General features: G+C 70.2%; 54 protein-coding genes and 1 pseudogene. 20 read left to right on the top strand and 35 right to left on the bottom strand.

Translation table 11 applies throughout. The annotated features are described in order from the left end of the window. Positions 1 to 239: 239 nt before the first annotated feature. The 3 genes from G7071_RS12785 to G7071_RS12775 are packed head-to-tail and all read left to right on the top strand — an operon-like array spanning position 240 to position 2538. Positions 240 to 554 carry an OB-fold domain-containing protein gene (locus G7071_RS12785; RefSeq protein ID WP_206062796.1) on the top strand — a complete coding sequence of 105 codons (315 nt, stop codon included), beginning with the start codon at positions 240 to 242 and terminating at the stop codon, positions 552 to 554. Next, a complete protein-coding gene (locus G7071_RS12780) occupies positions 551 to 1783 on the top strand; it encodes a lipid-transfer protein (protein WP_166319370.1) in 1233 nt (410 codons plus the stop codon). The genes G7071_RS12785 and G7071_RS12780 overlap by 4 nt, the downstream gene beginning before the upstream one ends. Before the next feature lie 5 nt (positions 1784 to 1788). Continuing rightward, positions 1789 to 2538 (top strand): SDR family oxidoreductase, encoded by a 750-nt coding sequence (locus G7071_RS12775; protein ID WP_206062795.1) that lies wholly within the window; start codon positions 1789 to 1791, stop codon positions 2536 to 2538. Between the two features lie 18 nt (positions 2539 to 2556). Here the strand turns inward: G7071_RS12775 and G7071_RS12770 are convergent, their stop codons facing one another. Genes G7071_RS12770 through G7071_RS19690 form a run of 7 tightly spaced genes read right to left on the bottom strand, consistent with a single transcriptional unit; the run spans position 2557 to position 8523 of the window. Continuing rightward, positions 2557 to 3735 carry a lipid-transfer protein gene (locus G7071_RS12770; protein ID WP_166319366.1) on the bottom strand — a complete coding sequence of 393 codons (1179 nt, stop codon included), beginning with the start codon at positions 3733 to 3735 and terminating at the stop codon, positions 2557 to 2559. Next, a complete protein-coding gene (locus G7071_RS12765; protein ID WP_166319364.1) occupies positions 3732 to 4166 on the bottom strand; it encodes a MaoC/PaaZ C-terminal domain-containing protein in 435 nt (144 codons plus the stop codon). The genes G7071_RS12770 and G7071_RS12765 overlap by 4 nt, the downstream gene beginning before the upstream one ends. Further along, complete coding sequence (locus G7071_RS12760) at positions 4163 to 5221, bottom strand: acyl-CoA dehydrogenase family protein (protein WP_166319362.1); 1059 nt, start codon at positions 5219 to 5221, stop codon at positions 4163 to 4165. The genes G7071_RS12765 and G7071_RS12760 overlap by 4 nt, the downstream gene beginning before the upstream one ends. After that, on the bottom strand, positions 5221 to 6120 hold the full coding sequence (locus G7071_RS12755; RefSeq protein ID WP_166319360.1) for a bifunctional MaoC family dehydratase N-terminal/OB-fold nucleic acid binding domain-containing protein: 900 nt from the start codon (positions 6118 to 6120) through the stop codon (positions 5221 to 5223). Before G7071_RS12755 ends, G7071_RS12760 begins: the two co-directional genes overlap by 1 nt. Before the next feature lie 2 nt (positions 6121 to 6122). Then, positions 6123 to 7283, bottom strand: coding sequence for an acyl-CoA dehydrogenase family protein (locus G7071_RS12750; protein WP_166319358.1), 1161 nt, complete (start codon positions 7281 to 7283; stop codon positions 6123 to 6125). After that, on the bottom strand, positions 7283 to 8116 hold the full coding sequence (locus G7071_RS19695; protein WP_281351668.1) for an oxidoreductase: 834 nt from the start codon (positions 8114 to 8116) through the stop codon (positions 7283 to 7285). Before G7071_RS19695 ends, G7071_RS12750 begins: the two co-directional genes overlap by 1 nt. Continuing rightward, positions 8113 to 8523 (bottom strand): oxidoreductase, encoded by a 411-nt coding sequence (locus G7071_RS19690; RefSeq protein ID WP_281351667.1) that lies wholly within the window; start codon positions 8521 to 8523, stop codon positions 8113 to 8115. The genes G7071_RS19695 and G7071_RS19690 overlap by 4 nt, the downstream gene beginning before the upstream one ends. Before the next feature lie 217 nt (positions 8524 to 8740). On the opposite strand from G7071_RS19690, the gene G7071_RS12740 reads away from it, so the two are divergent. Beyond that, a complete protein-coding gene (locus G7071_RS12740; protein WP_166319356.1) occupies positions 8741 to 10378 on the top strand; it encodes an ABC transporter substrate-binding protein in 1638 nt (545 codons plus the stop codon). Positions 10379 to 11187: 809 nt separating this feature from the next. After that, positions 11188 to 12054, top strand: a complete 867-nt coding sequence (locus G7071_RS12735) for an SDR family NAD(P)-dependent oxidoreductase (RefSeq protein ID WP_166319354.1) — start codon at positions 11188 to 11190, stop codon at positions 12052 to 12054. 143 nt (positions 12055 to 12197) lie between these two features. Here G7071_RS12735 and G7071_RS12730 read toward each other — a convergent pair whose 3' ends face one another. From G7071_RS12730 to G7071_RS12720, 3 genes are all read right to left on the bottom strand, one after another. Further along, a complete protein-coding gene (locus G7071_RS12730) occupies positions 12198 to 12929 on the bottom strand; it encodes an NYN domain-containing protein (RefSeq protein ID WP_166319352.1) in 732 nt (243 codons plus the stop codon). A 261-nt stretch (positions 12930 to 13190) separates the two neighbouring features. Beyond that, positions 13191 to 14135 (bottom strand): calcium-binding protein, encoded by a 945-nt coding sequence (locus tag G7071_RS12725; RefSeq protein ID WP_166319350.1) that lies wholly within the window; start codon positions 14133 to 14135, stop codon positions 13191 to 13193. 453 nt (positions 14136 to 14588) lie between these two features. Beyond that, complete coding sequence (locus G7071_RS12720; protein WP_166319348.1) at positions 14589 to 14894, bottom strand: nucleoside triphosphate pyrophosphohydrolase; 306 nt, start codon at positions 14892 to 14894, stop codon at positions 14589 to 14591. 31 nt (positions 14895 to 14925) lie between these two features. On the opposite strand from G7071_RS12720, the gene G7071_RS12715 reads away from it, so the two are divergent. Continuing rightward, on the top strand, positions 14926 to 15924 hold the full coding sequence (locus G7071_RS12715) for an HNH endonuclease (protein WP_206062794.1): 999 nt from the start codon (positions 14926 to 14928) through the stop codon (positions 15922 to 15924). 792 nt (positions 15925 to 16716) lie between these two features. Here the strand turns inward: G7071_RS12715 and G7071_RS12710 are convergent. The 9 genes from G7071_RS12710 to G7071_RS12670 all read right to left on the bottom strand — a co-directional run bounded on the left by G7071_RS12710 (position 16717) and on the right by G7071_RS12670 (position 25793). After that, a complete protein-coding gene (locus tag G7071_RS12710; protein WP_166319344.1) occupies positions 16717 to 16965 on the bottom strand; it encodes a hypothetical protein in 249 nt (82 codons plus the stop codon). A 105-nt stretch (positions 16966 to 17070) separates the two neighbouring features. Beyond that, complete coding sequence (locus G7071_RS12705; RefSeq protein ID WP_166319342.1) at positions 17071 to 18483, bottom strand: amidase; 1413 nt, start codon at positions 18481 to 18483, stop codon at positions 17071 to 17073. Then, positions 18480 to 19496, bottom strand: a complete 1017-nt coding sequence (locus tag G7071_RS12700) for an ABC transporter ATP-binding protein (protein WP_166319340.1) — start codon at positions 19494 to 19496, stop codon at positions 18480 to 18482. The genes G7071_RS12705 and G7071_RS12700 overlap by 4 nt, the downstream gene beginning before the upstream one ends. Beyond that, positions 19493 to 20548, bottom strand: coding sequence for an ABC transporter ATP-binding protein (locus G7071_RS12695; protein ID WP_166319338.1), 1056 nt, complete (start codon positions 20546 to 20548; stop codon positions 19493 to 19495). The genes G7071_RS12700 and G7071_RS12695 overlap by 4 nt, the downstream gene beginning before the upstream one ends. Beyond that, a complete protein-coding gene (locus G7071_RS12690) occupies positions 20545 to 21582 on the bottom strand; it encodes an ABC transporter permease (protein WP_206062793.1) in 1038 nt (345 codons plus the stop codon). The genes G7071_RS12695 and G7071_RS12690 overlap by 4 nt, the downstream gene beginning before the upstream one ends. Further along, positions 21575 to 22525 carry an ABC transporter permease gene (locus tag G7071_RS12685; protein ID WP_206062792.1) on the bottom strand — a complete coding sequence of 317 codons (951 nt, stop codon included), beginning with the start codon at positions 22523 to 22525 and terminating at the stop codon, positions 21575 to 21577. The genes G7071_RS12690 and G7071_RS12685 overlap by 8 nt, the downstream gene beginning before the upstream one ends. Positions 22526 to 22612: 87 nt before the next feature. Beyond that, a complete protein-coding gene (locus G7071_RS12680; RefSeq protein WP_166319336.1) occupies positions 22613 to 24217 on the bottom strand; it encodes an ABC transporter substrate-binding protein in 1605 nt (534 codons plus the stop codon). Positions 24218 to 24292: 75 nt separating this feature from the next. Beyond that, a complete protein-coding gene (locus G7071_RS12675) occupies positions 24293 to 25012 on the bottom strand; it encodes a sulfite exporter TauE/SafE family protein (protein ID WP_166319334.1) in 720 nt (239 codons plus the stop codon). Positions 25013 to 25031: 19 nt separating this feature from the next. After that, positions 25032 to 25793, bottom strand: coding sequence for an SDR family NAD(P)-dependent oxidoreductase (locus G7071_RS12670; protein ID WP_166319332.1), 762 nt, complete (start codon positions 25791 to 25793; stop codon positions 25032 to 25034). 123 nt (positions 25794 to 25916) lie between these two features. Between G7071_RS12670 and casG the strand changes: the two genes are divergently transcribed. Further along, a complete protein-coding gene (casG, locus tag G7071_RS12665; RefSeq protein ID WP_166319330.1) occupies positions 25917 to 27566 on the top strand; it encodes a steroid-24-oyl-CoA synthetase in 1650 nt (549 codons plus the stop codon). A 30-nt stretch (positions 27567 to 27596) separates the two neighbouring features. Here casG and G7071_RS12660 read toward each other — a convergent pair whose 3' ends face one another. Then, a complete protein-coding gene (locus G7071_RS12660; RefSeq protein ID WP_166319328.1) occupies positions 27597 to 28187 on the bottom strand; it encodes a TetR/AcrR family transcriptional regulator in 591 nt (196 codons plus the stop codon). 161 nt (positions 28188 to 28348) lie between these two features. Here G7071_RS12660 and G7071_RS12655 point away from each other — a divergent pair, with 161 nt between their 5' ends. Then, positions 28349 to 29863 (top strand): FAD-binding protein, encoded by a 1515-nt coding sequence (locus tag G7071_RS12655; protein WP_166319326.1) that lies wholly within the window; start codon positions 28349 to 28351, stop codon positions 29861 to 29863. 6 nt (positions 29864 to 29869) lie between these two features. Here G7071_RS12655 and hsaA read toward each other — a convergent pair whose 3' ends face one another. Further along, a complete protein-coding gene (gene hsaA, locus G7071_RS12650; RefSeq protein WP_166319324.1) occupies positions 29870 to 31027 on the bottom strand; it encodes a 3-hydroxy-9,10-secoandrosta-1,3,5(10)-triene-9,17-dione monooxygenase oxygenase subunit in 1158 nt (385 codons plus the stop codon). Positions 31028 to 31161: 134 nt separating this feature from the next. Here hsaA and G7071_RS12645 point away from each other — a divergent pair, with 134 nt between their 5' ends. From G7071_RS12645 to G7071_RS12615, 7 genes are read left to right on the top strand one after another with little or no spacing between them, the layout of a single operon-like run. Further along, a complete protein-coding gene (locus G7071_RS12645; RefSeq protein ID WP_166319322.1) occupies positions 31162 to 32325 on the top strand; it encodes a 3-ketosteroid-9-alpha-monooxygenase, oxygenase component in 1164 nt (387 codons plus the stop codon). Next, on the top strand, positions 32322 to 32645 hold the full coding sequence (locus G7071_RS12640) for a ferredoxin (RefSeq protein WP_166319320.1): 324 nt from the start codon (positions 32322 to 32324) through the stop codon (positions 32643 to 32645). Before G7071_RS12645 ends, G7071_RS12640 begins: the two co-directional genes overlap by 4 nt. Continuing rightward, on the top strand, positions 32642 to 33448 hold the full coding sequence (locus G7071_RS12635) for an SDR family NAD(P)-dependent oxidoreductase (RefSeq protein ID WP_166319318.1): 807 nt from the start codon (positions 32642 to 32644) through the stop codon (positions 33446 to 33448). Before G7071_RS12640 ends, G7071_RS12635 begins: the two co-directional genes overlap by 4 nt. Continuing rightward, complete coding sequence (locus G7071_RS12630; protein ID WP_166319316.1) at positions 33445 to 33930, top strand: nuclear transport factor 2 family protein; 486 nt, start codon at positions 33445 to 33447, stop codon at positions 33928 to 33930. The genes G7071_RS12635 and G7071_RS12630 overlap by 4 nt, the downstream gene beginning before the upstream one ends. Beyond that, positions 33927 to 34694 (top strand): SDR family NAD(P)-dependent oxidoreductase, encoded by a 768-nt coding sequence (locus tag G7071_RS12625; RefSeq protein WP_166319314.1) that lies wholly within the window; start codon positions 33927 to 33929, stop codon positions 34692 to 34694. The genes G7071_RS12630 and G7071_RS12625 overlap by 4 nt, the downstream gene beginning before the upstream one ends. Beyond that, on the top strand, positions 34691 to 35101 hold the full coding sequence (locus G7071_RS12620) for a nuclear transport factor 2 family protein (protein WP_166319312.1): 411 nt from the start codon (positions 34691 to 34693) through the stop codon (positions 35099 to 35101). The genes G7071_RS12625 and G7071_RS12620 overlap by 4 nt, the downstream gene beginning before the upstream one ends. Positions 35102 to 35121: 20 nt before the next feature. After that, positions 35122 to 36759, top strand: a complete 1638-nt coding sequence (locus tag G7071_RS12615; RefSeq protein ID WP_206062791.1) for an AMP-binding protein — start codon at positions 35122 to 35124, stop codon at positions 36757 to 36759. On the opposite strand, the gene G7071_RS12610 is transcribed toward G7071_RS12615, so the two are convergent. The 7 genes and pseudogenes from G7071_RS12610 to G7071_RS12585 form a co-directional block, all read right to left on the bottom strand. After that, entirely contained in the window at positions 36728 to 38425 is a 1698-nt protein-coding gene (locus G7071_RS12610) for an AMP-binding protein (protein WP_166319308.1), read from the bottom strand. The genes G7071_RS12615 and G7071_RS12610 overlap by 32 nt on opposite strands. Before the next feature lie 28 nt (positions 38426 to 38453). Further along, positions 38454 to 39260: a MaoC/PaaZ C-terminal domain-containing protein gene (locus tag G7071_RS12605; RefSeq protein WP_166319306.1), complete on the bottom strand. Its 807-nt coding sequence runs from the start codon at positions 39258 to 39260 to the stop codon at positions 38454 to 38456. After that, positions 39257 to 39883 (bottom strand): PaaI family thioesterase, encoded by a 627-nt coding sequence (locus G7071_RS12600; RefSeq protein WP_166319304.1) that lies wholly within the window; start codon positions 39881 to 39883, stop codon positions 39257 to 39259. The genes G7071_RS12605 and G7071_RS12600 overlap by 4 nt, the downstream gene beginning before the upstream one ends. Next, positions 39880 to 40752, bottom strand: a complete 873-nt coding sequence (locus tag G7071_RS12595; RefSeq protein WP_166319302.1) for a MaoC/PaaZ C-terminal domain-containing protein — start codon at positions 40750 to 40752, stop codon at positions 39880 to 39882. Before G7071_RS12595 ends, G7071_RS12600 begins: the two co-directional genes overlap by 4 nt. A 1-nt stretch (position 40753) precedes the next feature. Continuing rightward, positions 40754 to 41572 (bottom strand): acyl-CoA dehydrogenase family protein, encoded by an 819-nt coding sequence (locus G7071_RS18830; protein WP_215727623.1) that lies wholly within the window; start codon positions 41570 to 41572, stop codon positions 40754 to 40756. Positions 41573 to 41637: 65 nt separating this feature from the next. Next, positions 41638 to 42993, bottom strand: a pseudogene (locus G7071_RS19325) (acyl-CoA dehydrogenase family protein); the annotation flags it as partial. A gap of 2 nt (positions 42994 to 42995) precedes the next feature. Continuing rightward, positions 42996 to 44156, bottom strand: a complete 1161-nt coding sequence (locus tag G7071_RS12585) for a steroid 3-ketoacyl-CoA thiolase (protein WP_166319301.1) — start codon at positions 44154 to 44156, stop codon at positions 42996 to 42998. Between the two features lie 201 nt (positions 44157 to 44357). Here G7071_RS12585 and G7071_RS12580 point away from each other — a divergent pair, with 201 nt between their 5' ends. After that, the gene (locus G7071_RS12580) at positions 44358 to 45281 is read left to right on the top strand and encodes a 3-oxoacyl-ACP reductase (protein WP_166319300.1); all 924 of its coding nucleotides are present in this window, start codon (positions 44358 to 44360) and stop codon (positions 45279 to 45281) included. Positions 45282 to 45305: 24 nt separating this feature from the next. Here G7071_RS12580 and G7071_RS12575 read toward each other — a convergent pair whose 3' ends face one another. Continuing rightward, positions 45306 to 46697, bottom strand: coding sequence for an HNH endonuclease signature motif containing protein (locus tag G7071_RS12575; RefSeq protein ID WP_166319299.1), 1392 nt, complete (start codon positions 46695 to 46697; stop codon positions 45306 to 45308). A 333-nt stretch (positions 46698 to 47030) separates the two neighbouring features. Then, positions 47031 to 48248, bottom strand: a complete 1218-nt coding sequence (locus G7071_RS12570; protein ID WP_206062790.1) for an IS110 family RNA-guided transposase — start codon at positions 48246 to 48248, stop codon at positions 47031 to 47033. 428 nt (positions 48249 to 48676) lie between these two features. Here G7071_RS12570 and G7071_RS12565 point away from each other — a divergent pair, with 428 nt between their 5' ends. Together G7071_RS12565 and G7071_RS12560 are read left to right on the top strand one after the other, a co-directional pair. Continuing rightward, positions 48677 to 49258 carry a DinB family protein gene (locus tag G7071_RS12565; RefSeq protein ID WP_166319297.1) on the top strand — a complete coding sequence of 194 codons (582 nt, stop codon included), beginning with the start codon at positions 48677 to 48679 and terminating at the stop codon, positions 49256 to 49258. Between the two features lie 77 nt (positions 49259 to 49335). Further along, positions 49336 to 49962 carry a hypothetical protein gene (locus tag G7071_RS12560; RefSeq protein WP_166319295.1) on the top strand — a complete coding sequence of 209 codons (627 nt, stop codon included), beginning with the start codon at positions 49336 to 49338 and terminating at the stop codon, positions 49960 to 49962. Here the strand turns inward: G7071_RS12560 and G7071_RS12555 are convergent. Next, positions 49942 to 50331: a hypothetical protein gene (locus G7071_RS12555; protein WP_166319293.1), complete on the bottom strand. Its 390-nt coding sequence runs from the start codon at positions 50329 to 50331 to the stop codon at positions 49942 to 49944. The genes G7071_RS12560 and G7071_RS12555 overlap by 21 nt on opposite strands. A gap of 350 nt (positions 50332 to 50681) precedes the next feature. On the opposite strand from G7071_RS12555, the gene G7071_RS12550 reads away from it, so the two are divergent. Then, on the top strand, positions 50682 to 52406 hold the full coding sequence (locus G7071_RS12550) for a DEAD/DEAH box helicase (protein ID WP_166319291.1): 1725 nt from the start codon (positions 50682 to 50684) through the stop codon (positions 52404 to 52406). Between the two features lie 36 nt (positions 52407 to 52442). Here the strand turns inward: G7071_RS12550 and G7071_RS12545 are convergent, their stop codons facing one another. The 3 genes from G7071_RS12545 to G7071_RS12535 all read right to left on the bottom strand — a co-directional run bounded on the left by G7071_RS12545 (position 52443) and on the right by G7071_RS12535 (position 54165). Then, positions 52443 to 52928, bottom strand: a complete 486-nt coding sequence (locus G7071_RS12545; protein ID WP_166319289.1) for a cupin domain-containing protein — start codon at positions 52926 to 52928, stop codon at positions 52443 to 52445. Positions 52929 to 53069: 141 nt separating this feature from the next. Then, positions 53070 to 53639 (bottom strand): dihydrofolate reductase family protein, encoded by a 570-nt coding sequence (locus G7071_RS12540; RefSeq protein ID WP_166319287.1) that lies wholly within the window; start codon positions 53637 to 53639, stop codon positions 53070 to 53072. 136 nt (positions 53640 to 53775) lie between these two features. After that, positions 53776 to 54165: an OsmC family protein gene (locus tag G7071_RS12535; protein ID WP_166319285.1), complete on the bottom strand. Its 390-nt coding sequence runs from the start codon at positions 54163 to 54165 to the stop codon at positions 53776 to 53778. Positions 54166 to 54386: 221 nt separating this feature from the next. Here G7071_RS12535 and G7071_RS12530 point away from each other — a divergent pair, with 221 nt between their 5' ends. Further along, positions 54387 to 54920 (top strand): GNAT family N-acetyltransferase, encoded by a 534-nt coding sequence (locus G7071_RS12530; protein WP_166319283.1) that lies wholly within the window; start codon positions 54387 to 54389, stop codon positions 54918 to 54920. Positions 54921 to 55039: 119 nt separating this feature from the next. On the opposite strand, the gene G7071_RS12525 is transcribed toward G7071_RS12530, so the two are convergent. Continuing rightward, positions 55040 to 56068 (bottom strand): Atu2307/SP_0267 family LLM class monooxygenase, encoded by a 1029-nt coding sequence (locus tag G7071_RS12525; RefSeq protein ID WP_166319281.1) that lies wholly within the window; start codon positions 56066 to 56068, stop codon positions 55040 to 55042. Positions 56069 to 56180 lie beyond the last annotated feature (112 nt).

The following is a 56180-nucleotide window of genomic DNA, read 5'->3' as shown; positions in this document are numbered from 1 at the left end:
CACGAAGCAGCACTCGTCGGCGCCGCGGGGCCGGCTGAGTCCTGCTGGTCGAGAGCGCGACAGGCACGAAGGGGTCCTGGTCCCGATACTCCCGAGGGAGACAAGGGAGGGCCCATGACTGTCACGCCTGTGATCGAGGGTTGGTTCACGACGGGTGAGCGGCCGGCGCTGTTGGGGTCGGCGTGCACGTCGTGTCGCACCGTGTATTTCCCGCCGGTGGGGGGTTTTGTCGTAGTCCGGTGTGTGAGGGGGTGGGGTTCGAGTCGGTCGAGCTGGGTCGGCGGGGTCGGGTGTGGTCCTACACCGATGCGCAGTACCAGCCGCCGCCGCCCTACATCCCGGCTCACGAGGTGCATGTGCCGTTCGCGTTGGCTGCGGTCGAGCTTCCCGAGGGGTTGGTGGTGCTGGGTCAGGTCGCGGACGGGTTCGGTGTCGCTGAGTTGAGCGTGGGGGCGGTGGTCGAGCTGGTGGTGGAGACGTTGTACGCCGACGAGTCGGGTGAGCGCACGATCTGGCGTTGGAAGCCGGTCGTGGACGAAGGAGCGTCGGCATGAGTGTCAGGACGGACAATCGGGTCACGGTCGCGGGGGTGGGGATGCACCCGTGGGGCAAGTGGGGCAAGAGCTTCGTGGAGTACGGGGTGGTCGCGGCCCGGGCGGCGTTGGCTGATGCGCAGATCGGCTGGTCCGAGGTGGACCTGGTCGTGGGTGGGGAGACGGTCCGCAACGGTTATGGCGGGTATGTCGCGGGGGCGACGTTCGCGCAGGCGTTGGGGTGGAACGGTGCGCGGGTCGCGACGTCGTATGCCGCGTGCGCGACCGGTGCCCAGGCCCTCGACACCGCCCGGGCGCGGATCCTGGCGGGTCTCTCGGAGGTGGCGTTGGTGGTGGGGGCGGACACGACCCCGAAGGGGTTCCTGGCCCCGAATGCCGGGGAGCGGTGGGACGACCCGGACTGGTTGCGGTTCCGGTTGCTGGGGATGACCAACCCGGCCTATTTCGCGTTGTATGCGCGGCGTCGGATGGACTTGTATGGCGCCACGTCGGAGGATTTTGCGGCCGTGAAGGTCAAGAACTCCCGCCATGGCCTGGCCAACCCGAACGCGCGGTATCGCAAGCAGGTCAGTGTCGCTGAGGTGATGTCCAGCGCTGTGGTGTGCGACCCGCTGCACCTGCTCGACATCTGCGCGACCAGTGATGGCGCGGCCGCGGTGGTGTTGTGCTCACCCGACTACGCGCGCCGCCACGGGCTGGTCGAGGCGGTGCAGGTCGCGGCGATCTCGACGGTGACCCCGACGTTCCCGAACACGGTGATCGACATGCCGTTGTTGTCCACTGATGCACCCCCACCCTCGTCGCCGGAGGGTGAGGAGAGTGCTCTGTGCCCGTCACGAAACCGGACCTTCAAGCAGTCGATCGCCCACGCGGCCTACGAGGAGGCCGGCATCGGGCCCGACGATGTCGACGTCGCCGAGGTCTATGACCTGTCCACCGCGCTCGAGCTGGACTGGATGGAGGACCTCGCGTTGTGCAAGGAGGGCGAGGCCGAACAGCTCCTGCGTGCCGGGGAGACCACCATCGGTGGCCGGGTCCCGGTCAACCCCAGTGGTGGGTTGGCGTGCTTCGGTGAGGCCGTCCCGGCCCAGGCGCTCGCGCAGGTCTGCGAGCTCACCTGGCAGCTGCGCGGCCAGGCCCACGGCCGCCAGGTCGACGACGCCCGGGTCGGAATCACCGCCAACCAGGGCCTCTTCGGCCACGGCTCCTCAGTGGTCCTCGTCCGATGAGCACCATGGACTTCGCCGGGAAGACGGCACTCGTCACGGGCGGCACGCAAGGCATCGGGTTCGCCGTGGCGGAGGCCCTGCTGGCGGCCGGCGCCGACGTCGTGGTCGGGGGACGTCGCGAGCCGAGCCGGCTCCCGTCCGCACGAGGACGCACCGCCACCTGGGGGGCAGCGGACATCCGCGATCCGCGCCAGGCCGAAGAGCTGGTCCAGCAGGCCCATGCACGACACGGACGCCTCGACGTGCTGGTCAACAACGCAGGCGGGTCGCCGGACGCACCTGCGGCCAGCCTCTCCCCCCGCTTCGCGGAGCGGGTCGTGGCGCTCAACCTCCTCGCGCCCTTCTACCTCGCCCAGGCGGCGAACACCCTGATGCAGGCCGGGGACGGCGGGTCCATCATCAACATCGGCAGCGTCTCCGGCAGCCAGCCGCAGCCGGGGACGGCGCCATACTCCGCCGCAAAGGCGGGACTGCGCGTGCTCACCAACGCCCTGGCGATGGAGTGGGCCCCGCGCGTGCGCGTCAACCACATCACCACGGGCCTGGTGCGGACGGAGGGCTCGGCCGAGCTGTACGGCGACGGCGCCGCCCTGGCCGCGGTGATCCCGATGGGACGCCTGGCGCTCCCCGGGGACGTCGCGGGGGCCGTCCTCTTCCTGGCCGGCGACCACGCCTCCTACATCACCGGCTGCGACCTCGCGGTGCACGGTGGTGGAGAGCTCCCCTCCCGCTACCTCGCGCTGCAAGGGTCCTGAGGGCCGGTCGGGGCTCGGTCAGGTCGCAGCACCGAGCACGAGACCGCTCGTCGGGACGCCCGTCCCGGCCGTCACGACGACATTGGTGACGTCGGCCGGCTGGTTGACCGACGTCCCCCTGACCAGTCGCACCGCCTCGGCGATGCCGTTCATGCCGTGGAGGTAGGCCTCCCCCAGCTGTCCGCCGTGGGTGTTGAGCGGGAGCCGGCCACCGGGGTCGAGGTGTCCGTCGGCCAGGAGGTGCCGCGCCTCACCGCGGCCGCAGAAGCCGAGCTCCTCCAGCTGCGGGAGGACGAGCGGAGTGAAGTGGTCGTAGAGCACGGCCGCCTGCATGTCCTGCGGCCCCAGGCCGCTCTGCGCCCACAGCTGGCGTGCGACGAGTCCCATCTCGGGGAGTCCGGAGATGGCGGGGCGGTAGTACGACGTCATCATGTGCTGGTCCTCCCCCGCCCCCTGGGCGGCACCCAGGACGTAGGCGGGCGGGTGCGGGAGGTCGCGCGCCCGCTCGGCCGAGACGACGACGACGGCCTGACCGCCGTCGGTCTCCTGGCAGCAGTCCAGCAGCCGCAAGGGCTCGGCGATCCAGCGGGACGACTGGTGGTCCTCGAGCGTGATCGGGCGGCCGTGGAACCAGGCGTGCGGGTTGGTCGCCGCGTGCGCCCGGTCGATGACGGCGACGCGTCCGAAGTCCTCGCTCGTGGCGCCGTACTCGTGCATGTAGCGCCGCGCGAACATCGCCACCCACTGGGCGGGGGTCGAGAGGCCGTACGGCGTCATCCAGGAGTAGGCCGCGCGGTCGGCGCTGGTGTCGACCGGCCGGCCGGCCTGACCCAGGCCGTAGCGCTCGCCGGAGCGCTCGTTGAAGGAACGCCAGCAGACGACCACCTCGGCGAGGCCCGCGTTGATCGCCGCGACCGCGTGGGCGACGGTGCCGCAGGCGGCGCCACCGCCGTGGCCGACCCTGGAGAAGAACGACAGGTCGCCGATGCCGACGTTGCGGGCGACGTGGTTCTCCGAGGAGGACTCGGCGGTGAAGGTGACCATGCCGTCGACGTCGGAGGGCCGAAGACCCGCGTCGGCGATGGCCGCAGTGACCGCCTCGCAGGCGAGGCGCAGCTCGCTGCGGCCGGAATCCTTGGAGAAGTCGGTCGCCCCGATACCGACGACGGCCGCTTCGCCGGCCAGCGAGCGCTTCACGCCGCGCTCCCCTCGTCGCGGCGGGTGGGCTCGACCACGACCAGGCCGCTCACGTGGGTGCCCAGGGAGTTGTCGCCGCGCACCTCGACGGTGACGGTTCCCTCGTCCACGGCGGTCACCGTCCCGGTGATCGTCATCGTGTCGCCGGGATGGTTCGGCGCGCCCAGCCGGACCTTGACCCGGCGGATGCGGACGTCGCCGCCGAGCCCACGCCGGACGAACCTCTCGACCAGGGCGTTGCTCGTCAGGATGTTCATGAAGATGTCCCGGGAGCCCCGCTGCAGGGCCAGGGCGGGGTCGTGGTGGACGTCCTGGTAGTCCCTGCTCGCGATCGCGGTCGCCACGATCAGGGTGCGGGTCAGCTCGATCTCGAGCGTCGGCAGGGTGGTGCCGACCTGCGGGACCACGACGAGGTCGTCGAGCCCCGTCATGACCCGGCCTCGCCAGCCGCCACGAGCGAGCCCAGGTGTTGCAGCGCGGCCTCCGGACCACCGAGCGTCGAGGCGATCTGCTTGCCCCACAGGAAGTGGCGGTGGACCGGGTAGTCGAGATCGACGCCGATCCCCCCATGGACGTGCTGCACGCGGTGCACGACGTCGAGACCTCCCTGCCCGCACCACCAGCCAGCCACGAGGGCGGCCCGCTCGGCGTCCCGGCCGTCGGCGTCACAGGTCAGCGCCTGCCACAGGGTCAGACGCATCGCTTCGACGTCGATCCAGCAGTCCGCGAGCTGGTGCTGGACAGCCTGGAAGGACCCGATCGGCCGTCCGAACTGGTGGCGCCCGGTGGCGTATGAGGCAGCGAGTCGCAGCGCACCCTCGGCCACTCCGACCTGCACGGCGGCCAGCGCCAGGCGCGCCCATCGCAGCACGTCGGTCAACGCCTCCGGGCCACCGAGCCGCTGCGCCGGCGTCGCGTCGAGCACCAGCTCGCCTGCGGCGGCGAGGTCAGTGGTGCCTGTCGGCTGCCAGGCGAGGCCCGCACTCGGGACCAGGAAGACACCGGGTCCGTCGGGGGCGGTCGCGCTGACGAGGACGTGGTCGGCGCCGAACGGATCAGGCACGACCGCCTTGAGCCCGGTGAGCTCCCAGCCCGAGAGCGGGTCGTCGGACCCGGTCGGGCGAGCGAGGCACCGCGGTGAGGCGGGTTCGGCGCCGTCGTACTCCTCCAGCGCCACACTCAGCCGGCTGGACCCGTCCGCGGCCCCCGCCAGGAGGTGCTCGGCGCCATACCGGACCAAGGTCAGCGTCGCCACCAGGTGGGGCCAGATCGGGGCGGGGGCGACGCGACGCCCCTGCTCCTCGAGCACCACGCAGACCGCGTCCAGGCCGAGACCGGCACCACCGTGCTCGTCGGGGACGACGAGCCCGAGCAGACCTGTCCGACCGAGCTCGGTCCACAGTCCGTCCCCCTCGCCGAGGTCGGTGAAGAGCGTGGCGGCCAGGGCCTGCAGCTCGACCAGGTCCTCGGACAGCGTGAAGTCCATCAGTCCTCCTGGGAGGTGGGTGCGGGGGTGAAGAGTGGGAGGCTGAGATCAGGGTCGGCATCGAGCCACTCCACGACCAGGGGCATCCCGATCTCCAGCTCATCGGCCGTGACGCCGGTCAGGTTGGTGATCAGGCGGGTCCCCTCCTCGAGCTCCACCAGCGCCACGAGCAACGGGTAGTCGAAGGCAGGGTCCCTCGGGTGGTGCGCCACCACCCACGAGTGGAGGGTGCCGCGACCGCTCGCCTCGACCACGTCCCAGTCGAACGACTGGCAGTCCGGGCACTGTGGACCCGGCGGATGGCGAAGCGTGCTGCAACCTGCGCAGCGCTGCACCACGAGCCGGTGTGCCAGCGCGGCGTCGAACCAGAACTGGTTGTCGCGGTTGACCGCCGGTCGCGGCCGCAGTGGCCGCGGCTCCGCGGCAGGGGCCGGCCTGAAGCGCAGCGTCCGCCACCGTTGGGTGGCGACCACCTCTCCGCCGACAACGCGATAGGTCTTGCAGGTGGTCACGAACCGTCCCGCACCCAGCCCTGTCTGCTTCTCCGGCGAGATCGACTCGACCACCTCCTCCACGCTGACGTGGTCACCCGGCACCAGGTCTCGCAGGAGCTCCAGGTCGGAGTCGGTGGCGACGACCGAGGTGTAGCCGCCCTCGGCGAGCAGGGCCACCAGGTCGTCGAAGGGGCCGGCCGCTGGCCCTGGTCGCACGGTCTTCTCATAGCCGCGCATCGTCCAGGCCTGGACCATGGTGGCCGGTGCGACGTCGGTCGGTCCGGTGTCGCCCATCGCCTCGCGCCAGTGGCGGATCATCGGTTCGTTGACCGGGTCCTGCGCCGGCGTGGGCTCCTGGAGGGTCCGGCCGACGAAGGCGGCCAACCTCGCGTCGTACGACGACATGCTCACCTCGCACCGCGGGGCAGCCCGAGGGCGCCGGTGGCCACCATGTCGCGCAGGACCTCGTTGACGCCGCCCCCGAAGGTGTTGACGATGCCCTGGCGGGACAGCTGTTCGACCTGGCCGTGCAGCGCTGCCCGTGGCGAGCCTGCCCGAACGCGGCCGCCGGCGCCGAGCACGAACGACAGCGAACGCTGGAGGTCGATGTGGGTCTCGGTGCCATAGACCTTCGCGGCGCCGGCCGTCTCACCGCGCAGGTTGCCGTCCGCGACCTGGGCCGTGAGCCGGTGGTTCATGAGTCGCATCGCCTCGAGGCGCGCATGGGTCCGGGCCAGCTCACGACGGACCCACGGCTGCTCGACGACCCCTGTCTCACGACTCCAGGCGACGGTGTCCTCCCAGAGCTGGATCATCCGCCCACCGAGAGCGGCGAGCGCGACGCGCTCGTGGTTGAGCTGGGCCGTGATCAGTCGCCAGCCGCCGTCCACCTCGCCGACGACCTGGCTGGCAGGGACCCGGATGCCCGAGTAGTAGGTCGCGGTGATGCTCATGCCGCCGACCGTCCTGATCGGGCTCCACGTGTAGCCGGGGTCGTCGCACGGCACCACCAGGATCGAGATGCCCTTGTGCTTGGGAGCCTCGGGGTCCGTGCGGCAGGCGAGCCACACGTAGTCGGCGGTGTTGCCGCCGGTGGTGAAGATCTTGCTGCCGTCGATCACGAAGTCGTCGCCGTCACGCACTGCGCGGGTGCGCAGCGACGCGAGGTCGGTGCCGGCTTCGGGCTCGGTGTAGCCGATGGCGAACACGATGTCGCCGGTCAGCATGCCGGGCAGGTATGCCGCCTTCTGCTCCTCGGTGCCGAACTCCATCAGCGCCGGACCGACCGTGTTGATGGTGACGAGGGGGAACGGCACCCCCGCCCGTTGGATCTCGTCGTAGAAGACGAACTGCTCCTCGGCGCCCAGGCCGCGACCGCCGTACTCGCTCGGCCACCCGACGCCCAGCCAGCCGTCGCGTCCGAGCATCCGCACGACCTCGCGGAACCGCGGGCCGCCGGCGCCCGCCTCCCCCACCTCCCGACGCTCGTCCGGTGGCAGCAGTGCGGCGAAGTAGTCCCGGAGCTCGGCGCGCAGTGCGCCCTGCGCGGGTGTCTCACGCAGGTCCATCAGCCGACGTACCCCTCCGGCTTCCCCCACGTCGCTTGACGCGTGCTGGTGCGGTCGACCAGGACGCACCGGGTGCCGGTGAAGTTGGTCGGCATGCACTTGTTGCAGTGGTTGCACAGCGAGGGGGTGGACGCGTCGGCGGCGATGCGGTTGACCAGGTCGGGCTCGCGGAGCAGGGCCCGCGCCATCGCGACGAACTCGAAGCCCTCGGCCATCGCGGTGTCCATCATCGGCCGGTCGGTGATGCCGCCGAGCAGGATCATCGGCAGCTTCACCGCTGCCCGGATCTGCCGCGTGTCCTCGAGCAGGTAGCCGTCGCGGTAGGGATAGCTGTGCAGGAGGCGCTTGCCCACCAGCTTGACGCCGAGCTTGATCGGCTGGGGCATCACGGCCGCGAACTCCTCGAGCGGGGCGTCGCCCTTGAAGAGATACATCGGGTTCAGCAGGGAGCTGCCGGCCGTCATCTCCAGCGCGTCGAGCGTGCCGTCCGCCTCCAGCCACTGGGTCACGGGGATCGCCTCGTCCAGCCAGAACCCGCCGGGCACGCCGTCGTCCATGTTCATCTTGGCGATGATCGCGATCCGGTCGCCGACCGCGTCACGCACCGCGCGCAGGATCTCCCGCGAGAACCGCGCGCGGTTCTCGAGGCTGCCGCCATAGGCGTCCGTGCGGTGGTTGATGCGCGGGCTCAGGAACGAGCTGGCCAGGTAGTTGTGCCCGAGGTGGACCTCGACGGCGTCGAAGCCGGCCTCGATCGCTCGCTTCGCGGCTTCGCCGTGGGCCTGCGCGATCCGCTGGATGTCGTCGGTGGTGCACGCCTGGGCGAAGCTCATCGAGGTCCGGTGGAAGTGCTTGCTGGGGCCAGCGCCGGGAAGCCGTTGGCCTTGGGGTTGGCGACCGGCCCGGCGTGGCCGAGCTGGGCGGACACGGCAGCTCCCTCGGCGTGCACTGCGTCGGTCAGGTGCCGCAGCCCGGGCATCGCCTCGTCGGTCCACTGGAGCTGGTGCCGGTCGGTCCGGCCCTCGGGGGCGACCGCGCAGTAGGCGACGGTGGTCATGCCGACGCCGCCCTTGGCATAGCCGACGTGGAAGTCGACGAGGTCGCGCGTGACCCGGCTCCGGTGGCTGAGGCCCTCGTACGTCGCCGCCTTGATCACGCGGTTTCGCAGGCGCAGCGGGCCCAGCTGGGCCGGCGCCAGGACGTCGGGGACGGCGGGCTTGTCGGTGCTGATGGCGGTCACGTCGTCAACGTAGGAGCGAGACCGGGTCGACGTTCCGGCTCGTCCCGCTGGCCGGGAGGAGCCCCGGCCTGCCGCCACCGAGGTGTCGTCCCGCTCAATGGGATCCTCGTCACACCGGCGGTCGCGGCCTTCCACTGTGGTGCGAGCGCACCCCCAATTCGAGCGTAGGGCGCGTATCCCCGACGGGCGGCCCACCGCCCCACAGCAAGGAGACACCGTGAGAAACACAGTCAGTAGGCGGGCCCGCTACACCGGGCTCCTCCTCGCCGGGGCTCTGGCGCTCGCCGGGTGCGCCGACTCCTCGGAGAGCAGCAGCAACGACGCCGGCAGCTCCGGCAGCAACGGCGACCTCAGCGACTCCGACATCTACAGCCAGGGCTGGGTCGGCGAGCAGAGCGACGCCGAGCCGACCAAGGGCGGCACCCTCACCATGGGCGACTACGCCGAGACGCGCAGCCTCAACCCGATCGAGTCGTATGCCAACGGCGCCGCGGCCGGCAACCCGCTCGCGGCCGTCTATGACGTGCTGGTGCGCTACGACTTCGAGTCGAGCGAGTGGACCCCCCACCTCGCCGAGTCGATCGAGTCCAACGACGACATGACCGTGTGGACCCTGAAGCTGCGCGACGACGTGACCTTCTCCGACGGCACCCCGCTCGACGCTGACGCCGTCATGGGCAGCCTCGGCTACTACATGGAGAACTACGGCTTCCAGGCCCTGACCATGCTGGCCAACCAGACCCAGATGAAGAAGGTCGACGACCAGACGGTGGAGTTCACGGTCGCTGCACCGTGGGCGACCTTCCCGGCGATGCTGGCGGGCGGCCCCGGCATGATCATGGCCCCTGCTGCCTACGACGACCCCAAGAAGTTCGAGCCCATCGGCGCCGGAGCCTTCGAGCTGGAGAACTACGCCCCGGCCGAGGAGCTCGTGCTCGCGGCACGCCAGGACTACTGGGGTGGGGAGCCCAACCTCGACAAGCTGCGCTTCGTCTGGCTCGGCTCGGACGATGCGAAGCTCGAGTCGATGGCCTCCGGCGAGATCGATGCCGCCTTCGTGCGCAATCCCGTCGCGGTCGAGAAGGCGCGTCGTGACGGCCTCAACGGCTACATGTATGTCGTCGGTGCCGGCGCGCAGTTCACCATCAACGCCCGGGAGGGTCGTCCCGGCGAGGACATCCGGGTCCGGCAGGCCATGGCGCACGCCTTCGACAACGAGTCCTACCTCGAGCGTGCCGCCAACGGCGCCGGCATCCCCAGCAAGTCGATCTTCGCCGAGACGTCGCCGTGGTCCACGGGAGTCGAGCCGACCGCGTTCGACCAGGAAAAGGCACGCGCACTCCTCGAGGAGGCCAAGGCCGATGGCTATGACGGCAAGGTCAGCTTCATCTCGTCCGCCGACCCGACCGCCCAGCAGGCGGCGGTGCAGCTCGAGGCACAGCTCGAGGCCGTGGGCTTCGACGTCACCGTCGACGGCATCGACAACATCGCCGACCTCACTCGCCGGGTCTATGTCGACCACGACTTCGACCTGGCCCAGGGTGCGACCTCGATCGGCGACGAGGACCCCTACGGGGCGCTGAGCAACTGGCTCTTCAGCCAGTCCCCCGTCAACGGCGCCGGCTATGCCAGCGAGGAGATGGACGGCCTGCTGCGCGAGCTGCAGGCGGTCGCCGACGACCCGGCCAAGGGTGCAGACGCGATGGCCGCCATCGAGGAGAAGTTCCACGAGGACGTCCCCGCGCTGGTCATCAACCCGGCCGGCAACTTCGTCACGATGCAGGACGGCGTCACCGGGATCCTCCCGAACACGCAGACCATTCTGCTCTTCCACGACGCGTCGAAGACGGAGTGACACCGGCTGGTCCCTGATCGGGGACCACACGTCAGCACCACACGACCAGGGTCCGGCCCCGCCTCACGGCGGGGCCGGGCCCTGGTGTCGTGGTGGACCGGCTGCTGCCGGCCAGACGACCGCATCGCCCACCTCCGAGCCAGAGTCCCTTGGTCCGGTGGGCCCTCAGTGTGCTTGTGGTGTCCCGGGCAACCGTGTGCAGCGAGGCAGTGATGTCGAGAGGAGTCGGCGTCCATCGCCAACCACGGCCCTCAGCAGGTACTAGCTGCCAGCACTAGCCGTGACCGTGCGCATGGGCCCCATCAAGGCACGAACTCCGATGGGAGGTGGGCCGGTGCCGGATGCTGCCGTGGCAGCGGACCACCCTGCAAAGAGCCGGTCATGGGTTCGTCGCTTCACCACAGCACCCCGCTGGGCTGTCTCCAAGACGGCGCGACCTTGTCCGAGGTTTCGCCCAGGGCGGGATTGTGGCTGGCCTCCATGAAGAGGACGAGCCGCGGGCTGGTCAGGGTCCGCTGATCCACGGTAGTGCGGTCCATGAGCGCTACTAGGGCGACGAGGAGTTCCTCGGCCGATCGCGGGGCGAACGTGGCTTGCATGCCGGCGAGTTCCCGCTCGAGGATGGCCGCGGCCGCGCCGCGGAGCAGCCCGTCGCGCGTCCGATGGAAAGGGACGTCGAGCCCGGCGGCAGTCCCGCTTTCTCGTCGATCCTGCGGTGGGTCAAGGCCTTCAAGCCTGGGTACCGAGCGACTCGCTACAGGAATAGTGTGACGGGCAGGCAGAGTCTCTCGTCGGAAGGGGCGAACACCATGCCCTCAGTACTCATCACCGGAGCTGGCCGCGGCATCGGCGAAGCCATCGCGCTGCGACTGGCCGGCGCCGGGTGGGCCGTCACTGCCGGCGTCCGCAACGACTCCAGCGGGGATCGCCTTGCCGCCCAGGACGGCCGCATCACACCCGTGCTGCTCGACATCACCAACGAGACGCACATCGCCGCCATGGCAGACCTATTCCCCGACCGGCTGGACGCGCTGGTCAACAACGCTGGCACCGGAGTGTTGGGCCCGGTCGAGGCTGTCTCCATTCCAGACTTCCGCCGCCAGTTCGAGGTCAACCTATTTGGCCAGGTCGCCGTCACCCAGGCCTTGCTCCCCCAGATCCGTGCCGCCAGCGGCCGGATCGTCTTCATCTCCTCGACCGGCGGCCGCGCGCCGGTGCTGATGGAGGGCGCCTATTGCGCCTCGAAGTTCGCGGTCGAAGGACTCGCGGACGTGCTCAGGGGCGAACTGCGGCCCTGGGGCATCGACGTGTCCGTTGTCGAGCCGGGCCCCACCGACACTGGTCCCTGGCGCGAGATCCAGTCGATGCTTGCAGACATGGAGGAGGGTATGTCCGCCACACACCGCGAGCTCTACGCACAGCACATTCGCGGGATGCGCAGGCTGGTCACGAAGCTCCAGCGCCGGACTGCGCCGCCGGACGTCGTAGCCCGGGTTGTCGAGCAGGCGTTGACCGCACGCCGCCCTCGTGCCCGCTACGCCGCCGGGGCACAGGCCCGGGCGATGCTCACCATGAACGCGGTGCTGCCCACGCGGCTCAACGACGCCATCGGTGCCCGCCTCCTCGGCCTGCGGCACCCCAAGCAGACCAAGGCGATCTCGAGCCATGCGCGTTGACATCGTCCACTCATCAATGAGGCAACGACAGTCCGGCACTGCGCTACGACCGGAATGCGTCCTACCGCCGCGTTGGCCTCCCGAAGCTTCCGCGCCTCGCGCACTGCTCCGCGGTGCATCCACGAGACCTTCACGGCGATGACTCACCTCTTGATCGTGCGAACTCGCACCGCACCCTCGCGGCGCTCGATCTCGAACAAGCCGATCGCGGTGACGAGATCGACGAGTTTCGCGTACTTCCAGTTTCGCGAATCGAAGTCCGGCTCCTGCTTCGCAATGAATGCGCCGACTTGGGCCAGATGTGCCCAGCCGTCTGCGTCTGAGCGGGCCTGTATCGCGGAACGAAGAAGGTTCAGCAGCTTGGTGTCCTGACGCAGAGCTCCAGCTGTGGGGCGCTGCTCGCTATCCGGAGGTGCGGGATCGTCTGTCGGCGCGCTCAAGACATCCATGTGGAAGAAGCGATCGCAGGCCTTCACGAACGCGTGAGGCGTCTTGCGCTCGCCGAACCCGTAGACCGTGACGCCCGACTCGCGTAGCCGCGACGCGAGTTTGGTGAAGTCGCTGTCCGACGAAACGAGGCAGAAGCCGTCGAAGCGCCCCGTGTAGAGCAGATCCATCGCGTCGATGATCATCGCGCTGTCGGTGGCGTTCTTCCCGGTGGTGTAAGCGAACTGTTGGATCGGCTGGATGGAGTGCTCGTTCGCAGCGTCCTTCCATCCACGGTTCTTATCCTCTGTCCAGTCCGCGTACATACGCCGGACCGTTGCCCGCCCGAGGGTCGCGACCTCTCCTAGGAGCGCGGGCACGCGTGCGTAGGAGACGTTGTCGGCGTCGATGAGAACTGCGAGGTGCGCGCTGCCCGGTTCATCAACCATTGCGTCAGCGTAGGAGGCGGTCAGCGTGAGGACCCACGAATGGGGAAACTCAATAGCGACGACGTCTTTCCGCCCGCAGGCACCAGGTGAGGCTGTTCTTGGCCGATCGTCGAGCAGGCCCGCGGGACAAGAGCAGTGGACTACGGGTTGGGTCTTTTCGCCGCGATCCGGCGTGGCTGATTTCGAGAGCGGCCGATGAGAGTGCGCACGTTGAGACTCGGAGCGCCGGCGGGCCGCTGCGTCAGAGTCGTGCGACATCCGTCAATCGTGGGGCCTCCACTTGCGCTTCTCGCAGTCGCGTTCAACCTCCGCGATGCATAGGTCCTTGTCCTCGCCGCCGAACGCCGTGTCGCCGCCGCGGCCGCCCAGGATCGTGTCGTTGCCGTCCTCGCCTTCGAGGATGTCGTCACCCCCGTGTCCCTCCAGCACATCGGCGCCCAATGAGCCTCTGAGCCGGTCGTGGCCGGGGCCGCCAAGCAGCACGTCCGGGTCACCGTCTCCGGTGAGCACGTCATTGCCGGCGTTGCCCGACAGCCGGTCGGAGTCCGTATTTCCATAGATCTTGTCGTCGCCGGGGCCGCCGAACGACCGTAGCTTGTCCTCGCACTGTGGCAACGCCACGAACCCGGCACCGCCCACCCTGAGCAGGGTGTCGTCGCCGGCGCCGCCGTGGATCCGAAGGTCACACCCAGTGACCGAGAGACGGTCGTCGTCGCCGGTGCCCCGCAAGACGACGCGCGACGCTGCCACGTATGCGTTGTGGAAGCCGTTGAGCCCTGCGGCCTGGACGCCGTCCACCAGGATCCGCCCGTCCAGAGCCACGTCCAAAGCAGCCGTCGCGCTCTGCACCGTCACGATGTCCACACCGGCCCCGCCGTCGTACCAGCCCACCGTCGTCTTGGAAACACCGGCGATCCGAAGGACTAAGTGGTCATCACCGCCACCACTGAGCACCTCGTCGTCAATTCCGTCCCCATCGACGATGTCCACACCCGCGCCGCCCGGATAGCGGTCGACCCCCGAACCAAGCAGGGCCTTGGTCCGACCGGACGTCGCGGTGGTGTCGACGATGTCGTCTCCGGTTCCCGCATCCACATAGACATCAAAATACTCGGAGGCCGCGGCTGCCCCCGTTGTCTGAGTCACGCAGACCAGGTCGTTCCCGGCTCCGGCCGTGACGACCGGAGACGTCCCGGACACGATCACGTCGTCGCCTGGCGTGCCCTCGACGGCGGGACCTGTGCCAACGATGGTGGCTGGCCGGCCCTGGCACATCTCGGCAGTGGCCGAAGCGGCCGAGGACGGTGCGCTCAGCAGCGCCCCCGAAACGCAGGCGGTGACAGCGAATGTGATCGAACGTCGAAGCACGGTTTCCCCTCGGTCAGCTAACCCACGATGGCGGTGGGCAGCGTGTCGGTGACGGTACGTCGCATGCGACGGTCCTTGCTAAGACGCGCCGACCTCATGGTTGGTTGTGGGCGTTCGTCGGATTGCGACAGTCGAGCGGCGCTGTATCGACCGTCCCGCAGACGCCTCTGCGAACATCCGGATCTGCCGCATTGAGTGCTTGGCGTGAGTGCGTCCTTTCGCCGCTTGGGACGTGGCGAAGGGCTTGCTGGAAAGCGGCAGTCCAGGCGCCGGGCAGCCGGCAGGTTCGAATCACCAGCGCTCGAGCCAGATCCTGTCTTCGAATCCGCCACGCTCAGCCCGTTTGCGCTGTGCGGCAAGTTCGATGTCTGACATCGAGTGATTGGTGGCTGCTGCCAGCGCTCGGAGTACCTCATACACGTCAGCGAGCTCATCGAGCTGATGGGCGCGGGGAGCGGCTCGCAACTCCTCGCTCTCCTCGAAGAGCTTGGCGAACAGGCTCGGCAAGTACTCATCCGCTTCGAGCACGCGACAATCTGGGTCCGTGCCGGACGCGCGGATGATCTCCGGGATCTTGTCCCTCACCAATTTGCCCATGGTCCCGACCCTTCACTCGATACTGTCCTGTGTGGAGTTCTACAGCAGCCATCCGACACCGACGACGGCTTGGCGGCTCGCGGTGTTGATGGGTGCGAACTCACGCACCTACAAGTTCGCACTAGGTCAAGCGTTGCTCGAACAAGCTAGAGCCGGTCGAGCAGAAGTCACGCTGCCGGAACTTGCCAGGCCCTACGCCTTGGCGCTCGCTACCCGTGCCGTCGCTATGCCGCAGGCTCCAGCCTCAGGAGAACTGGGACAGCGGGACTTCCTTTATATCGCTCGACAAGAGTCAGAAGCGACCTTGCGAGACGGGCATCCGACCGAGCGTCTCATCGACGCAGCCACACGGACGATGCCCGGCATGGTGATGGAGAAGTTCCACAACCTCGCAGGCGGCACGCAACTGCCGACCCGCTTCTACGAGATTCGTGGCAGAGGCCCTCGCCGGAAAGTGATACTCACCCCGGCGATGCTCGGGCTTGTCGGAGGTGACGATGGTCCTGCTCTTGACGGTGAGTTGGAGGCACGCTGGCGAATCGTTGAGAGCTCCTTCGCAGCTGGCGTTGGACGCAGCCTCATCACGGAGGGAGTAGCTGTGGACCTTGCCAGCGGCACCGTCATTGACAAGTTGCGGCGGCGATCGCTCGCTGGCGTCCGTGAGGCTCTAGGCGGCTTCCAGCACAATCGATGCCAGATATGTGACGAACTGCTAGCGCCAGACACCGCCGTCGCAGTCGACCACGTCTTCCCGTTCTCCCTGATGAGTCGCGGCGTGCCGTTGGGCTGGGCCGACCTCGATCTCGACTCCATATGGAATTTGGCCCCAGCCCACGCGACGTGCAACGGCGCGAAAAGCAACCGTCCTCCCACGCCTGAAGAAGTAGCCCGGTTGGGGCAGCGCAATGCAGCGATCATGCGATCGCCACACCCGCTCAAGCGCACTCTGGAACTCACACTCCAAGCCCGTGGCTACGCAGGACGTCCATACGACTGGCCCCTGTTCCTCAAGCACGTCTTAGCGGCCTAGTGCCTCCACCGCGCCCTAGGCGCGTCCCGCCTGAACGCCCGAACGCCCGAACGCCCGAACCGAGTCTGGACAGACACCGGTCCTAACGGAAGCGTTTAAGCCGCGACGGTGCAATCGGGTCTGTCCGGCTACCGGAGTCGCAACCATCTCCTTCTAGGGGCGGATCGCTCGGCCCGCGAGAGGGCCTCGAGCGTGGCCGCGATCTCGTCCTGTTTCGAGCGAATGTCGTCCAGACGCTGTTCGATTGCACGCGATTGCTTTCGAGCCATGAGCATGCCCTGCAGCCGCCCGCCAGCAAGTGCCAAGAAGGCGCCTACTAGGGAAAACAGCAGAACGCTGATCATCGACTTGTCTGACGGGCCTTGCTCGCTGATTGGGAACCCGAGGTGGATCGACAGCAATGCTCCACTGCAGGCGACGGATGCTCCCGCAACCAGGATCCCGAACTCTCGAACCGGGGACGGCAAGACCACAAGGGGAAGGGATGCGGCCGCCGCAAAAGCGACCGCGAGGTAGACGCCCGTAGCCTCCGCCCTCGTCGCATCGACTACGAGCAGCATTGAGACCAGCAATGCGACAAGGAGCCAATGCAACTGAGCCAGCGTCCACGCAAGCGCCCGTCGAAGCATGTTTGCCAGAAACTCCAGTCGGGGTCGAAGGTGAGCGCTCATGATGTCAAAGGGCCCCTTTCATCCCTAGGTACCCCGCATCACTTTCGCGCGCTCTGCGGCGACCACGGCGTGCGTCAAACCGCCGCAAATCACGACGCCGCACCTCCGGCCACGGGTGGGCTCAGCGGCGCAGTCCCGACCCACCCGCTGACGTCCGTGGGCTGAGCGCACAGGTCTGGGCGAGGCCGAGGGCCCAGCACGTCGGACACCCGCGCAGCAGCACCGCGGCAGGCACGAGAAGCAGGAGCGCGAGCGGTCCGAGCCACGGCACCAGCGCGACGGCCGCCACCATCATCGGCAGGCCCAGTGCTCCCCGCACGAGGTGCCGGGGGACGCTGCGGCTGGCGAACATGGTGTCGGGCTGGCTCATGCCATGGGTTCGACACCGACGCAGCGAACGGATGGGGTCGCCAAGATCACGCTGCCTCCTGTCGGCGGCCCAGGGTGCTCGCGCCCTAGCGCATCACCCCAGAGCTCAGGCGAGAGGGGCGATGCGCTGCCACGGAGCAGCTGCCTCGACCTGGCCTGCGAGGGACAGCAGCAGCTCCTCGCGGGCGTGGTCGGCGACGACCTGCACGCCGAGCGGGAGCCCGGCGGCGTCCTGCGCGAGCGGCAGGCTCATCGCCGGCATGCCGGTGACGTTGAAGGTGCTCGTCCACCCGGAGTACTGGATCGCGCGCTCATACATCGCGGCGGGGTCCTGGGTGTCGAGGTAGCCCAGCTCCGGCGTGGGCCGGCACAGTGTCGGGGTCAGCAGCACGTCGACCTCGTCGAACAGCCTGCCGATCTGCCAACCGATGGCCTGGGCGCCCTGGAGCGCGCGGACGACGTCGGCACCGCTGACGGTCCGGTAGTGATCGAGAAGGAGCCGGGTGAAGGGCTCCAGGTCGTCGTCGCGCAGGTCGCGCCCGAGCTCGCCGAGTCGTTCGTCGACGGCGGCCACGACGGCGCTGCCCATCAGGACGCCCGAGGAGGCCTGCACGGCCGCGCTGTCCCACGAGGGACGCAGGACCACCACCTCGTGCCCGAGCGACTCGAGCAGCCTTGCGCCGAGCTCGGCGGCGGCGACGCAGTCGAGATGGGTGTCGGGGCCGTTGGTCAGGCTGGTCATCAGCCCGACCCGCAGACGGCCGGGGTCGCGGTCGACGGCGTCGCTGAAGGTCGAGGCCGGGCTGGCGATGCCGTATGCGTCCCCGGCCAGCGGACCGGCAGAGACGTCGAGAAGCAGGGCACTGTCGCGCACGGTGCGGGTCACTGCGTGCTGGTGGGAGGTGATCGCGGCCAGCGTGGCGGGATAGGGCGCGGGCGAGATCCGGCCGCGGCTCGGCTTCAGGCCGAAGAGACCGCACATGGAGGCCGGGATCCGGATGGAGCCACCGCCGTCGTTGGCGTGGGCAACGGGCACCATTGCGGAAGCAACGGCGGCGGCGGAGCCGCCGCTTGAGCCCCCGGTGGAGTGCGTCTCGCGCCACGGGTTGAGCGCGGGTCCGTGCAGGGCGGACTCGGTGGAGGCGTTGAGGCCGAGCTCGGGGGTGTTGGTCGTGCCGAGCACGACCATCCCGGACGCGCGGTAGCGGCGCACGAGCTCGGAGTCGGCAGCCGCCACCCGGTCGGCGAACAGCCGAGACCCGCGGGTCGTGGGCAGGCCGGCGACGTCGGCGCCGAGCGACTTCACCAGGGTCGGCACGCCCGTCAGCGGGCCGTCGGGCAGCCCGCGGTCAACGTCGCCGAGTGCCTCCTCGAACCGCTGGCCGACCATCACGTTGAGCCGCGGGTCGAGCTGCTCGATGCGCTGGATCGCGGTCTCGACCGACTCGCGCGCCGACAGCCGGCCCGCACGCACGTCCGCGGCGAGCCCGACGGCGTCGAGGTCCTGCCAGTCGCTCATGCGAGGGCGCTCCCGGACTCGCCGGTGGCAACGTGGTGGCACGCGACGAGGTGGCCGGGGGCGATCTCGCGCAGCCTCGGCTCCTCGGTCGCGCACAGCTCGGTGGCGAGCGGGCAGCGCGTGCGGAACCGGCAGCCGGACGGCGGGTTCAGCGGGGATGGAAGCTCAGTGGTCTTGACCGAGGCGCCGACCCACGAAGACGCGTCGGCAGCCGCCTCGGTCTCGGCGCCGGGGATCGACGCGAGCAGCATCCGGGTGTAGGGGTGCACGGAGGTGCGGTGCATGCCGTCCGAGGGCACCACCTCGCAGGCCTTGCCGAGATAGAGCACCATCACGCGGTCGCTGATGTTCTTGACGACCGACACGTCGTGGGCGATGAAGACCATGCTGAAGGAGAAGCGCTCCTTGGTCTCCTCGAGGAGGTTGAGGATCTGGGCCTGCACCGACACGTCCAGGCTCGACACCGGCTCGTCACAGATGAGCACCCGCGGGCGCATCATCAGGGCCCGAGCGATGCAGACGCGCTGGCACTGCCCGCCCGAGAGCTCGTCGGGGCGACGGTCCCAGACGACGTCGGGCTCCAGTCCGACCGCCTCGAGGAGCTCGCGCACGACGGTGTCCTTGTCCTTGCCGTCGTGGAGGGAGGCGTCGAAGCCCCAGATCGAGAGGCCCTCGGCCACCAGGTCCTTGACCTTGCGCCGCGGATTGAGCGAGGAGATCGGGTCCTGCATGATCAGCTGCATCCGGGCTCGACGGCGCCGCAGCGTCCGGGCGGGCAGGCCGACGAGCTCGTGGCCGTCGAAGCCCACCGAACCCGACGTCGGGGGCGGAAGCTGCATGATCGCCCGGCCGGCGGTGGACTTCCCGCAGCCCGACTCCCCCAGGATGCCGAGCGTCTCCCCCGCTCGAAGCTCCAGGTCGAGCCCGGACACAGCGTGGACCTTCTCGCCGCGGCCGACTGGGAACTCGACCACGAGGTCGCGCACGTCCAGCACCATGTCCTGGGTGGTCATCGAACCTCCTCGGTCGTCAACAGCGGGAAGTGGCAGGCCGCCAGGTGCTCGGGCCCGCTCGCGCCGACGCGCGGGTCGCGCAGCAGGGGCAGCTCTTCTCGACAGCGGTCCTGCGCTCGCGGGCACCGAGGGGCGAACCGGCAACCCGGCGGCGGTGACGCCATGTCGGGCGGCCTCCCCTCGATCGTGCGCAGCAGTGAGTGCGGGGCAGCCTCGAGCTGGGGGATGGAGGCGATCAGCGCCTCGGAGTAGGGGTGCAGCGGCTGACCGAAGACGTCGGCGGTCCGGGACGTCTCGGCCACCCGTCCGGCATACATCACGGCGACCCGGTCGGTGCGGCCCACCACGGCGCCCAGGTCGTGGCTGACCAGGACGACCGCCATGTGGCGATCGGCCGAGAGCTGCGCGAGCAGGTCGAGGATCTGCTTCTGGACCGTGACGTCGAGCGCGGTGGTGGGCTCGTCCGCGATCAGCAGCTCGGGGTCGCACGAGAGGGCCATCGCGATGACCACACGCTGGCGCATGCCACCGGACAGCTCGTGCGGATATTGGCCCATCCGCCGTTGCGGCTCGGGGATGCCCACCTGGCGGAGCAGGTCGACCGCGCGCTCCCTGGCCTCCTTGCGGCCCAGCCCGCGGTGCAACCGCAGCGGCTCGGTGAGGTGCACGCCGATCTTCTTGACCGGGTTGAGCGAGGTCATGGGGTCCTGGAACACCATGGCGACCTTGGGTCCCCACAGCTGGCGGCGCTGACGCGCACCCAGGGCGTGGACGTCCTGCCCTCCCAGGCGAACCGTGCCGGTCACGGTCGTGGTCGGACCGGACGTCACGAGCCCCATCACCGTTCGGCCCAGCACCGACTTGCCCGAGCCCGACTCCCCGACGATGCCGAGCGTCTCCCCCGCGTGCAGCCGCAGGGAGACGCCGTCGACCGCCGAGACGTCGCCGCGTGGCGTGTGGAAGACCGTGCGCAGGTCGTCGACCTCGAGCAGCAGGTCTCCGCGGGCCCGGTCGGCCTGCGACTCGTTGAGGACTGGGGTCGGCGTCGTCACAGCTTGCTACTCCTCGGGTCCCAACGCCGCTGGGCCTTCTCGCCCAGCAGGTTGAACGAGAACACGGTCATGAACAGGAAGAAGCCCGGCACCACCAGGATCGCCGGGTGGTCCTCCATCGTGTTGCCCGCCTGGGCCTCGGAGATCATGTTTCCCCAGGTCGGCTCGGGCTGCGGGATCCCGAGGCCGAGGAAGCTCAACGAGGCCTCCGCGACGATGAGGGCGGAGATGCTGACGACGGCCATCGAGAACAGCGGCAGCGCGACGTTGGGCACCAGCTCACGCAACATGATCCTCGCCTTCGTGGCCCCCATCCCCCGCGCGGCGAGCACGAACTCGCGCTGCGCGAAGGAGATGGTGTTGGCACGCGCCACCCGCACCATGCTCGGGATCGTGAGGAGAGCCAGCGCGAGGGCCATGTTGCGGATGCCGGGCTCGAGGATGGCTGCCAGTGCGATCAGCAGGATGAGCGGCGGCACCGCGAGCACTGCGTTGGTGAAGATGCCGATGGTGAGGTCGACGCGCTTGCGATAGAAGCCGGCCACCACGCCGATCAGGCCGCCGACGGTGACGCCGATGACGATGGCGGTCATGGAGATCGCCATCGAGGTCCGGGCACCGAAGACGGCGCGGGAGAGCATGTCGAGGCCGGCGCCGTTGGTGCCGAGCGGGTGGTCGCCGTACTTGAGCGGCTCCAGGAAGATCGGCTCGGTCAGGGCCACCGTCGCGTTGCGGCCCTCGGGCAGCGGCAGCCAGGGCGCCAGCACCGCGGCCACACCGAGGCCGGCCAGCCACACCAGGCACACCCACGGAAGCAGGTCGACGCGCTTGCGGCGGGCAGCCCAGACCAGTCGGCCGACGCCAGTGAAGGCGAGCACCACGCCGACGAGGACGGCCAGCGCGGCTGCCGGTCCCGACAGGGCGGTCGACGCGAGGCCGACGAGGACGACGCCGACAACGGCCAGGCCGCCGCCGATCGCGGCCATCCGGGCGCGGCTCAGGGAGGTGCCGCGGAGTCGGCGGGAGTCAGGCATGAACACGGCGCGTCCTTGGGTCGAGGATTCCGTAGGAGAGGTCCACGCAGCTGTTGACGACCACGTAGATGAGCGCGGTGACGAGCACGGCACCCTGCACCACGGGGAAGTTGCCCGTCTGGGCGCCCGAGACGACCAGGGAGCCCATGCCGGGGAGTGCGAACAGGTATTCCACGATCACGGTGCTGCCGATGAGGCGCCCCGTGCTGATGCCGAAGAGGGTGACAAGCGAGAACGACGAGGGCCGCAGTGCGTCTCCGACCATGATCCGCCACGGCGGTTGTCCCTTGGCGCGCGCAGCCAGCACGAAGTCCTCCTGGAGGGTGACGACGAGGTCGTTGCGCAGGATCCGGGTGAACAGCGCGATCTCGCTGAGTGCGATCACGATGGCCGGCAGGATCGCGTGGTGGAGGTTGCCGGCCAGCGAGTCGGAGATGCGCACCCACTGGGAGCGAGGGAACCAACCCTGGTCGTTGACGACGAACATGATCAGGAGCAGGCCGGCGAGGAAGGACGGGATCGACAGCAGGCCGAACATGGAGGCGCCGATGACCCGGTCGACCAGGCCGCCCTGGCGTGCGGCCGACCACAGGGCCAGCGGGATCGAGATGACCAGGGCGATCGCCAGGCCCATCGCAGCCAGCTGCAGGCTGACCGGCAGTGCGGCCAGCAGCCGCTCTGCGACCGGGGTCTGCGGCGGCATGATCGAGCTGCCCAGGTCGCCGCGGACGGCCCCTGCGAGCCAGTCGAGATAACGCTGGATCACCGGGTCGTTCAGACCCAGCTCCTGCCGCAGGGCGTCGTACTGCTCAGGGGGCTTGCCGTCGCCGAGGATCGCGACGGCGGGGTCCCCCGGGATCAGGGCAACCATCAAGAACACGCCGAAGCTCACGATCAGCAGCACCGCGACGAGCTCGCCGAGCCGCACCAAGACCTTACGCACGGCGTCTCCTTCCGGGTCGATCCTTCGAGGCTAGGCGGCCGGTGACCCAGGCCACACACCGAGTTCCACTCAGCGGGAGGCCCGAGGTCACGAGGCCCACGCGTCGTCGAGCAGCACCATGGTGTTGCTGTTGGTCTGCACGCCGCCGACCTCCGGCTGCCACACCACGAGCTCGGCCGTCGGCCCCAGCACCATGGCAGGCACCAGCTCGTTCCACCCGGTCTGGAGTGCCTCCGCCGCAGCCAGCTGAGCCTCGTCGGTCGCTGCTGCCTGGAAGTCCTCGATCAGCTGGTCCATCTCGGGCGAGCTCACGGTGCCGTACCCCGTGCCGCCCTCGGAGTGGTTGATGCCGAACATCCGGGCGTACGGCGCCGAGTCGCGCCAGCTCAGCGCCCACGTCGACATGTCGTAGTCGCCGTCCACGACGACCCTGGTGATGAGGTCGGTGATCGAGGGGAGGAACTCCGCCTCGGCCTCGAAGCCCACGGCGTCGAGCTGTGCCTTGACCGCCAGGCCGATGTCCCGCTGCTGCGGTGAGCTGCCCTGCAGATAGGTGATCTTGCCGTCGAACCCGTCCGCCTTCGCGGCCTGGACGAGCTTGCGTGCCTCCTCGGGGTCGTGCGGCAGCCCCTCCACGCCGTCCTGGTGGAAGCGTGACGTCTCGGGGAAGAGCGAGGACGAGACCACTCCGGCCCCGCCGTTGGCGCGCTCGTTGACGAGCTCGGGGTCGACGGCCATCTGGATGGCCTGCCGCACGCGCACGTCACTGCCGGGGTAGCCCTCCTTGGAGTTGATGAGACCCGTGACGCCCGCTCCGACCATCTGGAGGTAGCCCGGGGTCTCCTCGCTCAGCGCCTCCTCGACCAGGATCGGGTCGCGCATGATCGCCATCGAGACGTCGCCCTGGCCGAAGGTGTCCCACAGCGCGTTCGGGTCGACGATGTAGACGAACTCGAGAGTGTCGAGGGCGGGCTTGCCGTCGAAGTAGTCGGGGTTTGTCGTGAAGGTCATCCGCTCCTGGGGCGTCCGGTCCTCGAAGACGAAGGGCCCGGCGCCGATGGGCCGGAACTGCTCCCCTGCGTCGCTGCCCTTCGCGACGACCATGCCGATCCCGGTGGTGAACAGCGAGTCGAAGCTCGGCCACGGCCGCTCGAGGGTGAGCTCCAAGGTCAGGTCGCCGGTGACCTGCATGTCGGTGACGTTGTGCGACCAGACAGCGGCGTCGTGCCCGCCCTGCTCGAGATATCGGTCGATGCTCCACCGCACCGCCTCGGCGCCCAGCGTCGTGCCGTCGCTGAACGTCACGTCGGGACGCAGCGTGAGCTCCCACGTGGTGTGGTCCTCGTTCGGCGTCAGTGACTCGGCCAGCTGCGGGACGACGGCCTGCTCCTCCTCGTCCCAGCGCATGAGCACGTCATACACGGCCGCCATCTCGGTGCCGCCGGTCGTGCCGGCGACGATGGTCTTGACCGGATCGAGCTCGAGCGGCTCGGCATAGGAGCCGAGCGTGATGGTGCCGCCGTCGACCGCCTCGGCGTCCTCGGGAACGTTCACCAGGCCAGGAGCGAAGGCACCGACCGTCGGGCCGCCTGCCTTCTTCTCGGCATCGTCGGACGAGGCGCACGACGACGTGACCAGGGCCAGGGCGACGACCAGGGCGAACGCGGTTCGAGGGGTACGAGGAGGAGTCATGGACCGGACGCTAGGGGTCCGCAGCGTGATGCCGTGGTGGCGTTCCCGGTCATCGGGAGGGGCGCTGGGGAGGGGTCAGGTGACCGCGCCGACCAGCATGGACACCGCGGTGAGGACCAGGCCCCCGATGACGAGCGGCCGCAATCGGGCGGGCGACACCCGGTGGAACAGCACGTCACCCACCCGCCACCCGAGGGGCAACCCGAGGATCCCACCGGCAGTGAGGACGGCTGCCTCGAGGCTCACGTGCCCCAGGGCGAGGAACGCCGCGACCGCGACGACGTCCTGGGCGGCGAACACTGCCTGCAGGGTCGCGCGGTAGCGGCGCGGCTCCCGGTCGACCAGGGCCATCACCAACGGCGGCCCGTTCATCCCGGTCGAGGTGAGCAGCGCACCGCTGACCACGCCGGCGACGGGCAGGCTACGGGTGCCTGTGCGGACCCCGAACGCCACCAGCACGACCAGTGCCAGCAGCACGACGGCGATCCAGGCCTGGAGGCGCTCCTCGTCGACGATGCCGAGCACGAGCAGGCCGACGGGCATCCCGAGGACACCGGTCCACACGAGGGTCGTGGCCGCGTCGCGGTCGACGAACCGCCGTTCCTGCCACGCGGCTCCGCTGGTGAGCACCAGGCTGACGGCGGTCGCCGCCACGACGGCGGCGACCGGCTCGACGACCAGGGTCAGCAGGGGTACGGCGACGAGCGCCGACCCGAAGCCGGTGATCGCCTGCGCCAGCGCGGCCAGCACGAACACGGCCGTGGCCACCACGGCGAGCAGCAACAGGTCGGTCACGCGAAGGTCATAGCACGCGTCAGCCGAAGAACGCCTGGCCGCCGTCCAGCGGCAGCGTGGCTCCGGTGAGGTAGCGCAGGTCGCTGCCGCACAGGGCGACCACGGCACGGCCGATGTCGGCCTCGGGCTCGCCGATGCGACGCATCGGGATGGTGGCGACGAACTCGGCCGCCTCCTCCGGGTTGTTCTCCGTCCACCACTTCAGCCCGGGCGACAGCGCGTGCGGCGCGATGTTGTTGGCCCGGATCCCGTCGGCGGCCCACTCCACCGCCGCCGTACGCGTGAGCGAGCGCAACGCCTGTTTGGACGCTGCGTAGGGGCCATAGGTGCTCGGGTCCCAGCGGACCATCGCCGAGGTGACCAGGTTGACGATGTTGCCGCCTCCGCGTGCCTGCATGCTCGGGTGGCAGGCCTTCATGAAGGCGAAGGCCGCGAACGGTCCCGACACGAAGCCACGCCGGAAGGCGTCGTCGCTCAGCTCGAGCAGTGGGCCGTAGGCGCCGGAGTAGGCGTTGTTGACGAGGATGTCGACGCCACCGAACGTGGCGACGACCTGGTCCACGACGTCTGGGATCGCGTCCAGGTCGGCGACGTCGACCTCGAAGAGCTCCGCCTTCGATCCTCTGGCCCGCACCAGCCCGCACGTCGTCTCGAGCTTGGCCCGGGTGCGGCCCAGCACCGCCACGTCGACCCCCTCGGCGGCCAGCGCGAGCGCGATGCCCTGCCCGACGCCCTGGCCCGCGCCGGTGACGATCGCGACCTGCCCCTGCAGCGAACCCATGGTCGTGCCTCCTCGACGTCGGAGCGACCATCGTCGAGGCCCCGTCGCAGGGACCCGGTCGCCGGTCCCGGTGAATGGAACCGGGCGCGTGCGACCGTCAACCCCCTGGGGGAGAGTGGGACCATGACCAGCACCGTGGACCCGCGACTCGCAGCCCAACAGATCGTGGCCGGGCTGACCGGCCCGGGAGGGCCTTTCGAGCTGGGTCGCGAGGAGGTCCTCGGCAGCCCCGTCGCCGTCTTCACCTCGCGCGCCCGCGCGCTGCACGAGCTCCTCGCGGAGTCCGTCCAGCACGGTGACCGCACCTACATCGCCACCGCCGATCGCCGGATCACCTTCGCCGAGCACGGCCGGCTCGTCGCCTCGCTCGCCGAGGAGCTGCGCTCGACCTACGGCATCAAGCCCGGTGACCGGGTCGCGATCGCGGCAGCCAACTCGCCCGAGTGGATCGCCGCCTTCTGGGCCACCGTCTCGATCGGCGCCATCTCGGTCGGCTTCAACGCCTGGTGGTCCCCCCGGGAGCTGGCCTACGGCCTCGAGCACGCGCAGCCCGCGCTCGTCGTGGCGGACGCCAAGCGGGCGGCTGCACTGCGCGACTCCGGCGTGCGCGTGCTCACCGTCGAGGACGACCTCCCACGCCTCGGGTCGCTGCACCCCGACGCGCCGCTGCCGCAGGCGGACGTTGCCGAGGACGACCCGGCGGTCATCCTCTACACCAGCGGCACGTCCGGTCGCCCCAAGGGCGCGACCCACAGCCACCGCAACCTGTGCTCGGTCGTGGAATACCACCGCCTCAACGACGCGATCCTCGCAGCCTTCGGCGACCCCACCGACCCACGCGACCGGTCCTACCTCCTGGCCCTTCCCCTTTTCCACATCGCCTCCCTCCACAACCTCGCGGTGCCGCGGCTGGCGACGGGCAGCAAGATCGCTCTCCACGAGGGCGCCTTCGACGTCGACCGCGTGATGCGTCTCGTCGAGGCGGAGCGGGTCACCAACTGGGGCGCGGTGCCGACCATGGCGAGCCGTCTCCTCGAGCACGACCTGTCGGCCTACGACACCTCGTCGCTGAGCGCCTTCGCCCTGGCGTCGGCCCCGTCCTCGGTCCAGTTCAAGGAGCGGCTGAGGTCCGGGCTGCCGTTCGCGTCCTCGCTGGTCGACAGCTATGGCCTGACCGAGTCGTGCACGGCGGTGGCCGTCGCCACCCCGATGGACCTCGCCGAGTCCCCCGGCACCCTGGGCCGTCCGATCATCGGCGTCGAGCTCGAGGTCCGCGACGCCGACGACCGGCTGGCCCCTGTCGGTGTGGAGGGCGAGATCTGCGTCCGTTCCGCCTTCAACATGCTGGGCTACTGGGGCGACGAGAAGGCCACCCGGGCCGCGTTCCGTGGCGACCGCTGGCTGCACACGGGCGACATCGGCACCCGCGACGAGCAGGGGCGGATCAGCCTCTCCAGCCGCCGCTCGGACCTGATCATCCGTGGCGGGGAGAACGTCTATCCCGCCGAGATCGAGGCCGTCCTCACCGAGCACCCCGACGTCGTGGAGTGCCTCGTGATGGGGATCGACCACCCCGACCTGGGTCAGGAGGTCGCCGTCGTCGTCGTCCCGGCCGAGGGCGCCGCCGGTGCAGCCGGCCTGGAGGACGAGCTGGCCTCGTATGCCGCCGCCGAGCTCGCCTACTACAAGGTCCCCACCCACTGGCGATTCAGCAGCCAGCCGCTGCCGCGCAACGCCACCGGCAAGGTGGTGCGGGCAGCAGTGAAACCCTGACCGACGGTCCGGGCCACCGGGGTCCGCGGGTCAGAAGTCGCCGAGCAACCGCTGGCAGGCCAGGCGCGTGTCGTCCTCGGCCTGCTCGGGCGTGATGTGGTGGTTGAGCGCCGAGATGAGGACGCCATACCAGGCCGCCTCGGCGATCCTGACCAGGCGGAGCTGCTGCTCGTCCGGCTCCTCGACCCCCATCGTCGAGAGGATGAGGTCGCCGAAGACGCTGGTCACGGCGCTGCCGGACTCAGCGACCGACGCGTTGTTGGACTGGAGCATCGCGTGCGCGAGCAGTGGCCGCGCGAGCAGCTCGCGACCGGCGCTCACCAGCAGGTCGGTCACGGCCTCGACCGGATCGCCGCCCTTGAGCGAGGCCGCGGTCCGGTCGGACAACCGGTCCACCTGCGCCCCCATGAGCGCGGTGAAGAGATGCGTCTTGGAGGGGAAGTAGCGATAGAGCGTCGCGATCGCGACGCCTGCGTCCTTGGCGACGTCATGCATCTGCATGCGCTCCAGGCCCTTGTCGGCGCCGTGCTTCGCGGCGGCGCGCAGGATCCGGCGATAGCGGTCCTTCTGCTCCGGAGAGCTCGGCTCCGCCGGCGGCCGGGCCTCGGCGATGCGTGGCACAGCTTCTCCCCTCGGTCAGGTGTGGAGCGATGATCTCCCGTCGCGTCGGGTTGGCGACGCCCAAGTTACCGGTCAGTGGGACGCGGCCCCGCAGCCCTGACCGGTGCGCGGTTCGGTGTGTCGGCACGCGCACGCGCGCCCGAGGAGGGACCTACATGCCCATGAGGTGGGACGAGGAGCACGACGTCGTCGTCGTGGGGAGCGGCGCTGCCGCCATGGCTGGTGCCTGGCAGGCCGCCCGCGGCGGTCTGTCGACCGTGGTGCTCGAGAAGACCGAGCTGCTCGGCGGGACGTCGGCCTATTCCGGGGCAGCCTGCTGGTTGCCCGGCAGCGACGTGCAACGGCGAGCCGGCAGTTCCGACTCGGTCGAGTCGGCCCGCGCCTACCTGCGAGCGCTGCTGGGCGAGCGCGACGCGGACAAGCGAGAAGCGTTCCTGGCGACCGCACCCGGACTCGTGGCGGCGCTCGAGGCCGACCCGGCCATCCAGTTCGTCTGGCGCGCGTTCCCCGACTACTTCGACCTCCCGGGGCGAGTGCCGCAGGGCCGCTCGTTCGTGCCGATCGACCTTCCCGCCGACGAGCTGGGCGACCTGGTCACGCTCGTCCGACCTGCCGTCGAACGAGACCGGCTCGGCAAGGGCCACCCCCGTGGTCCCCTGTCGGCGGGCCGCGCCCTGATCGGCCGGCTCCTCCTCGCCCTCGACCGGACCGGCCACGGGGCCGTGCGCACCGGCCACGCGGTCGAGGAGATCGTCACCGACGAGGCGGGTCGCGCCGTCGGCGTGGTCGCCATGACGGACCAGGGTCCGGCGAGGATCCGAGCCCGCCTCGGCGTGCTTCTCGCTGCCGGCGGCTTCGAGCGCAGCCACCAGATGCGCACCCAGCACGGCGTGCCCGGTGACTCGGCGTGGTCGATGGCCCCGTCCGGATCCAACACGGGCGGCGCGGCGCTGGCCGCGGTCGCAGTCGGTGCAGCCACAGACCTGATGGACCAGGCCTGGTGGGCACCCGGCGTCGCCACACCCGACGGCGGGGCCGCCTTCGCGGTCGGCTTCCGGGGTGCGGTGGTCGTCGACCAGGACGGACACCGGTATGCCAACGAGTCGCTCCCCTATGACCAGCTCGGCCGCCAGATGGCGGCGGACCCGGCCCGCCTCCCGTCCTACGCGATCTTCGACGCCCGGACCGCCGGTGAGTTCCCGGCCTTCGTCATCCCCGGCGTCCCCACCGCCGACCACCTGGCGGCCGGCACCTGGGTGCAGGCCGAGACGCTCGCCGAGCTCGCCGAGCTCGTGGGCCTGCCGGCCGCGCACCTGGAGGCGACGGTGCAGCGGTTCAACGCCTTCGCGCAGAACGGTCGCGACGAGGACTTCGGTCGCGGCGAGGACGAGTTCGACCGGCACTTCGCCGACCCCGTGCTCGTGCCGATCGACCAGCCGCCGTTCGTGGCCGCCCGACTGGTGCTGGCGGACCTCGGCACGAAGGGCGGGGTGGTCACGGACGTCGACAGCCGCGTCCTGCGGGCCGACGGCTCGCCCATCGCCGGCTTGTATGCCGCCGGCAACACCAGCGCCTCGTGGACCGGGTCCTGCTATCCCGGCCCCGGCATCCCGATCGGCAGCGGGATGGTCTTCGCCTCGCGGGCGATCACCCACCTCGCCGCCTCGCGCGACTGAGGACAGCTAGACGAGGTTGTCCTCGACCGGGAACCCGAACCGGCCGCGGCCATACATCGCGAGCGCACGCTCGACGTCGTTGGCCACGTGGACCGAGCCGGCGTGGGCGTCACGCCAGGCGCGCTCGATCGGGTTGCCGCGCCGCAGCGAGCTCCCTCCGGCGGTCTTGAACAGGGCGTCGATCGCCTCAAGCGCCCGTTCGGTCCCCCGCACCTGGTCGCGGCGCGTCCGCAGCCGCAGCTCCATGGGCAGCTCGCGACCAGCCTGTGCGTGGTCATAGAGCTCACAGATGTTGCGGTCCAGCTGGAGGACGGCCGCATCGATCTCGGACGCCGCACGCGCGACTGCGACCTGGGCGAACTGGTCCTCGGCGAACCGGCCCCCGCCCAGGCTGTCGCGGGTGCGGTCACGCATCGCGTCGACATAGGTGTCGAGACAGCCGGCGACCGCCCCCACGACCGGCGAGGTGACCGTGGTCGTGAAGACCGCGCCGAACGGCAACCGATAGAGCGGGCCGGTGTTGACCGCCTGCCCGGGACCGGTGAGACGGGCGTGCTCGGCGTTGCTCAGGACCCGGTGGGCAGGCACCGACACGTCCTCGACCACGACGTCGTTGCTGCCCGTGCCCCGGAGACCGACCGGGTCCCAGACGTCGACGACGGTGAAGTCGCGACGCGGGACGAGGACGGTCACGAACTCGGGCTTCGCCCTGGCGCCGGGCACCAGGGCCCCGAGCAGGGCCCAGTCGGCGTGGTCGCAACCGGAGGAGAAGCTCCACCGGCCGGTGAGGCGGTGCCGGTCGCCGTCCGCGCTCAGCCGGCCCATGGGGGCATATGACGATGACACCAGGTGGTCGGGCGAGTCGGCCCACACGTCGTCCTGCGCGGCCTCGTCGAACAACGCCACGTGCCACGGGTGGACACCCAGGATCGAGGCGACCCAGCCGGTCGAGCCGCACGCTCCCGAGAGTGCGCGGACCACCTCGTAGAACCGGACCGGGTGCGTCTCCAGCCCGCCGTAGCGCCGCGGCTGGAGCATGCGGAAGACACCGGCCTCGACGAGCTCCTTCATCGTCGTGTCGGGGACCGTCCGCTGCTCCTCGGCCTCGGCGGCGCGCGCCCGGATGCCGGGCAGCAGGTCTCTCACGCTCGTCAGCACGTCCATGTCAGGAGGATGCGTCCCTCGTCGCACCCCCTCCTCTGGTGCTTCCGGTCAGTGGGACCACGGCTGCTCGCGGGCCGTGGACGAGACGACACTCACGAGGAAGGACGGTCAGGCACACCACTACGGAGGACGACATGAGCGTGGCCCACGAAGACGAGGTTCGCCAGATCGAGGCGACGGCGGCCCCCACCCGGTTCGCCCGCGGTTGGCACTGCCTCGGCCTCGAGAAGGACTTCCGCGACGGCAAGCCCCACCAGGTGGTGGCCTTCGGGCAGAAGCTCGTGGTCTTCGCCGGCGCCGACGGCCAGGTCAACGTGCTCGATGCCTACTGCCGGCACATGGGAGGCGACCTGTCCCAGGGCACGGTCAAGGGCAACGAGATCGCGTGCCCGTTCCACGACTGGCGCTGGGGCGGCGACGGTCGCTGCAAGCAGATCCCCTATGCACGGCGGGTGCCCCTGCGGGCGCGGACCGCGGCGTGGCCGACCATGGTCCAGGACGGCCTCCTGTTCGTCTGGAACGACCCCGAGGGCAACCCCCCGCCCGAGGACGTGACGATCCCGCGGATCGAGGGCTACGGCGACCCCGGCTACACCGACTGGGTCTGGTACTCGCTGACGATCGAGGGCGCCAACTGCCGCGAGATCGTGGACAACATCGTCGACATGGCGCACTTCTTCTATGTGCACTACTCGTTCCCGACCTACTTCAAGAACGTCTTCGAGGGGCACGTCGCGACGCAGTTCATGAACGGTGTCGGGCGCGAGGACGTCCGGCCGCAGCGCGACGACTCCGGGGCGCCCGCGGTCAAGGGCAACTCCTCGGTGGCGTCCTACCACGGCCCGTCGTTCATGATCGACGACCTCGTCTACCACTACGAGGACACCGACATCCCCAGCGTGCTCATCAACTGCCACTACCCCATCGACGCCAACTCCTTCGTCCTGCAGTACGGAGTCATCGTCAAGAAGATGCCCGGTCTCGACGACGCCGAGGCCGAGGCGATGGCCCGCAAGATGGGCGACTTCATCAGGCTCGGCTTCGAGCAGGACGTCGCGATCTGGAAGAGCAAGGCACGCATCGACAACCCCCTGCTCTGCGAGGAGGACGGGCCGGTCTACCAGCTGCGTCGCTGGTACGAGCAGTTCTATGTCGACGTCGCCGACGTCACTCCCGAGATGGTCGAGCCGTTCGAGTTCGAGATCGACACCACCAGGCCCAACGAGGCCTGGCGTCGTGAGGTCGAGGACAACCTGGCCCGCCGGGCTGCGGCGGCCGAGGGACAGACGGCCCGATGACCGTTCGCCCCGACAACCGCCTGGCCGACGGGCCCATGCAGACCGTGGGCTGCGACACCTGCGGAGCCCGGGTCGAGGTCCGCAAGAGCAGCTGGGAGCAGACCAGCATCCAGTGGCACGCCGACGCGGTCGAGGCCTGTCTCGAGCGCCGGGCTGCCTCACCCCGCCCCGGCCCCAACGGAGCGACGTTCAGCGGGTGCCAGGCCCTGCGCCAGGCGATCAGCGCCGCCGCCGTCCGCGGGGAGCTCGGCATCCAGGACAGCGACCCGCTGCCGGTCAACCCGGAGGCACACGACCAGGACGAGGTGGCACGCACATGACCGACCTGCAGAAGTACGGCCCCTGGGCCGTCGTCGCGGGTGGCTCCGAGGGCGTCGGCGCGTCCTTCGCCCACCAGCTCGCGGAGGCGGGCTTCAACCTCGTGCTCTTGGCCCGCAAGGCGGGCCCGCTCGAGGAGACGGCCGCGGCTGCTCGGGGGCACGGCGTCGACGTACGCACGCTCGCCGTCGACCTGACCGAGCCGGACGCCCTGAAGCAGGTCCGGGAGGTCACCGACGACCTCGAGGTGGGCCTGCTCGTCTTCAACGCCGGCGCCAACACCTATGGGCACGAGTTCGTCACCGGCGACCTCGACGGGTTCCAGCGGGTGATCGACCTCAACATCCATGCCCAGCTCGCGCTGGTGCACCACTTCGGCGCCCCCATGCGGGAGCGCCGCCGCGGTGGCATCCTGCTCGTGGGGTCGCTGGCGGGCTTCATGGGCCAGGCCCAGATCAGCATCTATTCGGCCGTCAAGGCGTTCTGCCGGGTCTTCGCCGAGGGGCTCTGGCTGGAGATGCGCGAGCACGACGTCGACGTCGTCGAGTTCGTCCTGGGTGTCACCAGGACGCCTGCCATGGCCCGGGCCGGGCTCAACTTCGACATCCCCGGCCTCCACGTCTCCGAGCCCGACGACGTGGCCCGACAGGCGCTCGCCGCCCTCCGGGACGGTCCCGTGCAGGTCGCTGCCGGCAACGAGCGCGCGGTCGAGAAGCGCAGCGGCACCGACCGTTCGCGCCTGGTGCTCGGGGCCCACGAGGCGTCCCGCCGGATCCTGCCGCCTGCCTCGGAGCAGTCGGCATGAGCGACGAGCGCCTGTCCGCACTCGAGGCGCGCCTGCAGGTGCTCGAGGACGAGCGCGACATCGCCCGGCTGATCGCGGCCTACGGCCCGCTGGTCGACGCCGGGGCTGCTCAGGAGGTCGCCGCACTGTGGACCGACGACGGCGTCTATGACGTCGACGAGGTCTATCTCGAGGGCATCGAGTCGATCGCCAAGATGGTCGAGTCGTCGGCCCACCAGGCCTGGATCCGCGGCGGCTGCGCCCACGTGGTCGGCCCACCCCGCATCACCGTCGACGGCGACGAGGCAGTCGCCGTGTGCCACTCGCTGATGGTCGTGCACACCGAAGCCGGGTTCGTCGTCCGCCGCGCCACGGCCAACCACTGGCAGCTGCGGCGCACCGCCGCCGGCTGGCGCGCGACGATCCGCACCAACCGGATCCTGGACGGTCGCGACGAGTCTCCCGCTCTCCTCGCCAGTGGCGCTCGCGGACAGCGGCCGTGAGGCTGGCCGGGAAGGTCGCCGTCGTCACGGGCGCCGGTGACGGCATCGGCGCCGCGGTTGCGCGCGCCTTCGCCGCGGAGGGCGCCAAGGTGGTCGTCGCAGAGCTCTCGGAGGACGCCGGCCGGGCGGTCGCGACCGAGATCGGCGGGACGTTCGTCCGCACCGACGTCGGCAAGCGCGACCAGGTCGAGGCGATGGTCCGCGTCGCGGTCGAGACCTGGGGATCCGTGGACATCCTGGTCAACAACGCCTGGGGTGCCGGCAACATCGGCCGGGTCGAGCACAAGACCGACGAGATGGTCGACAACGCCCTCGCCGTCGGCTTCCGGGGACCGCTGTGGGCGATGCAGGCCGCCTTCCCTCACATGCTGCAGCGCGGCTGGGGTCGGGTGATCAACATGTGCAGCCTCAACGGCGTCAACGCGCACGTCGGGACGCTCGAATACAACGCCGCCAAGGAAGCGCTGCGCACGCTCACCCGCACGGCGGCCCGCGAGTGGGCGCCGACCGGTGTCGTCGTCAACGCCGTCTGCCCCGGCGCCAAGAGCGCCGCCTTCCGGCGGGTGGTCGGCGAGCACCCCGAGCTCGAGGAGCAGGCCGACCGCGGCAACCCGATGGGCAGGCTCGGAGACCCGCTCGACGACATCGCCCCCGTCGCCGTCTTCCTCGCCTCCGACGACTGCCGCTATCTCACAGGGAACACGCTCTTCGTCGACGGCGGCGCCCACATCAACGGCGTCGCCTGGCAGCCTGAGCTGCCATGACCGACGACCGCACCCTCATCGTCGAGCTGCTCGGAGGCTTCGCGAGCGCCACCGACGGCCGCGACTGGGACACGATCGCCTCGCTGCTGACCGACGACGTCGTGGCGTACGGCGCCCGCGGCCCGGCGGCCGTCGTGGCCCGGATGCAGGAGCACCTCGGCGGTGTCGGGCCGACCCAGCACCTGCTCGGCAACCACCGAGTCCGGGTCGACGGGGACCAGGCTCAGAGCCGGACCTACGGGCGCGTCCACCACGTCGGCGCCGGACCGATGGCGGGCTCGTTCTTCGAGTGCCTCGGCGACTACGACGACCACTGGCTCCGCACACCGACCGGCTGGCGCATCGCGCGCCGTCGCTTCGACATCCGGATCTCGCTCGGCGACATGGCCGTGCTCCGACCGGCGTGACACCGACAAGGATGGGTCCCGTGAGCGACGAGACGACCTTTGCCGCCCTGATCGCCGCGCGAGCAGACGACGAGCACGCGGCCCTGTGGTTCGAGGAGCGCTGCTGGACCTGGCGTGAGGTGGTCACCGAGGCCAGCCGTCGTGCCGCGATCATCGAGGCCGAGCTGGGTGACGGGCTGGGTGACGGGCTGGGCGACGGACCCGCGCAGGGCCCGCGCCACGTCGGCCTGGGCCTGGCCAACAGCGCCGAGCACCTCTTCTGGTGGCTGGGCGCCGCCGTGTGCGGTGCCGCTGTCGTGGGCATCAACCCCACGCGCCGCGGGGCCGAGCTCGCTCGCGACATCACCTTCACCGGCTGTCGGATGCTCGTCCTCGACGACTCCCTGGTCGACGTGCTCGCCGGGGTCGAGCACGACGTGCCCGAGCACCGCGTGCTGCACGTCGACACGTCGGCATACGCTGAGAGGCTGGCCCGCACCCATCCCGCTCCCCTGCCCGCGGAGCCGGTCGACCCGGCCGCGGTGCTGTCCCTGATCTTCACCAGCGGCACCACCTCGGCACCCAAGGCCGTCATCTGCACCCAGCGACGGATGGGCCGGATCGCCGAGCAGCAGGTCGAGCGGCGCGGGCTCACCGCCGACGACACGTTCTATGTCGTGATGCCGATGTTCCACTCCAACGCGATCATGGCCGGCATCGCGCCGGCAGTGTGCACGGGCGGCACGATCGTCCTGCGGTCCCGGTTCTCGGCCTCCGCCTGGCTGCCCGACGTCCGGCGCCATGGCGTCACCTTCTTCAACTACGTCGGCAAGCCGCTCAACTTCATCCTGGCCACGCCCGAGCGCCCGGACGACGCCGACAACCCCCTGCGGATCGCCTTCGGCAACGAGGCCGCGGAGCGCGACATCGCGGAGTTCGCTCGTCGCTTCGGGTGCACCGTCATCGACTCGTTCGGCTCCAGCGAGGGTGAGATCCGCATCCTGCGCACACCCGACACCCCGACCGGGTCGCTCGGGCGGGCGCCCGAGGGCACCGTCGTCGTCGACCCGGAGACGCTCGAGGAGTGCCCGCCGGCACGGTTCGACGCGGACGGCCGGCTGCTCAACGCCGAGGAAGCCACCGGCGAGATCGTCAACAAGACCGGCGCCGCTCTCTTCGAGGGCTACTGGGACAACCCGGAGGCGGACGCCGCACGGCTGCGGCACGGCTGGGTCTGGTCCGGCGACCTCGCCTATCGCGACGCCGAGGGCTTCTTCTACTTCGCCGGCCGCACCGGCGACTGGCTGCGTGTCGACGGCGAGAACATCGCGACCGCCCCCATCGAGCGGCTGCTCATGCGCTTCCCCGCCTTCGCCGGGGTCGCGGTCGTGGCGGTGCCCGACGACACGGCCGGCGACCAGGTGCTTGCCGTCGTCGAGCTGGTGGACGGTCGCGACCTCGAGCCGGGCTCCTTCGGCGACTTCCTCGCCGCGCAGCCAGACCTCGGCACCAAGTGGGCGCCGCGGTGGGTCAAGGTCGTCGACGCCCTCCCCCGCACCCCGAGCAACAAGATCGTGAAGCGGGCCGTGGACACGGCTGTCCACCCGCACGCGGGCCGGACCGTGCTCGCCCGCGAGGGCTCCTCCCTCAACTACGCACCGCTGCGTCCGGCACCCTGACGGCCGGCAGCAGCGCGGTGCGCCCATGGACGGCGAACTCCGCGTCCAGGGCTGCCCGGGACTCGTCGTCGAGCAGGCGGTAGCGCGCCGTTCGGCCGACCCGGACGTGGACGGGCTCGTGCGTCTGCCAGGCCTCGGCACGCAGCGGGGCCTTGTCGATCTTGTTGCTTCCGGTCAGCGGCACCTGCGCGGTGACCCGCACGAAGCGCGGCCACCACTTCGCCCCCATGTCCGGCTGGCTGGCGAGGAAGTCGCCGAACGCGTCCGCGTCGAAGGCGCTGCCCGGCGCCAGCTCCACCGCACACATGACCTGGTCGCCCGTGCGGGGGTCCGGCACCGCATAGACCGGCGCGGCCAGGATGCCGGGGAACCGTTGCAGCACCCGCTCGACAGGGGCGGCTGCGAAGTTCTCGGAGTCGACGCGCAGCCAGTCGGACGACCTGCCGGCGAAGTAGAAGAAGCCGGCCGCGTCGCGATAACCGAGGTCGCCTGACCAGAAGTCGTCGCCACGGATCCTGTCTGCCATCGCGTCGGGGTTCTTGTAGTAGCCCTCGAAGCTCGACGCCGCCCCCACCGCGACGATCTGGCCGACGGCGGCCTGGTCGACGAGGCGGCCGGATGCGTCGAAGTCGGCGCGCGGACACTCCAGACCCGTGGCTTCCGACAGGATCCGCACGTCGACATCGCCGGCCGGCAGGCCCAGCGAGCCGGAAGGCGTGTCAGGTGTGCGGCCGATCCGGAAGACGCCCTCGCTGAGGCCGTAGCCCTCGACCACCTCGCAGCCGAACCGCTCCGAGAAACGGGCGACATCGGCCTCGGACGCCTCGGTGCCGAAGGCCAGCTCGAGCGTCCCGTCGCGGTCGCGCGGGTCCTCGGGGCGGCTCAGGACGTAGGACAACGCTCGACCGACGTAGTTGACGAAGGTGACGCCGTAGCGGTGCACGTCCGGGGCGAAGCCGCTCGCGGAGAACTTGCGGGTCAGGGCCACGGTCGCGCCGACCCGCATCGCGGTGGCGAGGTTGAGCATCACCGCGTTGCCGTGGAAGAGCGGCATGCACAGATAGGCCACCGAGTCCGGGCGCATCCTGGTGCGCGCGACCAGCGCGTCACTGAGCCGTCCGAGGCGTCCCTGGCCGACGATCACCGCCTTGGGAGCCCCGGTGGACCCGGAGCTGAAGAGCAGCAGGGCGATGTCGTCGGGTGCGGGCAGGTCGTCGGGCAGGGGTGCGTCACGGTGCGGCGCGAGCAGGTCGGCGTACGACGCGTGGTCGATCTCGAGCACCCGGCCGGCCGGGACGCCGTGGCCGGTGCCCTCCAGCAGGTGGGCGAGGCGGGACTCGGTGACGACGAGGTCGACGTCGGCGTGCCGGACGTCCTGCGCGATCTCGGGGCCGCTGCGACTGGAGTTGATGCCGACGACGACCGCCCCGGCGAGGGCGCCGGCGCCGATCCAGAACACGAAGTCGGGCACGTTCTCCAGCAGCACGCCCACGTGCACCTGCCGCCCGTCGGGCTTCGGGACGAGGGCACTCAGGGCGGCGGCGCGGGTGGCACTCTCGCGCACCACCTCGTCCCAGGTCCACGACCGGTCCTCGAACAGCAGGGCCCGCCGGTCGTCACCCGCGCGGTCGCGCAGCACCTCGGCGAAGGTCAGGGAGTCGGGCATGGGTGGGAGGTCCTCTCGGTGGTGGCGGTCAGCCGAAGGTGACGTGGCCGCCGCGGATGGCGGGGCGTCCGCCGGCGTCGACCTCGAAGCGGGCACCGCGATCCTCGGTCCAGACGTCCGCGGCGAGGTCGTCACCGGGGAACACGGGGGCGGCGAACCGGCCCTCCAGGTGGGTCAGGTCAGCGGGGTGGGCGGCGACCTCGTCGGCGAGCGCGAGGGTGACGGCCGCCAGGCTGCACAGGCCGTGCAGGAAGGGTCGGGGCTGGCCGGCTGCGCGCGCTGCGGCCGGGTCGACGTGCATGTGGTGACGGTCGCCGAGCAACCGGTAGAGCGCAGCCTGGTTGGCACCGGTGGGGACCGTGAGCGTGGTGGTGGGTGCGGTCTCGGGAACCGCCGGGGCCGCCGGGCCACGCTCCCCGCCGAACCCGCCGCACCCCGGCGCGAAGATCGCCCACGTGGCTTCGAAGAAGTCGCTCTCGACCACGACGTCGAAGACCGCGGCCGAGCCCTTGTCCCAGACACGGTCGACGCGCGCGGCCATGGAGACCTTGCCGGATCGCGGCATCGGCGCCCGGACGTCGAGCCGTTGCGACCCGTGGACGGCCGTGCCCGGGTCGAAGGCACCAGCAGATCCCAGGGCGTCGGGTGCCCACTGGGCCAGGGTGAGGGCGAACGTCGGGAGCACCCGGAGCCGCTCCTCGAACACGAGGTCGAGACGGCCGGCCGGCGCTCCGACGGCGAGGGCGTAGAGGATCGCGTCGCGCTCGTCGTAGGCCACGGTGCGTTCGCCGAGGTCCCGGCCCTGCCAGGGGTGGGTCGTCGCCAGCTCGTTCATCGCGGCCGCGGCAGGTGCTTGTTGACGAAGATCCCGTCGGCGGAGACGCAGACCTCACCGGCGGCGGTGATCTCGCCGGTGGTGCGGATCTTGCGCCCGTCGACGGAGACCTGGCGCGCCGTGACGACCAGCTCCTCGAAGAGCGGGGTGGGCCGGTGGTAGCGCAGGGTGAGGGTGCCGGTCATGCCGGAGTCCCCGGCCCAGTGGTTGGCCACACCGAGGGTGTGGTCCAGCATCAGGGCCGAGATGCCGCCGTGCACGCACCCCGGTGGGCCCTGGTAGGGCAGGCCGAGGGTCACCCGTCCCTCGACGGAGCCGTCCTCGCGGCCGTCGAGGTGGAGTGGCGGGGCGACGGCGTTCTCGGGGCCGGTCACCGGGTCGTGCCGGGTGACTCCCTCGCCTCCCCACATGTCGACGAGGCGCTCCTCGCGGGTGGGCGCATGGCGCTCGAGGTGCTGCGCCACGGCGTCGAGCTGGGCGGCCACGGCGGCCATCTCGACGGGGCTCCGGTCGCCGGTGTGCAACAGCGCGCCGACCACGCGCCGGGCTGCTGCGACGGCGGCGTCCACCCCCTCGTTGTTGGGGACCGCGGTCAGCTGGCTGGGACGGGCTGTCTCGGTCACGGGGACACCTCTGCTGTGGCATGGGTCAGGACGGGGGCGCCGCCGCGCTCGGGGCAGGCGGACGCCAGCACCAGACCGTCATCTGTTCGCCACACCGAGGTGACGAGCGTCTGGCCGGGAAAGATCGACCCGGCGAACCGGACGTCCAGGCTGCGCAGGCGCGCCGCGTCCCCGTCGAGCAGACCGTCGACCAGCGCCTTCGCGACCAGGCCGTAGGACGCGAGGCCGTGGAGGATCGGCCGGTCGAAGCCTGCCGCACCAGCGAAGTCCGGGTCGGCGTGCAGCGGGTTGAGGTCGCCGTTCAGGCGGTAGAGCAGCGCCTGGCCCGGATCGGTGCGGGTCTCGAGGACGTGGTCGGGATCGCGTCCCGGCTGTCCGTGCGGAGCGTCCGGTCCGGGCTCGCCTCCGAAGCCTCCTTCGCCACGGATCCAGATCTGCATCTGCGTGGTCCAGAGGAGCTCGTCGTACGGCGATCGCGCGCTGTTCTCCAGGACGACCACCGCGGCCTTGCCCTTGTCCCACACGTTCGTGGTCCGCGTCGTCACGGTCGCCGAACCTTCTGGCGGCAGCGCCCGGTGCACGGTCAGCGACTGACCACCGTGCAGCACCCGCCGTAGGTCGACGTCGACGCCCGGCAGGTCCATGCCCACCGGGGGCAGGTCGCCGGCCGACGGGCCCTGCCCTGCCACCATCGCGAAGGTGGGGAGCACCTGCAGGTCACGCTCGAAGGTCCACCGGAGCTCGGGGTCGGTGTGGGCGTCGCGGCCGGCGCCCAGGGAGAGGTGGTAGAGCAGGACGTCGCGGCGTGACCAGGCGATGTCCCGCGTGACCGGCTCGGCGCCGAGCGCCTTGTCGAGGTCGATCGGCACGTCAGCCCTCCTGGGGACCGCGGGTGGCGGTCGAGGTGGGTTCGGGGTCACGGGGCAGACCCAGGATGCGCTCGCCGATGATGTTGAGCTGGACGTCGGTGGTGCCGCCCGCGATGGACAGGTTGCGGCTGTTGAGGAACCACCAGGTGGCGCTGCCGCGCTCCGGGGCGTCGTGGAGGACCTCGCTGCCCTGCCACTCCATGGCGGTCTCCCACAGCTCTTGGGTGTGGGCGACACCGATCAGCTTGGCCACGCTCGACTCCGCGCCCGGCTGGGAGCCGCTGACCGAGCGGATCGCGCTGCGGAGGCCGAACAGGGCGCCGGACTGGGCGTCGCAGAGGATCTTGCCGAGCAGGGTGCGCCGTTGGGCGTCGGCGGTGCCCGCGCTTCGCGCGGCCGCGAGGAGCGTCTCTCCCCCGGCTCCCAGGGACGATGAGTGCGACAGCGAGACCCGCTCGTTGGCGAGCGTGGTGCGCGCGAGTCGCCAGCCGTCACCGGGTGCGCCGACCAGCATGTCGTCGGGGACGAACACGTCGTCGAGGAAGACCTCGTTGAAGAGCGCCTCGCCGGTCAGCTCGCGGAGCGGTCGGACGTCGAGACCGGGGCTGGTCATGTCCAGCAGGAAGTAGGACAGTCCGCGGTGCTTGGGGGCGTCCGGGTCGGTGCGGGCCAGCAGGATGCCGAAGTCCGCCTCGCGCGCGCCGGAGGTCCAGACCTTCTGGCCGTTGACCCGCCAGCCACCGTCGACCTTGTCCGCCCGGGTGCGCAGGGCAGCCAGGTCGGACCCGGCGCCCGGCTCGCTGAAGAGCTGGCACCACACGACGTCCCCCGGAGGCTGGGTGGCACGAACCGCTCGGTCTGCCCTGCGTTACCGTGCTCGACCAGCGTGGGGACCACCCAGTTGCCGATCACCATGTCGTGAGGCGCGAGGTCAGCGGCGCGCAGCTCCTCCGCGATGACGAGCTGGGTGACCGCATCGGCGCCCTTGCCCCACGGCGCGGGCAGGTGCGGCGCCGTGTAGCCGCGCTCAGCGAGGTGCCGCGCCTGCTCCGCGGGCTCCATGCCCTGGGCCTCCGCGAGCTCGGCGCGGACCTCGGCTCGCACCTCGTCGGCCTCTGGTGGCAGGTCGAGGCCCAGCTCCCGGCGGACGCCGGCCAGGGTCAGGTCGGCGACCCGCTGCTGCCAGCCCGTCGTCGAGCCGAGCAGCAGGCGCAGGCTCTGGGCACGCCGCAGGTAGAGGCTCGCGTCGTGCTCCCAGGTGAAGCCGATGCCTCCCAGGGTGTTGATGCAGTCCTTGGCCGTGCGGAACGCGGCCTCGACGCTGACGGCACCGGCGACCGCCGCTGCGAGCGAGGCCTCACGCGGGTCCTCGACTGCGTCCGCGACCTGCGCGCGCGCGGCGTCCCAGGCGCAGACACGCGCCTGCTCGGAGACGGCGAGCATCCACGCCGTGCGGTGCTTGACGCCCTGGAACTGGCCGATGGGCCGGCCGAACTGCTCGCGCACCCGCGCATATTCGGCTGCGGTCCAGGTCGCCCAGTCAGCGAGGCCGGAGGCCTCGGCGGCGAAGAGGGTCGCGGCCAGGTCGAGCGGAAGCTGGGCGTCGATGTCGAGTATGTCGACGCTGCTGACCACCCCGTCGAGCCTGACCTTGCCGAGGCGGCGGGTCAGGTCGTGGCTCGCCCTGTCCCCGTCGCCCTCGACCGCGTCGCGGCCGACCACGACCCAGGCCGTGCCTCCCTCCACGCTGACCGGAAGCACGAAGAGCGCGGCGACCTGGCCGCCAAGGGCCGGAGCGGACTCACCCTCGACGCGCAGGTGACCTTCGGCGTCGCGGGTCCCGGTCAGGGTCCCGGGCTCCAACGCCACGGCCGCCGGGAGACTGCCGTCCGCGAGCCCTGCCAGGTGTTCGACATGCCCGGCCCGGCCCAGGACGGCGCTGGCCAGGACGGTGGGCAGGAACGGTCCCGGCGTCATGGCACGGCCCAGCTCCTCGAGCACCACGGCGGTCTCGACGAGGGTGGCGTCGGCGCCGCCATACGTCCCCGGAAGGTGCAGCGACAGCAGCCCCTCAGCGGCGAGGACCGGCCAGAAGGGAGGCAGCTGCTCGGTCTTCGCCTCGACGGCGTCGCGGACGACGGTCTCGGTGACGTGGCGGCGGACGAACGAGCGCACCGCGTCGCGGAGGTCTCGCTGCTCCTCGGTGAGACCGAGGGTGCCGGAGCTGGTGGGGAGGGCCATGCTCAGATCCGCTCGATGATCGTGGCGGTCGAGTGGGCGCCGCCGGCGCACATGGTCACCAGCGCCGTCGAGGCGTCGCGACGCTCGAGCTCGTGCAGCGCCTGCGTGACGAGCCGGGCGCCGGTGGAGCCGACCGCGTGGCCCAGCGCGATCGCGCCGCCGTTGACGTTGACCTTGTCCATGTCGGCGTCGTGGACCTGGGCCCAGGACAGGACCACGGAGGCGAAGGCCTCGTTGATCTCCACCAGGTCGATGTCGCCGAGCTTCATCCCGGCCCGCTCCAGGACGTGTGACGTCGCCTGGACCGGTCCGTCGAGGTGGTAGTAGGGCTCGCTGCCGACCATCCCGGAGGCGATGATCCGTGCCCGCGGGCGCAGTCCCTCGGCCTCCGCACGCTCGCGGCTCATGAGCAGCACGGCAGCGGCGCCGTCGCTGATCTGCGAAGAGTTGCCGGCCGTGTGGATGCCGTCGGGGACCACGGGTCGCAGACCGGCCAACGCCTCGATGCTGGTCGAGCGCAGGCCCTGGTCACGAGTGACGACCACGGTCTCGCCCGTGGGACCGTCCTGCCCGAGCACGGGCGCGGTGACCGGCACGACCTGGCTGTCGAAGCGTCCCTCGTCCCAGGCCCGCGCGGCCTTCTCCTGCGAGGCGACACCGAGGGCGTCGACGTGCTCGCGGGTGATGCCGCGCCGCTGCGCGATGCGCTCGGCGGCAGTGAACTGGTCGGGAAGGTCGAGCGTCCAGCTGTCCGGCGTGGGGAGGCCGGTGCCGGGGGCGACCGCTGCGCCGAGGAACACCCGGCTCATGGCCTCGACCCCGCAGCCGATGCCCGCGTCGATGGTTCCCGCGGCGATCAGGCCCGCGACCAGGTGGATCGCCTGCTGGGAGGACCCGCAGGCGCAGTCGACGGTGGTGCAGGCGGTCGCGTAGGGCAGGCCGGCATGGAGCCAGGCGTTGCGGGTGACGTTGTTGGACTGCTCCCCTGCCTGGGTCACACAGCCGCCGATGACCTGACCGACGCTCGCCGGATCGAGCCCTGCCCGTTCGAGCAGCTCGGCCTGCGCGAGTCCGAGCAGCTCGGTGGGGTGCAGGCCGGCGAGGGCGCCGTTGCGACGACCCACCGGGGTCCGGACGGCTTCGACGATGACGGCCTCGGGCATGCGATCTCCTCTAGTGGTGCTTCGTTGCGTGGAATCGGTCATCCGGGGTCGGGCACGGCCGTTCCTCACCTCACGTCGTCGAGGTTAGGAATCCGGGGCCTCCTGCGGCCCAGTCAGTCCCACCCAGTCGGACAGCCGCAGGGGTGCGCGTCCCGCGCCGTCCTAGCGTGCGGCGACGCAGCCACCCGCGAAGGAGCACAGATGAGCAGCACCGACCTGCAGGGCCGGACAGCCGTGGTCACCGGAGCCGGCGCCGGCCTCGGCCGCGCCGAAGCACTGGCCCTGGCCAGCGCCGGCGCCAACGTCGTCGTCAACGACATGGGGCCGGCAGCAGATGACGTGGTCTGCGAGATCAAGGCGCTGGGAGTCGGCGCGGTCGCGGTCATCGGTGACGTGGGCGACTGGAGCATGGGCGACCGGCTGGTCGCCGCCGCGGTGGAGACCTTCGGCGGCCTCGACATCGTGGTCAACAACGCCGGGATCACCCGCGACACCATGTTGTTCAACCTCACCGAGAGCCAGTGGGACGACGTGATCCGGGTGCACCTCAAGGGTCACGCCGCCGTCTCCCGGGCGGCCGCGGTGCACTGGCGGTCCGCCAGCAAGGCGGCCGGCGGACCGGTCTATGGCCGCGTCGTCAACACCTCGTCGGAAGCCTTCCTCTTCGGCTCGGCCGGTCAGCCGAACTACTCGGCCGCCAAGGCCGGGATCACCGCCCTCACCCTCTCGACCGCTCAGGGGCTCTCCCGCTACGGCGTCACCGCCAACGCGATCTGCCCGCGCGCGCGGACGGAGATGACGGCCGACGTCTTCGACACCGACCCCACCGGCGGCGAGCTGGACATCCTGGCGCCCGAGCGGGTCGCGACCTTCGTCTCCTGGCTGGCCTGCCCCGCGTCCGCCGAGGTCAACGGACAGGTCTTCGTCGTCTACGGCGACATGGTGGCCCTGATGGCGCCGCCCACCGTGGAGCACAAGTTCACCGCCGCCGATGGCGTGTTCTCGGTCGAGGAGCTCTCGCAGCAGGTGGCGCCCTACTTCTCCGGGCGCGGACCGTATGCCAACTTCGCGGCCTACTCGGTGGCCGAGCTCGACACGACGGGCGTGCAGAACCTCGCCAACTGAGTCGGCTTCCCGCTCAGTCCTGAGTCAGCTCGCCAGGACGTAGTCGATGGTGAGGGCCGGCAGCTGACGGCTCATGATGGTCGCGATCGGCGGCGGCCGGGTGGTGTGGGTGTGGCCGGTCGGGCTGGTGGTCTCGATGGTCCCCTCCGGCCCCGGTCTGGCTCGCCAGCCGGGCGCGTCCTTGGCGTAGTTGCAGGCCTCGCAGAGACCTTGGCCGTTGCTGTCGTCGGTGTGGCCGCCGTCTGCGTTGCGTCTCGCATGATCGGTGTGCCGGATCGGGGCGTCGCACCACGGGGTGCGACAGACCTGGTCGCGCAGCCGGATGAACCGGGCCAGTCCACCTCGGAAGCGCCGTCCTCTCGCGTCCATCGAGAGCAGCTCGCCGGTGGCGGGGCTGGTGTAGAGGCGTCGTAGCCAGACCTCCTCGTCGCGATCGCAGGCGTCGGCCACGATCTCGCGGGCCAGCTCGGCCGGGATCGGTCCGAACCCGTCGATGTGGGCAGGGCCGTCGGCCGTGCCGAACAGGGTCCCGTCGGTCATCACCAGACCCAGCGAGACGCGCGGTCCGTGTGTTGGCTCGCTCTGTGCGGGCTCGCTCTGTGTCGGCTGCGCGGTCCGGCGGCCCAGCACGGCGGCGACCAGCGCGTCGGCCATCACCTGTCCCCTCGTCCTGTTGTCGCCACTGGCGCGCGCTGCGGCGGCCGCCTGGCTGAGGATCGCGTGGACGGCGACGCCGTCCTTCACCGGCAGCAGAGCCGTGAGGTAGGTCATCGTGTCGGGCGCGGGCCGCAGCGTCACGCGCCGCTCGGACTCGGCCCTGCGTCGGCGGGCGGTGACCGAGGCGGCATCGAGGCGGGCTGCCTCTCGCAGGCAGGCGCCGGCGACCTCACCGTCACCCATGGCCTCGATCGCTGCTGGGTCGCTGGCGACCAACCTGTCCACCTCGAGCCGGTCCTCGATCGTCAGGCACGCGGTCTCCCGGGCGACGATGGTGGCCTTCCACTCGGTGATCCGGCCCGCCCTCCACGCGTCCCAGGTGTGAGGCAGCTCAGTCGCCGCGATCTTGGCCAGCCCGAGGTGGCGCTTCCCGCGATCGGGCGACTCCCGGCGGGCGAGGGCGACCTGCTGGGCCACGCCGTGGCCCTGCTTCGCGGCCGGCAGTCCCGCTGCTGCCTGCTGGGACCGCTGCGAGGCGTCCAGCTCACGGGCGAGCCACGCCTGCGCCGCGGTCGTGACACAGACGGCCTCCTCGAGCGCCCGGATCGCCTCGACCTTCGCGTCGTCATCGAGCCGGCCGGCGTCCTCGAGCGCGGCGGCCAGCGCGTCCTTCCACTCCCGGATCTTCGACGCGGCCAGCACTCCGCCCGAGCCGCCGGGTGGCGGTCCTTGGATCTGGGTGAGCTGGCCATCGAACATGTCTTCGACCCTAGCCGTGCCCACCGACAACGGGCCCAGCGTCGGGATGTGGGTGTGGACAAGGCTGCTCGGCGCAAGCCTTCTGCACTCCGCCGTCTGTCGGCGCCGCCCGAAACAGCCGCTCATGTCGAGGTCGGGATCGCCAGGGACGCTAAGGGCAGACGCCCACCACGCAAGAATGCGGTCGCGGACGTCGGTCGTGACCAGCGACAGGTGCGAGATCAGCGGATCCCTGGTGCAGTCGTGCTCATCCACTGGGCCGGCTCACCGCTCGTGTCGCACCGTGCTGCGAGTGGCGAGCGATCAGACGCCCGCATCTGGCTCCCCTCTGTGTCAAGAAGCTGTCGGTAGTGGGGTCCTAGGATCTGTGGTGGCGGGTCCGGGAAGTGGCTTGTCCGAAGAGTTGGTCTGGGGCTGTGAGCCGGCCGCGCTGGAGTCAGAGTCGTTGCCCCGTTGCCCTCCCGGGCCCGTCCTCGAACCAGTAGCGGTGTGGGCGACCGTGTCGTCGAGCATGGTCTTGTAGACGATGTTCGACAGTCGCCGTTTCAGCGCACGCATCGCTTCCATCGACGTCTTGCCCTCGGCTTTGCGGCGGTCGTAGTAGGCCCGGCCCTCGGTTGCGTTGCGTAGTTGGACAGTCGCCATGATGTGCACGACCCGGTTGATCTGCCGGTTCCCGGCACGCGACAGCCGATGGCGGACCTGGTCGCCCGAGGACGCGTCGATCGGTGCGGTGCCGTTCCATGAGGCGAAGTGGTCACGGTCAGGGAAGCGGGTGATGTCGCCGACCTCGACCAGCAACTGGGCTGCCCCAGAGGGTCCGATGCCGTGCAGGTCCAGCAAGGTGGTGCCGGTGGCCTTGACCAACTCAGTCAGTTCTTTGTTCGCCGCCTTCTTCCGCGCGTAGATCCGTTCCAGGTCTGCGACCAGCTCGGCGGCGACCCGGCGACGGGTCTTGCCCACGACGTCTCGTGGGCGAGCCTTGGCCAGCAGCGCCTTGGCCTGGGCGGCGGACAAGTCTTTCTTCGCACCTCCCGGGACCAGCTCGAGCAGCAGCTGGTGCAGCTGGGAAGTCTTACGGGTGTGCTCGTCGCCCAGCGAGCGGCGGCGATCTACCAGGAGTCGTAGGACCGCGAGCTGCTCGTCGTCCACCACGGGTCGTAGCCCGGCCATTCGGGTCCCGACCAGCGCAACCGAGTGGGCGTCAGTGGCGTCGGTCTTGCGTCCTTGGCCGGTGGCGAAGACTCGCGTGCGTGCTGCCAGCTTCGGTGGGACGTCGACGACTTCCTCGCCCGCGGCGAGGAGTCGGACCGCCACGTGGTGACCGATCCCATTGCAGCCCTCGATCGCCCAGATGTGGTCCGGGAACTGGCTGACATAGCGCCTCATCTCGGCGAAACCGCCCTGATCGGTGGCGTACCGGCCGCCGCCGAGGACGGTCTCGTCGGCAGCCATCACCTCGATCGTGACCGACCTCTTGTGCGGGTCCATCCCGATCACCACGCGGGTAGTAGATGTGTTCTTCACTTGCTCCTCCGATGCTCGTCCCATCACTGGATGTCGAGTCGGGAGGGCAACGCTACTTCGAGCCGAGCAAACCCCTCTTGAGCCTCTCCGGACCCTGGCGACGCCCGGTCCGCGCAGGCCAAATGAGAGCCACACGACTCAGCGTGGGCAGCCGCAATGAGAGCGACGGACCGGGCGCCTGGACCGAGCCTTGCCAGACGTCGGTCCTGCGTCAATGAAACAAGTAGCCGCGTCGAGGGCGGCCACGCTCCCACGCAACTGCCGCGACCCAGGCATCCGCACATGTCGATGAGCGTGCGCCATCACCGCCTGGACCTGAGCGCTGAGCCTGTTGGTCGTTGGCGTGCCGTGACTCGTGACCTCCGTTGCGTCAAGACTCGGGTCTGACAGACATCGACCGGCTTGATCCTTCCGGACAGGGCAGCGAGGTTCAGCATGGCAGCATGCGGCGCATGAGCGATCAGCCTGCGGAGCGCGCGGTCCAGCCGGAGTCGGGCCTGACCGACGACAGCTTCTCGCCTGTGTGGGCCGACGACGACCGCCCGCGCATCCCGCGCGTGGCCGCCGAGCGTGAGGCGCTCGCGGCATACTTGGACTACTACCGGGCGACGGTTGAGCTGAAGTGCCGGGGGCTGACCGCGGAGCAGGCCCGGACCCAGTCCGTGCCACCCTCGGCCTTGTCACTGCATGGTCTGATTCGACACCTCGCCGGTGTCGAGCGCTGGTGGTTCCAGCAGAACTTCGAGCGCCGCGACGTGCCGTTCCTCTTCTTCACGCCAGACAATCCCGACCTTGACTTCGATCCGCCCTCGGACGCCGACTTCGCCGCCGACCTGGAGGTCTGGCGGGCGGAGTGCGCGACCTCCCGTGAGATCGTCGCCGCTCACCACCTCGACGACACCGCCCGGCCGTTGGACTGGCAGGAGGACGTCGACCTGCGCTGGCTGGTGCTGCGGATGATCAGCGAATATGCCCAGCACTGCGGGCACGCTGACCTGCTTCGTGAGCGGATCGACGGGAGGACCGGCGCCTGAGCCCGGAGCGTCCGCCCATGCCGCCGAACGCAAGATCCGCTGGCGATCGCCGCTGCGACGCGGCAACATGACGCGCGATGTGGACCTCGACGTACGACGACCTGCTGGCGCACGCCCGATCGCTGATCGCCACCACCGATCGCATCCCCGTGATCGGGATCAGCGGGCACGGAGGATCCGGCAAGTCGACCTTGGCCGAGAAGCTCGGCGCTGACCTGGGCCTCACTCCCGACCAGGTCGTCCCGACCGACTGCTTCTACGCCACGACGTGCGGCCCGCACGCCGGCATGTGGGAACAACATGACTGGCGACTCATCGAGGAACTGGTCCGGACTGTGCGCAGCGTCCCAGCGCCTGATCGACTCCGCTTCGACTATCGCTGGTGGACGGGCCAGACAGGCGTCGAGGACCATCCGATGCCTCCGATCCTCATCATCGAGGGCATCCGACTCATCCACGACGGCACGCAGGACTGGTTCGACCTGACCGTGTGGATCGAGGTCGACCCCGAAGTCGCCGGCGCCCGGGCGAAGGCGCGGAACCTGCTTCAGGGCGACGACCAGGAGGAGCTCGACCTCTGGGACACGAAGTGGATCCCAGAAGGACATGCGTATGCGGCTGAGGTGGACCCGGCCCGGTCGGCCGACCTGGTGCTGTCCGCCAGTTCAGCGCTCACGGACTCCTCAACTATTTGGGTTCCCTGAGCCGAGGACCAGCACGACGAAGGCGATGAGGAATCCCACGTAGGCCACCATGACGCCGGCCGGGACCAGGGTCAGGACCAAGGCCGCGACTCGGAACCGGCGGGTCTGTGACCGCAACCCCGCCACGGCGAAGGCACAACCGAGAGCCGACGACATCGCGAGGACGAGCGTGCCCGCGCCCAATGCCGCGCCGTATGTGTCGTCGAATGCCAAGAGGACCATCAGTACGACCGCCGGCACACCGACGGCCAACGAGATCAGGTAGGCGGTGTCGCTGCGCTGCCCGGACAGCGAGACGACGTTCTCGGCGGGGACGCGTTCGACCGACCCGTCGACATAGGTCACCTCAACAACCTGGAAATGCGACATGGGAGCCGCTCCGGGCGGCCCCGGGACGGTGTACGTGTAGGGATCGCTCACCAAGGCGATCTCCGAGCGGGGCGTCCAGCGCTTCGTCACGGCACACCGGCGTCAGCCGTCTTGCCTGGGGCCTGGTGGTCGAGGGGCCCCAGAACTCGCCCGACCGTCCCCGCCGGGTGGTCCATGTCAGGCAGAGTGCCAGATGCGCAGCGCCCGCGGAGTCTCTCCGCCGCGATTGCTCCACACCAGGCGACCGGCGACAACGGCCGGGATCAGCACGGGGGAAGTGCGCCTCGACCGGGGTGCGGACGTCGGCGGGGCGGCTCCGCTGGTGGAGGAGACCCCGTTAGCGTCCGGGGGTGGCCAGTTCTCGACGATCCAGTGCTCGACGCAGCGCGTCGTCGCGCCGGAGCGGCACGCAGCAGCGACCGCTGCCGGTCGCCGGGCCGGGCGAACGGCTGTGGGTGCTCGATGTCCCGTACGGGACGCAGGTCGACGGGGCCACCTGGCACCCTGCCGTCAAGACCCACCTGTACGTGGGGCGCGCCTTGCCCGCGCACCTTGCGCCGTGCTCTCCGGGGCCGTACACGCTCGGTCGGTTCATCGAGAACACCCTCAACCCTGACCAACCCACGCCCAGCCTCGAGCCGACCGACGCGCTCGAGCCTCGCAGGATCCAGTTCGAAGCGGCTGATGCGATCGCGGCGCGCGCTGCGGCGGGCGGACGGCAGTTCCTGCTCGCCGACGAGCCGGGCGTCGGCAAGACGATCGCCGCGGTCCTCGGGGCGACGGCCGTGGGTGACCTCCGCGGTGCGCGCCGGGTGCTCGTCGTGGCCGACCGGCCCGCCGCGATCACCATCGGCCACTGGTGCCGCACGATCACGGCGCTCGGGGATGGGGGGCTGGAATGGGTCGTGATCACGTGGGACCGGCTGGAGAAGGTCAAGGATCACACCTGGGACGTGATCATCGCGGACGAGGCCCACGCCCTGCGGCGTACGACGACGAAGCGGTGGAAGCTCTGGGCGCGGATCTCGGGACACGGGCAGCCGCACGACAAGGCCCCGTTCGTCATCGCGACGACGGCGACGCCCGGACACACGCCGCTCGAGCTGCCCTACCTCGCTCCGGCCTATGCGCAGGTGCTGGGCGAGCCGATGAAGGAGTGGACCTCGGCGGCGCGACCCGGTGAAACCTTCGCCGCCGCGCTCGAACGTCACGGGGTCGGGGTGGAACAGGGACGCTACGGCGCGACGTGGACCACCGATCCGGCCCGGCGGGCTGCGGACCTCAAGCTCGTGCGCGGCTGGCTCGACGAAGAGCGGCCTCCAGCGATGCTGCACCGAGCTGCGGCCTGGGGGCCGGTGCCGATCTCGGGCATGCCCGTGACGCTCACGCCGACCGAGCGGACGGCCTACGAGGCGGAGTGGGGCGAGTTCTGTCGCGAGATGGACATCGCCCGGCGCGGTCGCAACAAGGCGTTGGGTCGGGCCGCCCTCCTGCGGTTCCGGCAGAAGGCCGGGCTCATTCGCGTCGACTCGACGGTTGCCTGGATCGCCCAGCAGGTCGACAGCGAACGACAGGTGGCGTGCTCGGTCGAGTTCGTGGCGACGGCCGCCGACCCGATCGCCGACCGACTGCGTGACTCCGGCATCGACGTTGCCACGATCTACGGCCGCGACCGGTTCGATCCAGAGGCCGAGCGACTGCGGTTCCAGACCGGTCAGGCGAAGGTCTGCGTCTTCACCACGGTCGCCTCGATCAGCCTGCACGCCGGCGAGACCCTCGCCGACGGTCGCAGTGCGAGCACGGAGTCGCGGGTCGGTGTCTTCCACCAGGCGCGCTTCTCGGGCATTGCCGGGCGGCAGGTGACCGGCCGCACCCACCGCGACCACCAGGTCTCGCCGTGGCACATCGCGTATGCCGAAGGCACCGTCGAGGAACAGGTCGGCAAGGTGATGGTGGAGCGGATCGCCGCGGCCTCCGACACAGTGGGCGGCGACACCACCGGGCTCGCCGATCTCGCCCAGCTCCTCGGAGCCGACTGGCTGCCAGTCACGGCCCTGACCGAGGAGGGCGCCTGACGGGCTCGGATTGATGCGGGTCCGGGTGTCCGCCGCTCACACGTAGATGTTGTCGTGCTTCTCCATGAACTCCCGCAGCTCGTCGTGGCTCGGGGTCCAGCGCCCCTCGGCGAGCTCGACCAGCGCTTCGAAGTAGGCCTCACGGGGGGCGCCGGGCGCGAAGAGGATCAGCAGCGAGGCAGGCTCGCCTGACTCGTTGCGGAAGCCGTGGAGGCCTCCCTCCGGCACGTGGAGGAAGTCGCCCGGTCGGCCCTCCAGCCAGGTGCTGCCATTGAAGAGCTGGACCGTGCCCGAGACCACGAAGAAGGACTCGCTGATGGTCCGGTGGAAGTGCGGCTGTGCCCCGGCCGGCTCCTGGCCCATGTCCCATCGGTAGAGCCCGAAGCGGCCGTCAGTCGTCGCCCCCGTGGCCAGGTAGCTCGCCGAGCCACCGGGAAGAGGCAGGTCGGGTGGCGTGGTCGCCGGGCGGTAGCGAGCCAGGGCGTCGCCGTTGCCGAAGTACGTGGGGTCCGGGTACGACATGCTCGGACGCTATCTGCGACCTGAGCGGTCCGGAAGTCCAACCCTGGGCCTGGCCGTCCTCAGTGCCGCCCCACGTCGCCGCGTACCGGTTGGGTAGCTGATCCTCGACAAGCGTGAATGGCGGCAGGACGGACCCGAATCTCAGGACGTGCCCGGCGGGCGGTCCAGCACCTTTGGCACGTACTCGACGAGCTGGATCTGGCCGTCGAAGGTGCGGCTGTCAATCATGTCGAGGGCGACGTCGGGATAGCCGTCGTAGATCCGCTCGCTGCCCGTTGCCCCCGTGATCACGGGGAACACCACCACCCGGAACCGGTCAACCAGCCCAGCCACCAACAGGGACCGGCAGAGAGCAAGGCTGCCGATGGTGCGCATCGACTTCTCGCCGGTGTCCTTCATCTCCCGTACGGCCTCGGCCGCATCGCCGGCGATCAAGGTCGAATTCTCCCACTGCAGCGGGCCGGCCAGCGTCCTGGAGAAGACGGTTTTGGACATGCCCCCCAAGACGTCAGTCCCCGGTTCGCCTTCCTCGGTGAGGCCGTGCATGAGCCTGTAGGTGTTGGCGCCCATCAGGACCATGTAGTCCTGCTCAGGACTCTCCGCCAACCACGCGAGGTACTCCGGTCCCTCCAAACCCCACCAGCCAGGCCAGCCCTCTGCCGAGGCATACCCGTCGAGCGAAGTGATGAAGTCGACCACCAACTCGGGCATCTTTCACTCCTCCCTATGCGATGACCAGTCTGCACCGAGAAGCGCTCCCGGGTACGACGCCCCTTGACAAAGGTGCGTCGTTTCCGACGCGTGTGCGTTTGGGCCTCGTTGTCCCGCGCTGCCTGGGCAGCGATGGCTACGCGAGCCGCTCAACCGCCGCGCCGGCACGAATCGTGCGTGGGACCTCAGCGACTTCGTCGACCGCAGCACCGAGGCGAACCAGGTCCTCGGCCGAAGCCCGCGAGTCCAGGGTCACGGAGTAGGCAATACCGGTCGATCGCCATTCGTCGTCAAAGCCGCCATCGGCCTCGACCGCGACGCCGGACACCTCGATCCCGAGCTTCTCCGCCTCACGGTAGGTGTCGTTGAGAACGCACAGGGCCACTGACAGATGTAGCAGCTGAGCGCCGTTTCCAGCCGGGCTGGCCACGACACCCCCATCCGTCCAGAGATGGTGCAGCACGACCCCTTCGTCGGCGCGAAGGGTTCCGGCGGTCACGCGCACGCCGAGAGGTGACAGGTTCATGCGCAGATTCTGCCCATAGAGACGGCGCAATCCGAGGCATCGCAGCAGAGATGCGCCTGTCCGCCGCGAGCCGTGCAAGGCAATGACGCATGATGTCTATCCCCGTGGAGTCGCACCAAAGGCATCGCGTGGATGGTTCCCCGGAGGCTGCGGGTGTGCTTGGCTCAATTGTGCAGCAAGTTCGAATCGTCCCTGCCTCGCCTGCCTATGAATCCGCAATCGTGTCCCTGCTCGATCAACTCGGCGAGTCCTCACACTGTTGGTGCCAGTTTCACCGGTGCTCGGCAGACCTCTGGTCGTCGCGGGAGACCCGGGATAATCGAGAGGCTCTCGTCAACCTCGTACGGGACGGCCGCGAGCCGGGGCTCCTAACCCTGTCCGGGGAAAGAGCCGTCGGCTGGGCCGCAGTCGCTCCCCTCGCCGAGCTCGACCGGCTCACCGCGTCACCGTTCCTGCCGCAGCTCAGACCAGACTGTGACGACCTCGACACTCGGTGGTCGATCACCTGCTTCGTGGTGCTTGCGCAGGCGCGCGGGACGGGATTGGTGCGCCAGCTGGTCGCCGAGTCGGTGACCTTCGCCCGCTCGCGTGGCGCCACCTCGATCGAGGCGTACCCGGTTGACGTGACGACACAGGCGCCGCAGTTGTCCGAGCGTCTCTACTCCGGCACGTTGCCCGTCTTCCTCAGTGCTGGATTCGTTGAGGTGGCTCGCCTGGGTCCCTACAACGCCTTGGTCGTGCGGCAACCGGCGTGAGGTGTGCAGGTTGGCATTGGTGGTGAACGTGGAACCTGCTGCATCCGGCCGCTACAGCACTCAAGGACGCGACCTCGACCAGGCCGTCCGCGGCAAGCAGCCAGAACCGGTGACCACCTCTACGCAGTCGCCACCAGCGGGGCAACTTCGTTGCCGAGGAGCTCGATACCGCGGAGAAGGTCGTCGTGGGCCAGCCGCGGGTTGGTCATTTGCAGAGACAGTCGGTTCACGCCACCCAGCTGTTCAGAGACGCGATGGATCTTGTCGGCCACCGTCTGCGGGTCGCCCATGAAGAATGCGCCGTTCGGGCCAGACGTGGCGTCGAACTGTTGCCGGGTCGGCCGGGGGAAGCCTCGCTCCCTGGAGACCTTGGTGAACATCTCCTCCCATCCCGGGTAGATGGTGTCTGCCGCTTCCTGGGTGCTGTCGGCGACAAACCCGAAGACGTGCAACCCCACCTGGAGCTTGTCCGGCGAGTGACCGGCCTCAGCGCCCGCGCGCCGATAGAGATCCACGAGCGGAGCGAACTGTCGCGGCTCGCCGCCGATGATCGCCACCATCAGTGGCAGGCCAAGCAGTCCGGCGCGGGCGAATGACTCGGGGGTCCCGCCGACACCGACCCAGATCGGAAGCGGGTCCTGCACCGGGCGCGGATAGACGCTCTGACGGACCAGGGCCGGACGATGCCGCCCCGACCAGGTCACCTCTGCAGCATCGCGGATCCGCAGAAGCAGCTCGAGCTTCTCGGTGAACAGCGAGTCATAGTCGGCGAGGTCCAGTCCGAAGAGAGGGAAAGCCTCCGTGAACGAGCCGCGGCCCACCACCAGATCAATCCGTCCCTTTGAAATGATGTCCAGGGTCGCGAACTGCTGGAACACCCGCACCGGGTCGGCCGCACTCAACACCGTCACCGCGCTGCCGAGCCGGATGCGCTCCGTGCGGGCGGCTGCGGCCGCCAGGATGACTGCTGGGGCCGAATCGAAGTACTCGCTGCGGTGGTGCTCGCCGATGCCGAAGGAGTAGAGCCCGACGCGGTCCGCGAGCGTGATCTCCTCCAGCAGGTGCTCCATCCGCTCCGCAGGCCCGATGACGTGGCCGGTGGCGGGATCCGTCACGGTGGAGACGAAGCTGTCCACGCCTAGATGCATCGTTGCCTCTCCTAGCTCATCGGGTGGGTCGACTCATCGTTCCACGCTCGCGAAGCCGCAGGCAGCGACGCGTCGTGCCGCCGCCTGTCGGCGGCCTCCGGTTACCGGAGCA

The sequence above is a fragment of the Nocardioides piscis genome, from assembly GCF_011300215.1.
GTDB classification, from domain to species: domain Bacteria; phylum Actinomycetota; class Actinomycetes; order Propionibacteriales; family Nocardioidaceae; genus Nocardioides; species Nocardioides piscis.
Note: the sequence above shows the minus strand (reverse complement) of the source record. Positions and strands in the feature narration are given on the sequence as shown.

Bases quoted from the DNA above. Each gene is read 5' to 3' on its own strand.
- G7071_RS12645 (WP_166319322.1), top strand. From the start codon at position 31,162: ATGAGCGTGGCCCACGAAGACGAGGTTCGCCAGATCGAGGCGACGGCG.
- G7071_RS12760 (WP_166319362.1), bottom strand. From the start codon at position 5,221: ATGGACTTCACGCTGTCCGAGGACCTGGTCGAGCTGCAGGCCCTGGCC.
- G7071_RS12765 (WP_166319364.1), bottom strand. From the start codon at position 4,166: ATGACGGGGCTCGACGACCTCGTCGTGGTCCCGCAGGTCGGCACCACC.
- G7071_RS12680 (WP_166319336.1), bottom strand. From the start codon at position 24,217: ATGACTCCTCCTCGTACCCCTCGAACCGCGTTCGCCCTGGTCGTCGCC.
- G7071_RS12775 (WP_206062795.1), top strand. From the start codon at position 1,789: ATGGACTTCGCCGGGAAGACGGCACTCGTCACGGGCGGCACGCAAGGC.
- G7071_RS19695 (WP_281351668.1), bottom strand. From the start codon at position 8,116: ATGAGCTTCGCCCAGGCGTGCACCACCGACGACATCCAGCGGATCGCG.
- G7071_RS12750 (WP_166319358.1), bottom strand. From the start codon at position 7,283: ATGGACCTGCGTGAGACACCCGCGCAGGGCGCACTGCGCGCCGAGCTC.
- G7071_RS12700 (WP_166319340.1), bottom strand. From the start codon at position 19,496: ATGACCACCCAGGACATGGTGCTGGACGTGCGCGACCTCGTGGTCGAG.
- G7071_RS12525 (WP_166319281.1), bottom strand. From the start codon at position 56,068: ATGCATCTAGGCGTGGACAGCTTCGTCTCCACCGTGACGGATCCCGCC.
- G7071_RS12635 (WP_166319318.1), top strand. From the start codon at position 32,642: ATGACCGACCTGCAGAAGTACGGCCCCTGGGCCGTCGTCGCGGGTGGC.
- G7071_RS12735 (WP_166319354.1), top strand. From the start codon at position 11,188: ATGCCCTCAGTACTCATCACCGGAGCTGGCCGCGGCATCGGCGAAGCC.
- G7071_RS12620 (WP_166319312.1), top strand. From the start codon at position 34,691: ATGACCGACGACCGCACCCTCATCGTCGAGCTGCTCGGAGGCTTCGCG.
- G7071_RS12610 (WP_166319308.1), bottom strand. From the start codon at position 38,425: ATGCCCGACTCCCTGACCTTCGCCGAGGTGCTGCGCGACCGCGCGGGT.
- hsaA (WP_166319324.1), bottom strand. From the start codon at position 31,027: ATGGACGTGCTGACGAGCGTGAGAGACCTGCTGCCCGGCATCCGGGCG.
- G7071_RS12545 (WP_166319289.1), bottom strand. From the start codon at position 52,928: ATGTCGTACCCGGACCCCACGTACTTCGGCAACGGCGACGCCCTGGCT.
- G7071_RS12605 (WP_166319306.1), bottom strand. From the start codon at position 39,260: ATGAACGAGCTGGCGACGACCCACCCCTGGCAGGGCCGGGACCTCGGC.
- G7071_RS12535 (WP_166319285.1), bottom strand. From the start codon at position 54,165: ATGAACCTGTCACCTCTCGGCGTGCGCGTGACCGCCGGAACCCTTCGC.
- casG (WP_166319330.1), top strand. From the start codon at position 25,917: ATGACCAGCACCGTGGACCCGCGACTCGCAGCCCAACAGATCGTGGCC.
- G7071_RS12630 (WP_166319316.1), top strand. From the start codon at position 33,445: ATGAGCGACGAGCGCCTGTCCGCACTCGAGGCGCGCCTGCAGGTGCTC.
- G7071_RS12580 (WP_166319300.1), top strand. From the start codon at position 44,358: ATGAGCAGCACCGACCTGCAGGGCCGGACAGCCGTGGTCACCGGAGCC.
- G7071_RS12560 (WP_166319295.1), top strand. From the start codon at position 49,336: ATGTGGACCTCGACGTACGACGACCTGCTGGCGCACGCCCGATCGCTG.
- G7071_RS12710 (WP_166319344.1), bottom strand. From the start codon at position 16,965: ATGAGCCAGCCCGACACCATGTTCGCCAGCCGCAGCGTCCCCCGGCAC.
- G7071_RS12705 (WP_166319342.1), bottom strand. From the start codon at position 18,483: ATGAGCGACTGGCAGGACCTCGACGCCGTCGGGCTCGCCGCGGACGTG.
- G7071_RS12730 (WP_166319352.1), bottom strand. From the start codon at position 12,929: ATGGTTGATGAACCGGGCAGCGCGCACCTCGCAGTTCTCATCGACGCC.
- G7071_RS12670 (WP_166319332.1), bottom strand. From the start codon at position 25,793: ATGGGTTCGCTGCAGGGGCAGGTCGCGATCGTCACCGGCGCGGGCCAG.
- G7071_RS12690 (WP_206062793.1), bottom strand. From the start codon at position 21,582: ATGCCTGACTCCCGCCGACTCCGCGGCACCTCCCTGAGCCGCGCCCGG.
- G7071_RS12755 (WP_166319360.1), bottom strand. From the start codon at position 6,120: ATGTCGTCGTACGACGCGAGGTTGGCCGCCTTCGTCGGCCGGACCCTC.
- G7071_RS12575 (WP_166319299.1), bottom strand. From the start codon at position 46,697: ATGTTCGATGGCCAGCTCACCCAGATCCAAGGACCGCCACCCGGCGGC.
- G7071_RS12570 (WP_206062790.1), bottom strand. From the start codon at position 48,248: ATGGGACGAGCATCGGAGGAGCAAGTGAAGAACACATCTACTACCCGC.
- G7071_RS12540 (WP_166319287.1), bottom strand. From the start codon at position 53,639: ATGCCCGAGTTGGTGGTCGACTTCATCACTTCGCTCGACGGGTATGCC.
- G7071_RS12640 (WP_166319320.1), top strand. From the start codon at position 32,322: ATGACCGTTCGCCCCGACAACCGCCTGGCCGACGGGCCCATGCAGACC.
- G7071_RS12555 (WP_166319293.1), bottom strand. From the start codon at position 50,331: ATGTCGCATTTCCAGGTTGTTGAGGTGACCTATGTCGACGGGTCGGTC.
- G7071_RS12655 (WP_166319326.1), top strand. From the start codon at position 28,349: ATGAGGTGGGACGAGGAGCACGACGTCGTCGTCGTGGGGAGCGGCGCT.
- G7071_RS12780 (WP_166319370.1), top strand. From the start codon at position 551: ATGAGTGTCAGGACGGACAATCGGGTCACGGTCGCGGGGGTGGGGATG.
- G7071_RS12720 (WP_166319348.1), bottom strand. From the start codon at position 14,894: ATGGGCAAATTGGTGAGGGACAAGATCCCGGAGATCATCCGCGCGTCC.
- G7071_RS12565 (WP_166319297.1), top strand. From the start codon at position 48,677: ATGAGCGATCAGCCTGCGGAGCGCGCGGTCCAGCCGGAGTCGGGCCTG.
- G7071_RS12585 (WP_166319301.1), bottom strand. From the start codon at position 44,156: ATGCCCGAGGCCGTCATCGTCGAAGCCGTCCGGACCCCGGTGGGTCGT.